The sequence below is a fragment of the Kribbella sp. NBC_01484 genome (assembly GCF_036227145.1).
Taxonomy (GTDB): Bacteria; Actinomycetota; Actinomycetes; order Propionibacteriales; family Kribbellaceae; genus Kribbella.
Genome location: NZ_CP109437.1, coordinates 1424842 through 1481194, shown reverse-complemented (window position 1 = coordinate 1481194; position 56353 = coordinate 1424842). Strand labels below are relative to the sequence as shown.

Here is a 56353-nt window from a genome sequence, read left to right as displayed (position 1 = left end):
CGGGCATCAAGCCGGTCCGCGGTGCCATCGACGCGTTCGCCGCCGTGACAGCCGCCCTCGCAGCCGGTCCGGTCAGGGCTACCGCCCCGGGAGGCAAGTCTTCAGGCGGGGATCGGTCAGATGGCGGTCGCCCGGGCGGCCAACGCTCGGGCGGGAAGCGGTCCGAAGGGTCGGGTCGCTCCGGTGGCGACGCCCGGTCCCGGCAGGGAACGCCCGGCTCGCGCCGACGGTAGACCTCAGAGTGCGAGCCGCCTTGGAAGCGGCCAAGCACGGCCCCGCCGGTCCGTGCGTGACCCGGGATGTCCGATATCGTCCAGGTGTGGTTAACGTCGCCTTCAACGTTCTGGCCGAGCTCGGTACGGCGACCTGGACGGGGCCGCAGGCGATCGCGTACGAGACCGCGCAGGAGGGTGTCCGGCAGGCGATCGGCTACTACACCCGGTTGATCGAGACGGCCACCGAGCCGGATACCGACGCCATCGCGGGCTGGCGGGCCGAGCAGCAGGCCTGGGCCGCGCGGGGGCAGGAGCTCACTCCGCTGGACACCCGCGCGATCAAGCGCATCCGCCTCGACGCCGACAAGCTCCTCAGCGTCGAGGAGCACGACGATGATGAAGACGACGCCGGCAAGCGCGATGACGAGGACGACTTCGACGCCGTGGCCGGCGATGAGGACGCAGGCGGCAACGAAGTGCTGGGGCGAGCGTGACCGATGTGTGGGAGACCGGGCCGGCCGGTGACGACGACCGCTACCTGCTGGCCGAGGCGGAGAGTGGGCGGATCTTCCGCGACCGGATCGTTCCCGACCAGTTGACCGGCACCGCGCAGGAGCAGCCGGTCGTGGTGTTCGTCGGTGGTCAGCCGGGCGACGGCAAGGCCACGATCACCGCGATGGTCAAGGCCGTTCTGCATCGTCGCGGCCGTCCCGTCGTACTGAGCGCGACCGCCTACGAGCCGTACCATCCACGCTTCCACGAGCCGATCACCGACGTACCGACAACCGCCGGCAAGTACGTCGCGGCCGACGGCCGGCGCTGGCTGGCGCAGGCCGAGGAACTGGTGATCCAGGAGCGGTACGACGCGATCGTCGAGACGGAGTGCATCGACCCCGACAGCCTCGCGACATCGGCCCGCCGATTCAAGGAGGCGGGATTCCAGATCGAGGTCGCGATCCTGGCGATGCACGAGGCACGCAGCCGCTTCGGCGTCCTCGAACGGCACATGCGCGCGTTGGAGAGCTTCGGCTTCGGCAGGCTGGCGATGCAGAGCGTCCACGATGCCGGGTACGCCGGTGTGCTGCGAGCCGCCGAACTGATCGACCAAGGGGAGTGGGCCGACCGGATCGCCGTACTGCGTCCGGACGGGCAGCTCATCTACGGCAACCAGCGCGACGCCGACGGTCAGTGGCAGCAACCCGCGCGGGCGGCCGAAGCGATCACCTGGGAGCGAGACCGCGCCTGGACTGTGCTGGAGTCCCGGAACTTCCTGGAGACTGCCTCGGTGGTTGGCCGGATCGGGCTTGCCGCGCCGGTGCAGTGGATCCGGGACGAATCGCTCGAAGGCGCCAAGACGGTGACGGCGATGGCCCGGCCGCGGCTGCACCCCGACGCAGTGACGTTGCACATCGCAACAGCCGGCACCCAACTGTAGGAGAGCTAGGCCACATCCTGGCCACCCACGCCTGCTGTCGTGGCGAGCAGCGATTACCGTGGTGAGTCCTCAGGACGGAGGCGGGACACGGTGTCACAGGCGGTCAATCGGTGGCTACAGCAGGATTCGGAGCTTCTCTGGCATCCGTACTCCTCGCTGACCGAGCCGTCGCCGGTCCGGTTGGTCCGAGGTGCGTCCGGCGTACGGCTGCAGCTGGACGACGGGGCCGGCGAGGTGGTCGAGGCGATCGACGCGATGGCGTCCTGGTGGTGCATGATCCACGGCTACCGCAACCCCGTGCTGGACGCTGCGGTGAAGAGCCAGGTGGACGACTTCAGCCACGTGATGTTCGGCGGGCTGACCCACGAGCCGGCCATCAGGCTGGCCGAGCGGCTGGTCGAGATCACTCCGGAACCGTTGCGGCACGTGTTCTTCTGTGACTCCGGCTCGGTCTCGGTCGAGGTCGCGATCAAGCTGGCGCTCCAGTACCAAGTTGCCCGAGGCAACAACGGGCGGACTCGGATGCTGACCGTCCGCGGCGGGTACCACGGCGACACGTTCGCGCCGATGAGTGTGTGCGACCCGGTGAACGGGATGCATTCGCTGTTCACGGGCGCGTTGAAGGAGCAGGTGTTCGGGCCGCAGCCGCCGGCCGGGTTCGATCGCCCGGACGACGATCCGGAGCTGCTCGCCTGGGCCGCCGCCGTGACCGAGCTGGCGGAGCGGCACGCGGGCGAGATCGCCGGCATCATCGTCGAGCCGATCCTCCAGGGTGCGGGTGGTATGTACCCGTACAGCCCGGCCTGCCTGCGCGTGCTGCGCGACCTCGCGGACCGACACGGATTCCTGCTGATCCTGGACGAGATCGCCACCGGCTTCGGCCGCACCGGCACCCTCTTCGCCTCCGAGCACGCGGGCATCGATCCGGACATCCTCTGCGTCGGCAAGGCCTTGACCGGGGGCTACCTGACACTGGCCGCGATGCTGTGTACGACGGACGTCGCGCAGACAGTCTCGAACGGACCGGGCGGCGCGCTGATGCACGGCCCGACCTTCATGGCCAACCCGCTGGCCTGTTCGGTCGCGCTCGCGTCGATCGACCTGTTGCTGTCCCAGGACTGGGCCGACCGGGTCGCTCGTATCTCGGCGGGTCTGTCGGCCGGTCTGGCTCCCGCATCATCGCTGCCGGCGGTCAAGGATGTCCGGGTGCTCGGCGCGGTTGGCGTCGTACAACTCGGTGGGCCGGTGGATCTGCCCCGGATGACCGAGGCGGCGCTGCGGCGCGGCGTGTGGGTTCGGCCGTTCCGCGATCTGGTCTACACGATGCCGCCGTACGTGTGCACCGACGACGACATCGCCACCATCGCGGCGGCGATCGCGGGTGCGGTCGAGGAGGCCGGCTGATGCTCGAGGACTGGCTCGCTCCGAAGGCCGCGGCGCTGGAATCCCGCGGCCTGACCCGCCGGCTCCGGGCCCGCGCGGCCGACGATCAGCTGATCGATCTCGCGGGCAACGACTACCTTGGCCTGGCGTCCGACCCGCGCGTGATCGAGGCCGCGGCCGAGGCCGTCTGCATCTGGGGCACCGGATCGACGGCGTCCCGTCTGGTGACCGGTACGACGGCTCTGCACGAGGAACTGGAATCGGCGCTCGCGGCGTACGTCGGCCAGGAGTCGGCGCTGGTGTTCTCGTCCGGATACCTCGCCAATCTCGGCGTGGTCACCGCACTCGGTGGACCCGGCGCGCTGATGGTGTCCGACGACCACATCCACGCGTCGCTCGTCGACGCCTGCCGGTTGTCCCGGTCGCGGGTCGAGATCGTCCCGCACAACGACGTCGACGCGGTCACCAAGGTGCTTGCCGAACGCAACGAACCGCACGCGGTGGTGATGACCGAGTCGGTCTTCAGCGTGCTCAGCGATGCGGCGCCGTTGGCCGACCTCGCGTCCGTTGCCCGAGCGCACGACGCCGTACTGCTCGTCGACGAGGCTCACGGCCTCGGCGTCACCGGCGGCGGCCGTGGCTCCGTGCACGCCGCCGGCCTGGCCGGTCAGGACCATGTGCTGGTCACCATGACGTTGTCCAAGGCAATGGCATCCCAAGGGGGTGTCGTCCTGGGCCCACGCATCCTGCGCGAACACCTCGTCAACCGGGCCCGTCCCTTCATCTTCGACACCGGCCTGAACCCAGCCGCCTGCGCCGCCGCGCTGGCTGCTCTCCAAGTCCTGCAAGCCGAACCCACTCGCCCCGAAGCCATCCACGTCGCAGCCAGCCGCCTCGCCACCGCGTGCGGTGTCCCGCCCGCCGCGGGACCCGTCGTCTCCGTTCCCATGCCAGGCCCCCGCGAGGCCGTCCACGCTGCAGACCTCTGCCTGGCGGCGGGCGTTCGCGTCGGTAGCTTCCGGCCACCATCGGTCCCCGACGGCATCTCCCGCCTCCGGCTGACCGCCAACGCCGGCCTCACGGCAGCCGACCTCGACCACGCTTGCGCCGTCATCGTCGACGCGATCGGCCAGGTCTCATGATCATCCTGATCACCGGTACCGACACCGGCGTAGGCAAAACCATCACCACCGCCGCGTTGGCTGTCCACCACGCCGGTGGTGGGCCGGTTGTTGTTGTCAAGCCTGCGCAGACTGGCGTCACCGCCGACGAGCCGGGGGATCTCGCCGACGTTCAGCGGCTGACCGGGATCACCGAGCTGCGGGAAGGTGTTCGGTTGCGGGATCCGCTGGCGCCGACCACCGCTGCTCGGCGTGAGGGTGTGCCGTTGCCGACCGTCGAGGAGCACGCCAAGTTCATCGACGATCTGGCGGGTAGGTATGACACCGTGCTGGTCGAAGGGGCCGGCGGGCTTCTGGTCGGACTGGATGCTGCGGGCAACAACCTGGCCGACCTCGCCGCGCACCTGACCATGCCGTTCACCTTCGTCGTAGTGACGCGCTCGGGCCTCGGGACGCTCAACCACACGGGGCTGACCGTCGAGGCTCTGCGGGCTCGCGGCCTGCCCATCGACGGGCTGGTGATCGGCTCGTGGCCGGCCAAGCCTGGGCTGGCTGAGGAGTGCAACCTGGAGGACCTGCCGGTGACGACCGGCGTCCCGGTGATCGGCCGTATCCCGGCGGGCGCGGGGCGGCTTGATCGGAGCGCGTTCATCAGGGACGCGCCCGGCTGGTTCCGATGACGGGGTGTCCGGCGCGGTACGACGAGGAGCTCGGGTACTGGGTCGTCGACGACCCCACGCTGGCGCGCGAGGTGCTGCTGGATCCGGCGAGGTTCCGGCCGGACAACGCCGTACTGGCGCACACGCCGTTGTCGGTGAAGGCGTTGCGGGTGCTGTCGGGGGTGGGGTTCGCGTTACCGCCGACGTTGGCGAACAACGCGGGGGAGTCGCACCGGCCGATCCGGGCGGTGGTGGCGCGGTTCTTCAGTCCCGCGCGGGTGGCGGCGGCGGAGCGGCTGGCTCGCGACCTGACGGCGGCTCGGGTGGCCGAGGCGACCAAGGTGGTGGAACGCGACGGGCAGGTGGACCTGGTCCAGGCTGTCGCGGCCGAGCCGCCGGCGCTCGTCGTACTCGACATGCTCGGGCTGACGGAGGTCGACGTACCGGCGTTGAAGGCGTGGAGTCTGGATTCGCTCGAGCTGTTCTGGGGTTGGCCGGACGAGGACCGTCAACTGGAGCTGGCGCACAGTGCGGCTGAGTTCTACGCCTGGCTCCGATCCCGTACGACGGCCGCCCGCCAAGCTCCCGGAGACGACCTGTTCGGGGTGCTCGTGGCACTGGGGCTCACCGACGAAGAGGTGTGCGCGGTCGGCTACTTCCTCCTGATCGCCGGCCAGGAAACCACTACTCAACTCATCTCCACCACGTTCCACCACACTCTGTTGGCAGGAGGCGACCCCGCGGCAGTTGTCGAGGACGTGTTGCGGGAGGCTTCGTCGGTGCCGACGTGGCGGCGGGTCACCGCTGGGCCCGCGGTGGTTGGGGATGTCGAGCTGCCTGGTGGCGCTTCTGTGCTGCTCGGGCTCTCTGGGCATGGCGGTCCGGCGGATCTGGCGTTTGGGGTCGGCGTACATCGGTGTCTGGGGGCCGGGCTGGCTCGGATGGAGGCGCGGGTTGCGCTCGAGTGTGCGGCCGGCCTGCTGAGCGCCGTACGGCTGGTGGAGGAACCGCCGATGATCGACCTGCTGTCGTTCAGAGCGCCGAAGCGGCTGGTGGTGACTTCCGTTCGTAACGCGGAGTAACACCCCGGACAACCGGCGGCGATAGCGTCCGCCGGGTGAGCTTCCCACCTCGCCGCCGGGTGCGGCTGTGGTTCGGCCAGCACCAGCTCGCGGACTTCATCGGCGAGCCGGCCGCGGCCACCCGCTACGAGGCCGCCATGCGCCGCCGCTTCCCCGGACTGGAGATGACTAACGACCCGGTGCCGGTCGCTCCGCGCCCGGTGGCGGTGACCGCCGGGCCTAAGGCTTGGTCTTGAGGGTCGCCGTGACGCGCTGCCGCGAGACGAACCAGGTCTCGAGGGCGGGATCGATCGCGAGGAGAACAGTTCTCATTCGAGCGAGCCGGTCTGCGACCATGCCGGAGTTGAGCAGCGGTTCGAGATGCGCGACTCGGTTGCGCAGCTTGTAGATGTGGTCGACGTGGTCCCCGAGGTCTGAGGATGTCCCCGTCAGCTTCGGGAAGGCACTGGCCAGTGTCTTGTTCCAGAGAAGTCGCCGGCCGGGGTCGTTGTCGGGCAGGAGGAAACGCCATGTGCCGAAGTTGAGCTGAGCGAGGATGTCGGGGTGTCCTGTGCGTGGTGCCGGCACCACGCACAGCGGACTGGGCTCTGCGGGTGGCTTTGCGAATGTCGTCGCCGACAAGCCGTCGGATCAAACGGGCGGGGTCCATCAGCCAGTCCGACGAGTGCATCTGCCCGGTCTGCCTGTCACGCTGGGTGGCATTCCAGCCGCAGAGTTGCTCATCGAGCGCGTTGCGAAGGATCACCTCGAACCGATGCAAGCACTCGTAGACGGCGCCAGAGAGTTCGACGTTCCACTGGTACAAGCTCAACGCCCGGCGGACGTCGCCTCCGGTTGCCGCCAGGTACGGCGCGAGTCGTGGAGCGCTGATCTTGGCAGCGACCGCGATGTGATGAGCAGCGGTTTGATTTGCCGAGGGCATGATCCTAAACTTCTCGATGAAGGCGGAGGCAGGTCTCTCCGTTACAAGATCGCCTGAGGGCCCGTCGGGTGTACGCCGGCGGGCCCTCGGCATGTTCGTGATCGGGCGCCCTAGTCTTCCAGCACGGCTCGGGATCTTGGCCGACACCGGAACCGTCTGCACCCAGGACCGAGGACAAGCTTCCCCGCCGCTGTGCGCCGCGAGCAAAATCCACTCGGTTCCGCGGCGCCGGATTCCCGGTCTGGCGATGACCAACGACCCGATGCACGGAGCGCTCGATTACAACCCCGCTGACCTGCACCGATAGGCTTTGCAAGGTGACTGAGCATGAGTTGGTTCTGGTCGTCGACTTCGGGGCGCAGTACGCGCAGCTGATCGCGCGCCGGGTCCGTGAGGCCAAGGTGTACTCCGAGATCGTGCCGCACTCGATGCCGGTCGAGGAGATGCTGGCGCGGCAGCCGAAGGCGATCATCCTGTCCGGCGGGCCGCAGTCGGTGTACGCCGAGGGTGCGCCGCGGGTCGAGACCGCGCTGTTCGACGCGGGCGTACCGGCGTTCGGGATCTGCTACGGCTTCCAGGCGATGGCGCAGACGCTGGGCGGCGAGGTCCGCCGGACCGGCCTGCGCGAGTTCGGCCGCACGCCGGTGACGGTCAGCGCGGCCGGCACGTTGCTGGCCGACATCCCTGAGAACCTCAACGTGTGGATGTCCCACGGTGACGCAGTCCACGCGCCGCCTGCCGGTTTCGCCGTACTCGCGGCGTCCGAAGGCGCGCCCGTGGCGGCGTTCGAGGACCTGGACCGGCGGCTGGCCGGCGTGCAGTGGCACCCGGAGGTCCTGCACTCGCAGGCCGGGCAGGCAGTGCTCGAGCACTTCCTCTACGACATCGCCGGGTGCAAAGGCGACTGGACCACGACGAACGTCGTCGACGAGCAGGTCGAGCTGATTCGTCGGCAGGTCGGTGACAAGCAAGTGCTGTGCGCGCTGTCCGGCGGCGTCGACTCCGCGGTGGCGGCGGCCCTGGTGCACAAGGCGATCGGCGACCAGCTGACCTGTGTGTACGTCGACCACGGCCTGCAGCGGGCGGGCGAGTCGGAGCAGATCGAGAAGGACTTCGTCGCCGCGACCGGGATCCGGCTCGAGATGGTCGACGCGGAGGAGCAGTTCCTCGGCGCACTGGCCGGCGTGACCGACCCGGAGCAGAAGCGCAAGATCGTCGGCCGCGAGTTCATCCGGACCTTCGAGGCGACCGCGCGCAAGGTGGACGCCGAGCGGCACATCGAGTTCCTGGTCCAGGGCACGCTGTACCCGGACGTGGTCGAGTCCGGCGGCGGCACCGGGACGGCGAACATCAAGTCGCACCACAACGTCGGCGGCCTGCCGGACGACCTGCAGTTCAGCCTGATCGAGCCGCTGCGGACACTGTTCAAGGACGAAGTCCGCGAGCTCGGCCTGGCCGTCGGCCTGCCCGAGGCGATGGTCTACCGGCACCCGTTCCCAGGCCCGGGGCTGAGCATCCGGATCATCGGCGAGGTCACCAAGCAGCGCCTGGACCTCCTGCGCCAGGCCGACCTGATCGCCCGCACCGAGCTGACCGCGGCCGGTCTCGACCGCGACATCTGGCAGTTCCCGGTCGTCCTGCTGGCCGACGTCCGCTCGGTCGGCGTCCAGGGTGATGGCCGCACCTACGGCCACCCCGTCGTACTGCGGCCCGTCACCAGCGAGGACGCCATGACCGCCGACTGGGCCCGCCTCCCGTACGACGTCCTCGAACGCATCTCCACCCGCATCACCAACGAGGTCGACGAAATCAACCGCGTAACCCTCGACATCACCAGCAAGCCCCCCGGCACCATCGAGTGGGAGTGATCACTCACCCCTGACGACAAGGCCGGAGCCTGGATCCGTGGGGGCATCGGCTGCTGCTGGATGCGTGGGTGTTGCGCGCGCCGTCGACCGGATCGCCAGGCCATCACAACGAGGCGAGGACGAAGGCCGCCCGCGGCGGTGGCGGCGTCTAGGTGATTGTGATGGCCTGGGAGTCCACCCGCACCCGCCCGGCGGTGGTGGCGGGTTTGGCGATGCCGCTGGCCGGGAGCCCCCCTTTCAGGGGGCAACGCGTCTGGTCTCCACCGGCCAGGTGTCCCAGGACTTCACTGAGGGTCCACACCCTACGGCGGCTATTCGCTGAGGCGCGCCTCCAGGGACGTCGCTTCGGTCGTGCGGCCCTGGGAGCGGAGGCGGTCGACGAGGAGCCAGCCGGCGCGGTACCAGGGTTCGGTGCCGGTGGTCAGGGTTGGGAAGAGTTGCTCCAGCAAGGTCTCGTCGGCGCTGTGCTCGGCGACCAGTAGATGTGCGTTGAGTTGCTGGTCCGCGTAGCCGCCGCGTTCGTAGTGGTCGGCGGCTTGTGACGCCTGCTGTACGGCGGTGTCCGCGTCGCCCCGCTGTAGGGCGATCAGCGCCAGATCCCAATGCACACCGGCGGTCTGGAAGATGACTCGCTGGTCGGCTGACGGCAGAGCGGTCAGCAGCGGGCGGGCACTGTCGATCAGCTCGACCGCCTGGGCGAAGTCGCCGGTATAGCGGGCGGACTGGGCCGCCAGCCGGAGTGCTTGCACCTGTTCGATCGGCTGCTCGGCAGCGGCGTACTGCGAGGCTGCGGACAGGAGCACCTCGACTGCCTCCTCGTCGCGGTCGAGCTTCTCCAGCAGCAAGCCCTCGTCGTGCCGGATCATCGCCAACCAGGCCGGATGCGCATCGGCCGGCGCGGACGCCTGCAACTCGCGCACCTTGGTCAGTGCGGACTCCAGCTCGCCCAGCGAACGGTAGGCCTCGATGAGTACGCCGCGCGCGTCGGCAAGCGGCTGGGCAAGGCCAGGGTCACCGCCCAGCACCGGCAGCGCCTCCTCACCCGTCTCCGCCGCCTCCAGCGGCCGCCCGGTCATCAGATACGCACGCGCCAGCTCCAACCGGGCGAGCGCTACCTGAACCTCCATGCCCGGAACGCCGGCCAGCAGTGCGACTGCCTCAGTCAGGTCCTCGGCCGCCTCGGCCGGGCGTTCGAGCTCGAGGCGGATCCGCCCACGCTGCCTGTACGCGAAGGACCGCACCAGTTCACTCGCAGCCCCCGACGCCACTGTGGCGGCCTCTTCCGCTTCCCTGAAGCGTCCCAGCTGCGCGAGGAGGTCGCCCTGCATCATCGCTGCGCCCGCCAGGAGCTCCTCCTCGACGTCCGGACGTGCACGCAGCTCACGCAGTTCGCGTACGGCGTCGTCGTAGCGGCCGGCGTGGGCGTACACGGTCGCCAGCGAGTACTGCCAGTGGCCCTGACGTCGCGGCTCGTCCTCGGTGATCAGCCGGCGCAGCGGCTCCTCGCTGGTCGCGAGTCCCTCCTCGACCTGTCCCAGCTCGCAGAGCAGCCGGCCGATGCGTCCGCGGTCGCGGAGCAGGCGGATCTCTTCACCAAGATCGGCGTACAGCGCGAGTGCTTCGCGCCAGGACTCCAGCGCGCGCTCCGGCTTGTCGGACGCCAGCAACCCTCGCCCGTCCAGGGCACGGGCGCGGTCGAGTGCAGTCCACTCAGTCTCCGGCACCTCTTGCTCGAACACTTGCCAGGCCATGATCGCTTGCTCGGACTGCCCGCGCTGCCACGCGTCCTCGGCCTCGTCGAGCCAGCCGCGGCCGGTGGGCTCCGGCCGAGCGGGACCGAGTGGCGGCTGGTCCGAGGGTTCGGCGGCCGGCTGGGCCTGCTTCCGGAGCTGGGCGCGCCGGGCGGTCTCCGAGAGCGGCAGGTACTCCACCCATGGCTCGGCGGTCAGCGTCGCGCGGATCTCGTCGCTGCGATGCGTCGTCCCGTTCCGTGCGTCGAACTGGGCTGCCAGGTCCAGAGCTCTCGCGGCCAGTTGCTCCGCCAGCTCAGCAGCCGGTGTGGAGCCGGACGGTTGCCGGATCATCAGTCCGGCGTCGACCCGGCTCAGGGCGAGTGACGCGCCCGCCGCGAACACCATCTCGGCGTACGGCGACGGCGGATCGGCCAGCTCGGGTGCGTGCCGCTCGATCAGCTCGACGGCCTTCAGTTCGTTGCCGGTCCGAGCCAGGAACACCACGTGGTCCGCGTGCTCGCTCAGTTCCCCGACCCGCCCGCGCAGGATCCGGTACGCCTTCCGATGTGCGTCCACCGCCTCGGAGTACATGCCCTCGGCGACATACGCCGGCAGCAGAGCGGTCAGCATCTGCTGCGGCTGCTCCGCGCAGGTGAGCTGCCCGTCCAGCACGGACACGGCCAGCGCGACGGCGTCCGCCGTACGCCCGACGCTGGTCAGGTGGTGCACCTTTGAGGTCGGGTCGCAGCCGACGCAGTCCGACAGGTCGTCGCGCGGCGCGGTCGACCACAGCCGGAACTGCTCGGCCGCCGTGTCCGCATCGCCGATGTGGTGTGCGACCAGCCACCGGTGCTGATGGACGGCGTGCATGCTGTGGCCGCCCTGCCGCCACCGCCGTTCCATGTCGTCCAGCACGGCGTACGCACGATCCAGCGGCACCTCGGGGAACTTGGTCAGCGTGCTCGGCGCGTACTTGAAGCACCACAGGAACGTGTGCGAGTAACCGCGGTACTGATCGGGTGACGCATCCCAGTCCGCCACGCACCGCGCGAACGGCACCAGTGACTTCCGCGGTTCGCCCCCCATCACGTACGCCGTCACGAGCGAGAGGCGGCTGTAGAACGCCAGGTCCTCCTCACCGGCCGCATCGGCCCGCCGTACGACGTCCTCCAGCAAAGCCGACCGCGCTTTCCCGTACGGCGCACTCTCGGCGCGCTGGAGTCGGTCCACGAGTTCCTGATTCATCGGTTCGGGTCCTCCTGCGTCGGGACAGCCTGGTCGAGCAGACCGAGGAAGGAGCGGTTCACCAGTGCAGAGTCCGCCGGACTGATCGGGTGGTAACCGAGCATCAGCGCATGTCCGTACAGCCCTTCGACTGCGAGCTGTGCGAGCTCAGGATCGTTCAGTGACGCCATCCGCCGTACCAAAGGACTGCGGTAGTTCAGAACGAGTTGCGGCCGGCTGTCGTCGTGGGTGTCGAGTGCACCGAGTACCTCGGACCATAGCGCGTCCGCACGATCCTTGGTGGCTCTGAGCTCACTGGCGAACTGTGCGGACCGGTCCACGAGGTAGAGCGCGGGCAGACCGGCAGGCTCGAACGCACGGACCACTACCTCGCAACCGACCGAGTCCAGCGCGGCCTGCGCGAGCCCGACGAACGGGCGCAGCCCTAGCTCGGTGTCCGGGTCCAGACTGTCGAAGCTCGTGCTCAGCTCGGTCGGATCGAACCGTGTGGTGACCAGATCGGGCACTACCTCGGGGAGGCGCTCGAGGAGCTCGCTGTCGTAGGTGTAGCCGCCGTTCACCACAGTGATCTGCTGTGCGGCCGCAACCGCTGCCAGCTGACGGAACTCCTCGACCGTGGCGACATAGCGGATCTCACCGCTGCGCTCCTGCAGCTCAGCGGTTGTCATCCGGCCATGGTTCGTCTCGAAGCGCAGCCAGCGGTGGACCAGCTTGAGCATCTCGTCGTCGTGCAGGGCGAGCGCCTTCACGCCGAGCTGGTGGATGGCGAGGAACCGGTCCAGCTTGGCCGGGTCCGTGTTGCCGAGGCGGACCAACCAGCCACGCAACTGCGCGCCCAGCGCGTCCCGGGTGGCTTCGAGGTTGCCGTCGTCGAACAGCGCCTCGCGGCTCGCGGTCGGACGCAGCTCGGACGTGTCGATGACGGCGCGGACGAAGAACGCCCAGTCGGGGAGCAGCCCTTCGACGTTCTCGGCGAGCAGCATCCGCTTCAGGTACACGCGATGCGTTGCCCGCTCTGCCGGGTTCGCGGCGAACGGCAGCACGAACGCGACACCGGTCAGCCCGGCGGCCGGATTGTTCAAGTGGATCACGTCGAACGGTGTGAACCCGAGCTTGTCCTGCGCATAGCCGAGCAGATCGGCCCGTGAGCCCTCCCAGGGTGCGGTGCCGTCGGTGACCTGCTCACCGTCGACCAGGATCTCGATCGGCAGCAGTGCACCGAACAGGCGGATCAGTTCGACAACTGTGGCCTTCTTGTACCACTGCTCCGCACCACGCCGCGCCTTGAGCGTGACCGTCGTACCCGGCTCGGGACGATCCGTCGTCTCCGCGATCGTGTAGCGGCCGTCCGCCGTACCGATCCAGTGCGTGGCCGGACCGCCGGCCGGCTGGGTGACGATCTCGATCTCGTCCGCGACCATGAACGCCGACAGCAGACCGATGCCGAACTGGCCGAGGAACTCGGTCCGGGCGAATCCGATCTCGTCCCGCTTCGAGCTCCGCCCGATCGTTGCCAGCAGCTCCCGCACCTCGTCCGGCGTGAGGCCGATCCCGGTGTCGGAGATGCTCAGCCCGTCGTCGGCCGTGCGTACGTCGATCCGCTGCGGCGTACCGGGATCGGTGGCCTGGCGGGCCGTGATCGCGTCGACGGCGTTCTGCAGCAGCTCGCGCAGGTACACCCGGGGACTGCTGTACAGATGGTTGCTCAGCAGGTCGACGATCCCTTGCAGGTCGACCTGGAAGTTCTCGCGCACCACGGCAACCTACGGCATGCCAGGGTCGGCGACTGTTCGCTTAGCGTTGGTGACGGGCGGTGGTGAACGCTTCCCCTTGATTTATAGGGTTTCCGGAGCCATCGCCTGGATGCCGTCGAGGAGACGGTCGAGGCCGTAGCGGTAGGACTCGGCCGCGGCCTCGCGCGTGCTCGACTGGTAGCCGTTCGCGTTCCAGATCGCTGTCATCGCGGGATGTCTTTCGACGTCGAAGTACGTCCCCCAGAGGTCGCTGCGCTCGTACCACCAGGAGTCGTTGCTCTGATCGGTCGCGCGCTCGATCAGTTCGCTCTCCGCCTCCAGGCCGGCGGCGGAGTCGACGTACGTCGTGATCGCGAGCGCGGCCGTGTTGGTCTCGGCTGGGCTGAGGCCCAGGCCGAGGAACGCGGACAGCAGGTACTCGCGGCCGGCCAGCATGCCGGGGCCGACCGGCGGACGGATCGTCGACACTTGCGCGAGCCAAGGGTGCCGTTGGAACATCGCTCGGGTCTGCTCCGAGTAGACCTCGATCTGCTCGCGCCAGTCGTCGGGGCGTGGCGCACCGGCGCCGGGCAGGTCGCGCTCGGCCAGCACCTGATCCACCATCAGGTCGAGCAACTCCTCCTTGGACGGGACATAGGTGTAGAGCGTCATCGTCCCGACTCTCAACTCCTTGGCCACTCCACCCATCGAGGCCGCGACGAGCCCTTGCTCATCCGCCAACCGGATCCCCGCCATGACAACCTCGTCCACATCCAACGAAGGCCGCCGCCCAGCCCCTCGGGCCTCGCGGCCCGGCGTCGCCCGCCCTGCCTCGGCGGCCCGCTTGCGGTGGTTGCGCCACAGCAGCGCCAGCGTCCGCTCCGGCTGCCCCTCACCACTCCGCCGAACCGTCAAAGCCCCTCCGCTCTCCAGCACTCCCGACCCTGCCCCTCCGGGCGCGCACGGCAAGCGTCGCACGTCGCCCGTCACCGAGGGACTCATAGGCACCGAGGCAAATTCTCGTATAGCCTACGGGAATTAGCTTTGGCGTGAGGGAGACGGCATGACGATCCTGGTGACCGGCGCGACCGGGAGTGTGGGGCGGCTCCTGGTGGACGAGTTGGCGGCGGCAGGCGCCCCGTACGCGCGCTCACCAACAACCCGACCCGGGCCGCGCTGCCGGACGGTGTCGAGGTCGCACGCGGGTATCTGGGCAAGCCGGCGACCCTGCCTGCCGCGTTGGCCGGTGTCGACACGGTGTACCTCGCGCCACTTCCGGCGTACGTGGAGGACTTCGTCCGCTGCGCTCAAGAGGCCGGCGTGCGGCGGGTCGTCGTACTGTCGGGTGAACCTGCGGACTACGAGGCGCAGGGGGATCCGTCGACCTGGCACTACTACCGGATCGAGCTGGCGATCGAGGCAGCTGGGTTCGACTGGACGTTCCTGCGGCCCGGGCAGTTCATGAACAACACGCTGGACTGGGCGGCGTCGATCAAGGCCGAGGGCGTCGTGCGCGCGCCGTACGCCGGAGCCGTGCAGACGCCGATCGATCTGGGGGACATCGCGGCGGTCGCGCGGGTCGTCCTGCTCTCCTCGAACTACAGCGGGCAGAAGCTCACGATGAGCGGGCCGGACGGACTGACGGCGCCGGAGCAGGTCGCGTGCATCTCGGCGGCGATCGGGCGGGACGTTCGCTTCGAGGAACTGACGCCGGCCGGCTATCTCGATCTGCTCGCGCCGGTGATCGGGCTCGAGACGGCGCAGTGGTTGCTGGACGGATTCCGGATGATGGCGGAGCATCCGATGAAGCCCGAGCCGACGGTGCCATCGCTTCTCGGTCGGCCGGCGGTGACGTATCGCGAGTGGGCGGTCGCGAACGCTGGTGCCTTCCTCGGTTGATTTGGTGCCGAACATGTGTTCGACTGTGATGCATGAGATGGGCCGGTCAGCAGCTCGATGTCGAGACTCCAGGGACGTTGCCAGGTCTCGGGTCGATCGCGGGTCTGGTCCGATCGGTGACGACACCGGAGTTCCGGGGCATCACCTTCCATGAGGTCGTCGCCCGATCCGCGCTGAACTCGGTGCCCGGTACGTCGCTGCCCTTCAACTGGACCATCAACCCGTACCGCGGCTGCACCCATGCCTGCCGCTACTGCTTCGCCCGCCCGAGCCATCGCTATCTCGAACTCGACCAAGGCCTGGACTTCGACCAGCAGATCGTCGTGAAGACCAACGTGGTCGACGTCCTCCGCCGCGAACTCGCCCGCCCGTCCTGGAACCACGAACAAGTTGCCCTAGGCACCAACACCGACCCCTACCAGCGAGCCGAAGGCCGCTACCGCCTGATGCCGGGCATCATCGACGCCCTGGCCGGCTCCGGCACGCCTTTGTCCGTGCTGACCAAGGGCACCTTGCTCCGCCGCGACCTCCCGCTCCTCGCCGCCGCCTCCGAGCAGGTCCCCGTGGGCATCGGGATCTCGCTGGCCCTGGGCGACGAAGAGCTCCGGCGGCACGTCGAACCCGGCGTCCCCTCCGTCCGCGGCCGCCTCGACCTCATCCGAGCCGTCCGCGAAGCCGGCCTCCCGTGCGGCGTCATGGTGGCCCCCGTCCTCCCTTGGCTGACGGACTCACCCGACCAGCTGGACCACCTCTTTGGTGAGCTGGCCGAAGCCGGAGCTACCGGCGTAACCACCCTCGTCCTCCACCTCCGCCCCGGCGTCAAAGACTGGTTCATGACGTGGCTGGCCCGAGACCACCCCCAGCTGGTGGCCCGCTACCAATCCCTGTACGCGCACGGCTCCTACGCTTCCCCCAGCTACCGCAAAGCCTTCGAACAAAAGGCCCGCCCACTGCTCGACAAACACGGCTTCGGCCGAGGCTCCAGCCACCGATCCGACCCCCTGCCCGGCCCCCCGACCCAACCCAGCCCGAGGTCCACTCGACCGGGCGCGGGGTCCGCCCAGCCCGGCACGAGGTCCGCTCAGCCCGGCACGGGGTCCGCTCAGGCCCGCGCCAACGCGAACCACCCTCGCGGCATCGTCGAAGCCCCCGGTCCCACCGCCACCTCCGACTCCGCCACCGGTTGGGGCGAACCCGACCCCACCACCCGCTTCCGCCGCCCCCCATCCCCCAAGCCCGCCAGCCCAGCGGCACCACCAACTCAACAGCCCCTCTTCTAAGCAGGCTGGGAACCCGCGCGGCAACTACGTCCACTCCTTCGTCACCCACCCCGCGCCGCTCCTCCCACCACGCGGGCTCCTCTCGTCGCGGGCTCAGCGAAGGCCCAACAAACTGTGGAGATCCCGGAATGACCGGCGACGGGACTGGCTTACAGGTACCCCGCCGGTGCCGCACGCGCTCATTTGATCCGCAAACATTTTGCCTAAGGCAACGTTCACGAAGTTGTCCACAGTGATCGGCGCCTGTGGATAGTCAAAGCCTTTGAAAACAAGGGGTTCTGGGTTTGAGAACTGTCGGTGGCTGTGTCTAGAGTTGACGGCATGGAACTTCTCGGCGAGCGACCGGTGTGGTCGATGAGCGGCAGCGAAAAGCTCGCGGCTCTCGACGCCCTCGAGGCCGAGCTCGCCCGCCGACAGACCTACCGCCTGCACCTCATCGCCGGCCTCGACCAAGACGGCTACGCCCAGGAAATCGGCGCCCACGACACCACCCAGTTACTCGCGTTCCGCTACCGCCTGGACCGCCCCCAAGCCCGCCGCGACGTCCGCCTGGCCCAGACGCTGTCGAAGTACGCCGCCGTGTCGGCCGCCCTGCCGACGCCCTACCGCGCAGCAGACAGCCCCGACAAACCGACCGACGACCCGCACGCGCCGGACGAGGCGGCCGAGGCGGCCGAGGCGAATGGCGCGGGTGCGGGTGCGGCGGAGGGGTTCCTGCGCCCGGCCCAGGCCGAGGCGATCGTGACCGCGCTCGAGAAAGTCCCCGACACCGTCGCGGTCGAGGACCTCGACGTGGCCGAACGCGAACTCGTCGGCCTGGCCGCCACCTGTCCCCGGCCGAACTACGCAAGGCCGGCCAACGCGTCCGCGACGTCCTCGACACCGACGGCCCCGAACCCGACGAACACCAGGCCTACGCCCGCGAATCCCTGACCCTGATCGGCGCCGACCGGGGCGTGAAGTTCCGCGGCTACCTGGCCAACGAAAACGCCGAACTCCTCCGCTGCCTCATCCACGCCGGCGCCCGCCCCCACCGCACCCTCACCGGCGACCTCGACCCCCGCCCCCGCGACAAACGCCAAGCCGACGCCCTCACCACCGCCCTCACCCTCGCCGCCACCGCCTACGACACCGCCACCACCCCGGCCCCTACAGCCGCTGCCCGCACGGGCGGAGCCAGTACAACGGGCGCCCGCACGCCGGGTGCGGCCGGTGCTGATACGGCCGGTGCTGATACGGCCGGTGCTGATACGGCGGGTGCCGGCCTGGCGGACGTGGGTGAGGCCGGCGCCGGTACGACGGGACCAGCCGGTGCCAGGGCGACTGGTGCCGGTCCGGCCGGTACCGGTAGGGCGGGCGGGGCCGGTGGGTCTGGGCGGATTCCGGGGTTCGGTGCGAAGGCGAACATCACCGTGACCATCGACCTGCAGGACCTGAAGTCGGCGGCCGCGGACGCGATCGGCGACCTCGTGTACGGCGACGGCCTGTCGGCGGCCACGATCCGGCGGCTGGCGTGTGACGCGAAGGTCATCCCGCTGGTGCTGGGGTCGAAGTCGGAGCCGCTGGACGTCGGGCGGGCCGAGCGGCTCGTCACCGGCGCGATGCGACGCGCCCTGAACGCCCGCGACAAAGGCTGCGTCGTGTGCGGTGCGCCGCCGGTGCAGTGCGACGCCCACCACCTGCAGTCCTGGATCGACGGCGGCGCCACCGCCGTGCACAACCTGTGCCTGCTGTGCCGCCGCCACCACGTCGACCTGCACCACGGCGACTGGACCATCACCATCACCGACGGCGAGGTCCACGTCGCCCGCCCCACCTGGGCCGACCCACCACCACAACACACCACCCGACCACCCCGGCAGCCCAACCCCTGCCGACCACGGCAACAGGCAGCCCAACAGCCACCGCCCACCGGACCAAGCCCGACCAGTCCATCCCGCATCGCCTCACCGCACACGGCACAGGACCCATCCGGAGTTGGGTTTGCTGCATCTGATGCCGGCAGCCCGTCGAGCCTTGCGGTATCTGGTCTGCGAGCAGGACTGCTGCACAGCCTGTGGCTCGCCGGTTGTGAGCGCATTGGGGATGTCGGGTCGTCGTCGCTCCGTGAGGCGGCAAGCTTGGCTATCTGGGGTGAGGCTCCCGAGCCAACCGATCGACCCGTGCACCCAGCCAGCTCCACGGGCGATCATCCAAACGATCACCACGACGACCTGGTGTCAGATCCATGGCAGGAGGCCGCACTCAGCGCCAAGGTCGTCCCGTAGAACCCCAGGTTGAGGCCGCCGCCCGCAACCAACCGCGCAGCCAGGGCGACGTGAACGAGGCCTTCATCTGGGCCTCGGCCCCCTCCGATGATTGAGCCAATGGAAGCTGGATCAGCCACGTTGAAGGGAGGCGTTGCCCGGGAGATTCGTGCATGCGGGACCAGATCAAGAAGAAGGAACCCGCCGACCGCGTTGCGGCATCCGGTGAACTCGCCGGAGGTTGCCCGTGCTGACCAGATTCGTGTCCCGATCGCGACGCTCAAGAAGGCCGCGAGAGTCTTGCTGAGCACGTCGAGAAGCTCGAAGGGGTCCTATCGCTTAACGAGGACAACTACCGAACGATGCTGCCTGAGCAGCTGCACGACGTCTTCCGTGACCTGTCGGACCTCACGGTCGGTCAGCTCACGGAATGGCTAGAGAACATCGCCGCCGTCATCGCCCCTCCGGCGACCGCCACGTCCTACGGATTGGTATGGCCTGCCGACCTTGTGCGAGCGGTCGGACCGAGCGGTGATGGGAGTCGCCGCTCGGCTCGGCGTCGATCGGATCCCCGAGGTATGTGCGGGCAAGGCGATGGAGGTCCGTGTCCTATCCGATTCATCGCAGAGACAGGTCGGTGGTCGCAGTAAGCCGCGTGTGCGCGACGGAGGGGCGGGCTTGGCGGCGTCGGGTGATCACGGTTGGCGGACTCACCTTGTGGTCGGTTGAGCTGTAGCCACATACGGGCGGTAGCTGCGCGCAGGGGTGGGAGCGGCGGCGTAGCGCGTCACGATGGGAGCGCCCGTGGCGGGCGTGGTTGGAGGTGTCCCGTGGCGGGTGCGGTGGGAGCGTGCGTGGGGGTGCGGTGGGGTTTCTAAGGGAGGGTGAGGATTTCGGGGCCTGTCGGGGTGATGGCTACTGAGTGTTCGGCGTGGGCGCCTCGGGTTTCGTCGGCGGAGCGGAGGGTCCAGCCGTCTTCGTCGATGCGGTAGGTGCTGCCTGGGCCGGACCAGAACCAGGGTTCGATGGCGAAGACGTGGCCGGCGCGGAGTTTGAGGCCTCGGCCGGGGCGGCCGCCGTTGGGGATGTGGGGGTCTTCGTGCATGCGGTGGCCGATACCGTGGCCGCCGAAGTCGAGGTTGGTGCCGAGGCCGGCGTCGTGGCCGATGCGGCCGATCGCGGCACTGATGTCGCCGAGGCGGTTGCCGTCGACCGCGGCGGCGATGCCGGCGGCGAGTGCGCGTTCGGTGGTCGCGATCAGCTCCAGGTCTTCGGGGCGCGGCGTACCGATGCAGAAGCTGATCGCGGAGTCTGCGCACCATCCGTCGACGGAGGCGCCGCAGTCGACGTTCAGCAGGTCGCCGTCCGCGAGTTTCAGATCGGTCGGCAGGCCGTGCAGCACCGCGTCGTTGACCGACGTGCAGATGACGCCGCTGAACGGACTGGTCGCGAACCCGGGCTGGTAGCCCTCGAACAGCGATACCGCCCCGGCCGAACGCAGGACGTCCCGGGCGACCTCGTCGAGCTCGCGCAACGAGACCCCGACGGAGGCCTCCTTCTTCACTGCCTGCAGGGCGCTGGCGACGACACGGCCGGCCGTGCGCATCTGTTCGATCTCCGCCGGCGTCTTCAACTCGACCATTGGCTGCTTCCTCAACTTCACGGGATAGTTATACCGGTACTATTATCACGCTCATGGTAAGACCACCCCTGTCCAGCTGGGATCGCGAACGCGGCCGTCAGCTCGGCCGCCTGCTCCGTGAGGCCCGCGGCGAGCGCAGCATGGTGGACGTCGCGGCCGCCTGCGGGGTCTCCGTCGACACCCTTCGCAAGATCGAGACGGGTCGGATCCCCACCCCAGCCCTGTTCACTGTTGCCGCCGTCGCCGCCACCCTCGACCTCTCCCTGGACACCCTGGTTGCCGCCTGCCAGGACAACCACGTCGCCGACGCCCCACCGGACTCCTCCGGCTTGATCGCCTAGACCTCCTGTAATGGTTCGCGGCGAGCGGGAACAAACGCGGTGTGGAACCAATGACCACGCCGGAAACGGCTGACCTCGACCAGCTCTTCCGCGACCACTATCGCGCCGTACTGCGGTACGTCGTACGCCGTGCCGGTGATCGCGACAGAGAGCTGGTCGTCGCGCTGACCGACCTCTACACGGGACCGTGCCGGTCCCCGGCGATCTGACCGCCGCCTGGAAGAAGCACGCGCGTTCGGTCCGCGACGCTGAGCCTGCTGGCCGACCGGGGCGAGGTCGTGGCGGTGGGATCGATGACCGATCGGGCACACCCTCTACCTGAAGGCCCGCGAAGGACACTGTTTGGTTGCTGCGGCAACTAAGTCTGAGGTTGCTGCGTCTCCTGAGCGACTGGGGTTGAGGCTTGGGGGAGTCGGATGGCGGTACGACGACGTACGGTGCTCGGCGGATTGCTCGCCGGAGCCGGAGTACTGGCGACTGCAGGGTGCATCGCGGACACGGCGGCGGACACCGGGAGCGCAACAGACTGGTCAGCCCGGCGCCAGATCCGAAGCAGGTAAGGCGAATCGACCCGACAAGATCACGCTGGTAGCGACCGGCGACGTCCTGCTGCACGAGCGACTGTGGACCACCGCGAAGCGCGACGGCGACGACGGCGCCTGGGACTTCGCGCCACTCATGAGCAGCGTCAAGCCGCTGGTACAGCAGGCCGACCTCGCGATCGCGCACCTGGAGACTCCCCTCGGACCACGAGGCGGCCCGTACCACGGCTACCCGCTCTTCCAAGGCCCGCCGCAGATCGCCACCGCGCTCAAGCAGACCGGGTACGGTGTCTGCACCACAGCCAGCAACCACAGCTTCGACGGTGGTGCGACCGGTGTCGATCGGACCCTCGACACCCTCGAGAAGGCCGGACTGCGCCACGCGGGTACGGCGCGCTCGAGAAGCGAAGCCGAGACTCCCACCATCGTCGACGTCAACGGTGTCAAGATTGCCTCGCTGTCGTACACGTTCGGCTTCAACGGCCTGCCGTACCCGAACGGCCAGACCTGGCGCGCCGGCAAGCTGGACGCGGTCACGATCATCCGGAACGCGCAAGAGGCGCGCGACCAAGGCGCTGAGATCGTCGTGGTCAGCTGCCACTGGGGGACCGAGTACTCGAGCAGGCTCAACGACCAGCAGCGCGAGCTCGCACCGCAACTGCTTGCCGATAGCAACATCGACCTGGTGGTCGGTCATCACGCGCACGTGGTGCAGCCGATGGAGCAGATCAACGGCAAATGGGTCGCCTACGGCCTGGGCAACCTGGTTGCCGCTCACCGCGAGCCCAACAGCACCAAGGCCGAAGGTCTCCTGTCCGCTTCACCTTCACCCGCGACCGTGACCGCTGGAAGACCGAACAGGCTGAGTACACACCGCTCCTGATGACCGACGCCCTGCCTGTCCGGGTTCTCGACGTACGACGTGAGCTCGCGAAGGCCGACACGTCGAAGAAGAGCCGCCTCGAGCTGGCGCAGCGCCGTACGACGGAGACCGTCAAGGCACTGGGTGCGAACCCGAAAATGCTTTGAGCCCAGCAGGTCCGGCGTTCTATGGTCGGCGCATGATTACGTACTTCGTGATGGTCCGTCGTGCCCGGCTCCGGGCAGGCGCGGGGTGCCTGGGGATGGCATCCGCTCGATAGTCGTTGGGCTCAGCGAGTCGTGGACGCGGCCGGGGTCAGACCCGGTGAACTCGTCCTCGACGTCGGGGCCGGACTCGGTGCGCTGACCGCGCCGCTGGTTCGGGCCGGTGCCCAGGTAGTGGCCGTCGAACTCCACCCGCAGCGGGTCGACCGGTTGCGTCGGCGGTTCGCGGATGCGCCGGTGACGGTGGTCCGGGCCGATGCCGCGGATCTCCGGTTGCCGTCGCGGCCGTTCCGGGTGGTGTCGAGTCCGCCGTACAACATCTCCACCGCACTGCTGAAGCGCTTGCTGGCGCCGGGTTCTCGCCTGGTGTCGGCGGATCTGGTGCTGCAGCGGCAGGTGGCGAACCGGTGGGCTCGCGGTGACGCGCCGGGGGCGAACCGGTGGTTCCGGCACTACGACCCGTCGATCGGGCTTCGCCTTCCCCGCAAGGCTTTCACCCCACCTCCACATGTCGACTCCGCAGTCCTGGTACTGCGCAAACGGTAGAAGGAACAGGAGACCCCCACCAGCCTGGTGGGGGTCTGACTGTTATCCGTGCCAGGAGTTCCACAACGCGGCGTACGAACCCTGGCGGGCGACCAGTTCGTCGTGGCTGCCGAGCTCCGAGATCCGCCCGTCCTCCACCACCGCGACCCGGTCCGCGTCGTGGGCCGTGTAGAGGCGGTGGGCGATCGCGATGACCGTCCTGCCCTCCAGCACCGCGGCCAGCGAGCGCTCCATGTGCCGAGCCGCCCGCGGGTCGATCAGCGACGTCGCCTCGTCCAGCACCAGCGTGTGCGGATCCGCGAGCACCAGCCGGGCCAGTGCCAACTGCTGCGCCTGCGCCGGCGTGAGCGCCAGCTGCCCAGAACCGACGCGAGTATCCAGACCGTCCGGCAGCGCCTCCGCCCACTCCTGCGCGTCGACCGCGGCGAGCGCCGCAAGCAGTTCCTCGTCCGAAGCCCCGGGCCGCGCCATCGACAGGTTGTCGCGCAGCGTCCCGACGAAGACGTGATGCTCCTGGGTCACGAGCGCGACCTGCTTGCGCAGCTCGTCCAACGGCAGCTCGGTCATGCCGACCCCGCCGACCGTCACCGAACCGGTCCGGGGCGGATGGATACCCGCGACCAACCGCCCCAGCGTCGACTTGCCCGCACCGGACGGACCGACCATCGCGATCCGCTCGCCCGGCTGGATGGTCAGCTCGACGCCGTGCAGCACGTCGCGACCGTCGACGTACGAGAACCGCACGTCATGCGCCTCGACCAGCTCACTCGACGGCGACTGGCCCGACGGCGTCCGGTCGTCCGGTACGTCGCTGATGCCCAGCAACCGTGCAAAGGCCGCACCACCAGACTGGAGCTCGTCCATCCAGGAGATCAACCGGTCGACCGGATCGATCAGCTGGTTGACGTACAGCACACCGGCCGTGACGGCGCCGAGCGAGACATGCTCGCCGAGGTGCAGCCAGCCACCGAACAGCAGCGTCCCGACGACCGGCACCAGATAGCCGACCTCGACGACCGGGAACCACACCGTCCGCAGGGACAGCGTGTACCGCTCAGCGAGGTAGGAGCCCCGGATGTCCGCATCGCCGCGGCGGACTCGATCGTCGTACCGCCGCAAGGCCTCGACCGTCCGCGCACCCTCGACCGTCTCGGCCAGCGAACTCGTCATCTGGGCGTACGCCGCGTTCTCGCGAAGGTAACCGTCTTTCGCGCGGCGCAGGTACCACTTCGTGCTCAGCCAGAGCACCGGCACCATCGCGACCAACGGCACGAGCACCCACACGCCGACCAGCACAGTGGCGACGACCGTGAACAGCACCGTGACGAACGCGATGATCGTCTCGGGTACGGCGAACCGCACCGTCCGCGAGAGGGTGTCGACGTCACGCGACGTCCGGGACAGCAGGTCGCCGGTGCCGGCCCGCTCGACCGTGCCGATCGGCAAGGCGAGCGCATTGTCGACGAAGTCCTCCCGCAGCTCGGCCAGCACCTGCTCGCCGAGCGCGAACGACTTGAACCGCGCCCACCGGGTCAGCAGCGACTGCGCCACGACGAACACTGCGATCACGATGATCACCTGGTTGACCTTGGCGGCGGTCGTCCCGTTCTGGACGTCTTCGACCAGGCCACCGATGAGCCGCGGCGCGGCCAGCCCAGTGACCGCCGCCAGCCCGTGCAGCAGCAGCGCGACGGACAGCGTGCGTGGGTGCCGGCGAGCCAGCCGGCGGGCATGCCGCCGGATCTCGGTAGGCCCGGCGACGGGCAGGATCTGCCTCATCGGAGGACCTCCTCGGCTTCGGTCTCACGGGTGACGGTCCGGCGATAGCGGGGCTCGGTGTCGAGCAACGCACGGTGCTTGCCCGAGGCAACTACGTGGCCGGAGGCGACGAAGATCACCTCGTCGACGCGGTCGAGCAGCAGCGGGCTCGCGGTCAGGACCACGGTGCTCCGGCCGGACCGGTAGGCCCGCAGCCGATCCGCGATCCGCGCCTCGGTGTGCGCGTCGACCGCAGAGGTCGGCTCGACCAGCACGAGCACGGACGGGTCCGCCAGCAGCGCCCGCACCAGCACCAGCCGCTGCCGCTGACCGCCGGAGAACGACCGGCCCTTCTCCTCCACCTCGGAGTCGAGCCCGTCCGTCAACGCGACCAGTACGTCGTCGGCGGACGCCGTACGCATCGCGGCCATGATCTCGTCGTCGGTACGACGGCCGTCCGGATCGAGCTCCGAGCGCAGGGTGCCGGTGAACAGCTGGGAGCCGGTGTCGCTCACCAGGATCCGCTCACGGACGTCCACACGTGTCGCACTGGCCAGCGTCACTCCGCCGTACCTGACCTCGCTCAGGTCGTCGTACCGACCCAGGCGGTCTGCCAGCTCTGCATAGCTGTCGGGCTCGGCGGAGACGATCGCCGTGAGCAGACCGTCGCGCGCACGGATGCCCGAGACCGGATCGACCAGGTCACCGCCGTCGGGGAGGCGCACTGATCGGGCCGGCTCGGTGATGTCGGGCTCCAGCTCCAGGACGCGGACGACTCGACCCGCGGCGACCAGACCGCGCATCAGCTGGTTGGCGAACTCGGTGGCCGTGCGCAGCGGCAGCACCAGGAACGTCGCATAGCCGTAGAAGGCGACCAGCGAGCCCGCGCTGAGGTCGCCCTGCAGTGCGAAGTGCGCGCCCAGGCCGACCACGAGCACCACGAAGATGCCGGGCAGCAGCACCTGGGCCGCATCCAGCACGGACTGGATCCCGGCGACGCGGACACCGGCCTGCCGGACCTGCTGCGACTCGCTGCGGTATCGCCGGGAGAAGGACTCCTCGCCGCCGATCCCACGGAGCACCCGCAGACCGCCGACGATGTCGGAGCCGAGCGAGTTCAGCTCGCCGACCGCCTCGCGTTGCGCGGACTGCCGCTTGTGCAGTGGACGCAGCATCGGGCCGAGGCAGAGCAGCATCACGGGTACGCCGATCAGCACCACCAGGCCGAGCGTGGTCGACTGGGTGAGCAGGATCGCCGCGACGATGACGAACGCGACGATCGCACCGGCGAACCGGGCCGAGATCTCCATCAGGTTGCCGACGTACGACAGGTCGCCGGCGCCGACGCTGACCACCTCGCCGGTGGCGAGGTGCTTCGGCAGCGTCGCGCCGAGGTCGGCCGACTTCCGGGTCACCACCTGGACCGTGCGGTACGCCGCGGACAGCCAGTTCGTCACCGCGAACCGGTGCCGCATGATGCCGGCGATCGCCTGCACCACGCCGACCGCGAACAGCGCGGCGGTCCACTGCAGCAGCCGCTCGCCGTCGCGCGCGGCGATGCCCTCGTCGATCGCCAGGCCGAGGATCGCCGGGATGAACGCCTGCGCGGCCATCCACAGAATGCCGAACGCCATCCCGCCGATCAGGGTGCGCTTCTGACCGCGCGCGACCCACCACAGATAGCGGGCCGGCGAGCGGTGCTCGGGAACGCCGGGATCGGCGAAGGGAAGTTGTTTCATGGCGCCTTCAGGCTAGGTGCGACCACCGACAACCGCATGCGAATTACTCGCGTTCGGGACCGTCACGGTCGGTGCGGGTTTCGTCTCCCCGCGCATCAAAAGAGCTTCATCTTGCGTTGGGCAACGAGTTCCCGCGGGGCCATGTCCGGCCCCTGTCCTGGGACCATGCTGGTGATCGCGCATCGGGGAGCGAGTGGCTACCGCCCGGAACACACGCCGGCGGCGTACCGCCTGGCCGCGGCCCAGGGCGCCGACTATCTGGAGCCCGACCTGGTCGCTACCCTCGACGGCGTCCTGGTCTGCCGGCACGAGAACGAGATCTCCGGTACGACGGACGTCGCCGGCCACCCGGTCTTCGCGGACCGGAAGCTCACCAAGATCGTCGACGGCACCGCGGTCACCGGCTGGTTCGTCGAGGACTTCACCTACGCCGAACTGCGGACCCTGCGGACCCGGGAGCGGATGCCCGGTCTGCGTGCGAGCAACACGGCGTACGACGGGCTGGAGGAGATCCCCACGTTCGACGACGTGGTGGCCCTCGCCCGGCGGGAGGCGCTGCGGCTCGGACGGCCGATCGGCGTGATCCCGGAGATCAAGTACCCGACGTACTTCCGCCGGCTCGGACTGCCGCTGGAAGAGCTGTTGACCGAGCGGATCCTGGCCCTGGGGCTGCGCGACGACGAGGTGATGGTGCAGTCGTTCGAGCCGACCAGTCTGCGCCGGCTGTCCGTCATGACGCGGGTGCCGCTGGTACAGCTGGTCGACTCCGAGAGCGCTCCGAACGACTTCCTCCGCACCGGCGACGGCCGCACGTACGCCGACTTGATCGAGCCGGCCGGGTTACGCGAGATCTCGACGTACGCGCACGTACTGGCGCCGCACAAGGACCTGGTCATCCCACGCACCGCGACCGGGACTTTGGGGGAGCCGACCCGCCTGGTCGACCAGGCCCACCGTGCGGGCCTGGCCGTCCAGGTCTGGACCTTCCGCGCCGAGCGCCGGTTCCTGCCCACCGGCATCGACTTCCCCACCGAACTGACCCGGTTCGCCGCCCTCGGCATCCAGGGCCTGTTCGCCGACCACCCCGACCAGGCCGTCGCCGCCCTCCGGAAGCCGGCGCTCAACCTGTAGACGCCTCAGCGCAGGCGGTAGGCGTGGATCAGGGTCTGGTCGACGGCGTTGCCATCGGTGTCGGAGGACAGCACCTTCAGGGAGATGAAGTCGCCCGCGCGCGGATGGGTGTACGTCGCCCGGTAGCGGCCGTCCTGCAGTGTGCTCAGCACGGTCTTCTGCCAGGTCGCACCGTCGTCGGAGGAGACCAGGACCTTCACCGCGCTGACTGGTCCGGCCGTCGATCCGGGTTGGTGGCCGACTGCGAGATCGAGGTCGACACGCTGTCCCCGGGCCGCGCTGTTGGCGAGATCGAGAGCGCTTCGGCCGGAGTGGGTGTCGGCGATGTCGGTGTAGTCGACATCGAGGAGCGGAAGCACAGCCTTCGTCCCCTCCGCGACCGTCGCGGAGCGGAACGTCCACTCCGTGTGGGCTGCGGACGTCAATCCGACGACAGCACCGTGGTTGTACACGTCGGAGACGAGCCGGTAGTCAGTGGCGTCTGCGGGAACAGTCACGTCACCGACCGGGGAGCTCGAGGTGTAGAGCTCGGTGTCGCCGGCGAACAACGCAGTGGCGGCCCAAGCGCCGGGCAGCGCCCGTGACCAGTTGCCCCGGGAGTCGGTGAACATCGCGTAGTCGAAGCTGATCCGGTTCCCTCGCCGTGTGGTCGTGCCCTGGGTGTTGGGCTCGGTCCCACCGGCGACACCCGGGGAGTACGGAGCCTTGAGGAACTCGAGGGTGGCGTGCTCTCCCGGTCGGTAGGTGGGCAACGCACGAGGCCGGACGACGGTCCGCCCAGCGCCGTACTCCCAGGCTGTCGCCACCTGTACGTCGCGACCTGCGGTCACGTACTGGGTCCGGGTGTAGCCGGTGGACGGGACCCAGTCGGCGACGGGTTGCGTCGTACAGCCGCAGCTCTGGCGCAGGTGCTGATTGAGGATCCAGCCGCCCCCGGCCTCACCGGTTCCGGAGCTGTAGATCTTGGTCGCCACGGTGGCCAGGCCGGTGGCCCGGTAGGCGAGGTCGCGGCCGACCTGTCCGTTCTCGACGAAGCTGACGTCATAGGCGTACGGCGAACGCGGTGTGCCGGTCAGCTCGATCCACGCCGACGGCGGTCGGTGGGCCGCGGCACGCAAGGCGAGGCCGTCGGATCGCGTCGTCGTCATCGTCACGATCCCGGGATCCCCCGGCGGCGGGACCAGCAGGCCGGTGTCGGCCGGGTAGATGGCCACCCCCGCAGCGCCTGCGTCGGCGAGCCGTTGGATCAGAGTGTCGACCGAGATGTCACTGGGTTGCTGGACGACTGCGACCGCACCCGCAACGCCCTTGGGATCGGAGTCGGCATCGACCAAGCGGTAGCGGTGTCTGCCCTCGGCGAGCGGACCGCCGGCGTACCAGACATCGGTCCGGCCGTGGCTGGCCTTGGCCTGCAGAAGCGGTACTCCGGCGTCCCAGGTCGAGGTGACCGCGAATCCGGCGTCCTGGACCCGCTCGGTCGGCGACATCGACAGCAGCGGCGGTGTGCCACGGGTCAGATCGACCTGCCACTCGTCATAGGTGGCGGCAGAGCTGCCTGCGTCACCCCTGGCCCAGCGGACCGAGAGGCTGCGAGATACCGACGGCTTCGGGGTCGTCAGCGTCATCGGTCGCGCCGTTCGCGCGTCCAGGGTGACGGTGGAGTTCGGCGCCTGGGCGGCCAGCTTCGGCAGGCCCACGATGCTCACCTCGGCGAGTCCGGCACCGGAGGCATCGGGTGTCCGGATGAGCCCGAAGACGTTGTAATCGCCTTCGGGTAGGCGCAGAGTCCACTCCTTCTGGTCCGGAGTGAAGAAGAAGTCCTCGGGGTAGTACCGCCCATCGACCTGCCGGTACGGCGCGACCCGGATCCGAGCCGTCGCCGGGCTGCCGTGGCGGTCGAGGGCACGGAAGGTCACCTCGACGGTGTCGTCCTGCTTGACGAAGCCCACCGCGGTGGCGATCCCACCGTCGGGACCGGTCGCGGTAACCCGCCCGGTGTAGTCGTCGGCCGTCAGCGCGGTTGCGTCCAGTTCGAGCGTGACGTCGGCTGCTCCACCCGGCGCGATTGTGACAGTGCTGGGGTGGACGCTGGTTCCGGCGAGGTCGGTCGCCAGGTCGAGGCTCACCGCGGCCTTGGAGTAGTTGTGATAGGTCAGGGTTCGCTGCTGCCGCAACTGGTCGGCGCGGTAAGGGCGGGTGATGTCGCCGAAGCTCGCGACCCCCTGATCGACGGTGACCTGCTGGGCGGTTGCCCGGGCGAGCTCGACTGCCCCGCCCCCTGCTGTGAAGGCGGTGCCGCTGGAGACCGGTGCGGCGGTGGAGGTCAGCGTTGCCTTGAGCAGACTGGGAGACCAGTCGGGATGGACCTGGTGAAGGACCGCTGCCGCGCCGGCGCTGTACGCCGCGGCCGGCGCGGTACCGACGACACTCGCGTAGCCGCCGCCTGGAACGGCGCCGACGACCCCGAAGGCCGGTGCGACGAGTTCAGGCTTGATGGCGCCGCGATCCGCCATGACGCCGTGCCGCGACTGATCCCACCAGCGCGCCTGCCGGGTACCGCCGACCGTGAGCGCCGCGGCAGCCGCTGCCGGTGCGGCCACCTCGGACGTGCCTGGCTGGCCCGGCCCCTTCGAGCCCGTGGACACGACGAACAGCGCGTCTGAGCTCCGGCTCAGACTGTCGACCGCCTCCGTCAGCGGATCGTCGCCGCGAGTGATGGCGCCCTCGACGTTGACGTCGACGACGTCGGCACCCGAGGCCGCGGCCCACTGCAGGCCGGCGATCGCCCAGGACTCGTAGCCGATGCCGGTGTCGTCGAACACCTTCCCGGCGGCCAGGTGAGCACCGGGCGCGGCGCCGACGTACCGGCCGTTGGAGGCGGCACCGCTGCCGGCCGCGACCGACGCGGTGTGCGTGCCGCTGCCCAGCCGGTCGGTGGGGTCGTTCGCGCCGGTGAAGTCTCGCGCCTCGTCGATCCGGCCGGCGAAGTCGGGATGTGAGGCGTCGATGCCGGTGTCGAGGATCGCGATCGTGGAGCCGGTTCCGTCGTACGACCCTTGGGTCTTCGGAGTGGCCGCGGCGGTGTCAGTGGTGCGGTCGGTGGGGACTGCGCGGGTGCGCGCGTCGAGCCATACCTTCGCCACGTCGGTCCGCCGCTCGATCTCGGCGATGAAGGTCGTCCCGGCCTGCTTCGGCCGAGTCACGGCCAACGCCCTGACACCGGCGAGGGCTGCGCGGACCTGGACTCCGGCGGGCGCCGCCTTGGGACTGACGGCCGCGCCGCTGCGGTAGGTGACGATGAGGGGGAGCGTGGTCCGGTCGGCGTCGCCGTACCCCTGGCGGACCAGGGCGCTGACGTCGAAGAGACGTGGATCGAGCTTGCCGGCGGCCAGCAGTTCCTGTGCCGAGGCCGGCTCGACGTACACGTCGCCGTCGCGGACGTAGCTGTAGGTGCCGCCGGGTGCGCCCGCAACGACGGTGGCCTGCTGTGTGCCATCCGCCTGCGTGTCGAGGCGTACGACGTCGCCGGTCACGAGTGTGACCAGGTCGGTGGTTGAGCCGGTGCCGGACTGTACTGGTGCGGCAGTGGTCGGGGGCAGGGCCGTGGCAGTGCCGGCTGTGGCCAGCAGCGCGGCGGTCAGCGTTCCAGCAAGGACGAGGGCGGTAAGTCGTCGAGGAGGCACGCGGGGAACGTACGAGCCGCCGCAGTCGCGAGCAATCCCTCGGACTGGCAGATACCCGTCATGGCGCGAGTCGGCCGCGCGGCTGGGACGGCCGCGGCGGGGTGACGAACGGTGTCGTCACCCCGCCGCGGGGTGGTCGTGGGCTGCGCCCGGGAGGGGCGCAGGGCGGATCATGCCGCCGGGGGCTTGTTGTTGGTGTCGTCGTAGATACGGGAGGCGATGTCGGCCTCGGGCGAGTGGTTCTGCTGGTTCACCGACTGCTGGACGTTCTGCCAGACCGCCTTGCCGTCGGCCTCGGGAATCACGATCCAGGCCACCGCGTAGCCGAGCAGAGCGGTGCCACCGGTGATCAGGGTCAGACCGACGATGCCCAGGCGGACCAGGGTGACGTCGATGTTCAGGTACTCGGCGATACCGCCGGAGACACCGGACAGCATCCGCTGGTCACGGGAACGACGGAGGACCTTGCCGGACAGGTTCGAGAACGGTGCGTTGGAGTTCGTCATGGCTCCACTCTCCCGTCCAGCACCCCTCCGCCACATCAGGATCGGTACCGACCGACCCCTGATCCGACCCCTGGAACCCCGATCACCCACCCCTGACGACTTTGGTTGAACCCGGCCCACGATCGCGGGGGCGCTGACGTCGTACGGCGGAAACTGTCGGTGCGGGTGCTTACCGTCGGAGGAATGGACGTCCAGGTGCTGCAGAAGGTCGTGTTCGGGCTGCCGGGAGTGGAGGAACACGAGGGCTGGGCGGGTCAGCCGGTCTTCAAGGTGCGGAACAAGAGCTTCGCGTACATGTCGGAGGACGAGACCAGGCTGCAGCTCAAGGCGTTGCGGGAGGAGCAGGAGGCGCTGGTGGCCGAGGATCCGGACGTGTACTCCCCGTCCTGGGCGGCCGGCCGATTCGCCTGGCTAGACATCGACATCGCCGCGGCCGACGACGAAGAGCTTCGTGAACTGATCACCGAGGCCTGGCGCCTGACCGCACCGAAGTACCTGATCTCCCAGCTGACGTCCTAGAGCGTCCTGCGGACCAGGACCCATTGCGGGCTGGTGCGGCTGACCTCGGTGAAGCCGGCGTCGAGGAAGACGGACAGCGGCCCGCGATAGAGGTCGGACGAGGGAACGCGGTTGGTAGCGGAGGTGTCGACGGCACAGCCCTCGATGACGGTGGCGCCGTATGAGTCGGCCAGATCGACAGCTCCGCGGGCCAGTTGGCGTGCGAGGCCCTGGCGGCGGTGGCCCACCGGTACGACGAAGCACGTGATGACCCACGCGTCCGGTCGATCGGTGCGCCAGTTGGGTGAGGCGACCACCCGTGGGTACGACGTCCGCGGGGCGACCGCACACCAGCCGACCGGCGTGGTCGCGTCGTACGCGAGGACACCGAGTGGCTGCTTCGCGTCGCAGACCTGGGATCGCAACGCCTTCCGGTGGCTGTCCGGGGTCGCGTCGGACCATTGCCGGCCGCGAAGCCGGAAGTACTGACAGAAGCACCGCGCCGGATCGCCACGCTCGCCCATCACCGCCGCCACGTCGTCCCACGAGTCCGGCCCGGCCGGGCGCACCTCCAGCATGCGGTCACCGTACTGTGCCTGGCGTGACCGGATGCGTCCGGTGGGGGACCGGGACGAGACTGTCGCCGGTCCGGCCGCGATGCGAGGTTTGGGCCATGTCGAACGAACCTCAAGCAGTCCTTCTCGATGACGCCGAAACCAGCCCGGTCGCGCCGGGCATCGTCCGCCGGGCCCTGCCGTCCAGTGGGCAGGTGCTGGTCCGCGCCTTCGATCTCGACGCCGGGATCGCCTGGCCGGAGGTCGACGTGCACGACCGGGACGAGCTGATCTACGTCGCGGCGGGCGAACTGCTCGACCACGGCCGGTCCTACCCGGCGGGGACCTATCTGTACTACCAGGCCGGCAGCCGGCACCAGCCGCGGACCGAGACCGGTGTCCGGATCATCGTCTTCGGGCCGGCGGAGGCGCCCGCCGCGAGCTGATCGCGAGCCGGCCCCCGGGCGGGGGGCCGGCTTGCACTCGTTTGGGTCGAGTGCTAATACTTGGTTAGCACTCGAAGGGTGAGAGTGATAAGTCTCCTGCCCCGCGAGTGTGACAGAAGACGGCCTCGATGAGGTGCCGGAGCGTGGCGGGACATGAGCGCCGCGACCTCGGCGCCGTCCGTCGCGGGCATCCGGGCCGGCTGAACACAAAGACTCGACGCGGGAGGACTCGCGGAGAATGCCCAAGCTGATTTCTTTCAATGAAGAGGCGCGCCGCGGCCTCGAGCGAGGGATGAACACCCTCGCCGATGCGGTCAAGGTGACGCTCGGCCCCAAGGGCCGCAACGTCGTCCTGGAGAAGAAGTGGGGCGCCCCCACCATCACCAACGACGGTGTCTCCATCGCCAAGGAGATCGAGCTCGAGGACCCGTACGAGAAGATCGGGGCCGAGCTCGTCAAGGAAGTTGCGAAGAAGACCGACGACGTCGCGGGTGACGGCACCACCACCGCCACCGTGCTGGCCCAGGCCCTCGTCCGCGAGGGGCTGCGCAACGTTGCGGCCGGCGCCAACCCGATGAGCCTGAAGAAGGGCATCGAGAAGGCGACCGAGGCGGTCAGCGAGCAGTTGCTCGCGCTGGCCAAGCCGGTCGAGACCCGGGAGCAGATCGCTGCGACCGCGTCCATCTCGGCCGCCGACAACCAGGTCGGCCAGATCATCGCCGAGGCGATGGACAAGGTCGGCAAGGAAGGTGTCATCACCGTCGAGGAGAGCAACACCTTCGGTCTCGAGCTCGAGCTCACCGAGGGTATGCGCTTCGACAAGGGCTACATCTCGCCCTACTTCGTGACCGACACCGAGCGGATGGAAGCGGTTCTCGACGACCCGTACATCCTGATCGTCAACAGCAAGATCTCGAGCATCAAGGACCTGGTCCCGGTGCTGGAGAAGGTCATGCAGACCGGCAAGTCGCTGGCGATCATCGCCGAGGACATCGAGGGCGAGGCGCTGGCGACCCTGGTCGTGAACAAGATCAAGGGCACCTTCAAGGCCGTCGCCGTCAAGGCGCCGGGCTTCGGTGACCGCCGCAAGGCCATGCTGGTCGACATCGCCGTCCTCACCGGCGGCGAGGTGATCTCCGAGGAGGTCGGCCTCAAGCTGGACTCCGTCGACCTGGAGCTGCTCGGCCAGGCCCGCAAGATCGTCGTCACCAAGGACGAGACGACCATCGTCGAGGGCGAGGGTGACGCCGACCAGATCGGCGGCCGGGTGAACCAGATCCGCGCCGAGATCGAGAAGTCGGACTCCGACTACGACCGCGAGAAGCTGCAGGAGCGGCTGGCCAAGCTGGCCGGTGGCGTTGCGGTGATCAAGGTCGGCGCGGCCACCGAGGTCGAGCTGAAGGAGCGCAAGCACCGCATCGAGGACGCCGTTCGGAACGCGAAGGCGGCCGTCGAGGAGGGCATCGTCGCCGGTGGTGGCGTGGCGCTGCTGCAGGCGTCGGTGATCGCGTTCGAGAAGCTGGACCTCGACGGTGACGAGGCCACCGGTGCCGCGATCGTGCGGTCCGCGGTCGAGGCGCCGTTGAAGCAGATCGCCGTGAACGCCGGCCTCGAGGGTGGCGTCGTGGTGGAGAAGGTTCGCAACCTCGAGCCGGGCTGGGGCCTCAACGCCGCGTCCGGTGAGTACGTCGACCTGATCGCCACCGGCATCATCGACCCGGCCAAGGTGACGCGCTCGGCGCTGCAGAACGCGGCGTCCATCGCGGCCCTGTTCCTCACCACCGAGGCCGTCATCGCCGACAAGCCGGAGAAGGCCTCGGCCGCTCAGGGTGGCGCGCCCGACATGGGCGGCATGGACTTCTGATCCACTGAGGTCCAACAGCACAAGCAGTAAAGGCGGTCCCGGGAGCAATCCCGGGACCGCCTTCTTGCTGTCCCTCGCGCTTACGTCCGAAGATGTGAGGGCTGCAGGCCACAGTTCTTCGGACGTAAGCGATGGAGCCGAGGATCCCAGGTGTGAATAACAATTGGACTATGACCCCGGCCGCGCCCTAGAGTCTGGCCCGGCGAGACCGAACCGCAGCGGAAGGAGCGACCGATGAATACTCTGACTTGTTTCCCGGCGCGACCGATCCGCTCGCACAGCTCGCACTGAGCGGAGCAGCGCGCCTCCTGCTGGAGGATTCGTGACCATCCGCACCACCGTCGAGGCCGATCTCGACACCATCCTTTCCCTGATCGAGCAGAAGTCGGTCAACACCGTCACGCTCGACCGCTACCGCGAGTACGTTGCCGACGGCTACTACCGCGACGACTGGACCTGGGTCGTCGAGGAAGACGGCCGGATCCTGGCTCTCGCCATCTGGTGGGGCGCCCCCGATGACGCCCACCCGTACAGCATCGACGGCCTGTACTACGCCGGCGACGGCGACCCGGTCCCGGTCTGGACGGCGCTGATCGAGCATGCCGTGAAGGCCCGCCCGGCCGATGCCGAGCCGCCGGAGTACCACTTCTTCCTGAACAGCGACTGGCGGGACCAGCCCGACGTGGTCGCCGCGCTCGAGCCACGCAGCCAGGCGGCCGCGGCGGCCGGGCTGACCGAGATCACCGACCGGCTGCGGTACGAGTGGAAGCCGGCGTACGGACTGCCGCCGCGGTCCACCCGGCTGCGGTTCGAGCCGGCCGACGACGAGGCCTTCGTGGACGTGCTCATGCGGGTCAGCGAGGGCAGCCTGGACGCGGCCACCGCGCGGGAGATCGCGCGGCTCGGGGTCGAGGGCGCGGCCCGCGAGGAACTCGACATGTACAAGTCGATGCCGGGCGACCGGTCCTGGTGGCGGCTCGGGTACGACGCCGACGGGAAACTGATCGGGTTCGCGATGCCGTCCGCCAACGCCGGCGGGCCGGTGGTCGGGTACCTCGGGGTCCTGCCCGAGCAGCGCGGGCACGGGTACAGCGACGACCTGCTGGCCGAGATCACCCACCTGCTCGCGGAGACGGGTGCCGAGCACATCCGGGCCGACACCGACTTCGGCAACGTCCCGATGGCCAAGAGCTTCGAACGCCTGGGATACCGGAACTTCGCCGTCCGCCGGGTGCTCTCCTTCCCGGAGGTCTGAAGGCTATCCCTCGGCGTACCCGACTGGGTGCGCCGAGGGGCAGACGGCGGGCGTTCCGGACCCCTATGCTCCCTGACATGTCAGAGAGCTCCGGGGGGAGTCGGGAGCAGGGGAGGCACGGCGGTGCGTGACATCGCGCTCATCCTGCACGTCGTGGCCGGCGTCGTCGCGATCGTGTTCGGCCCGTTGGCGATCGTCCTCACCCTGCGCCGGCACGGGTTGAACTGGGCCGGCGAGGTCTATCACTGGGCCATCGCGCTGGTCTGCGTGTCCGCACTCGTGATGGTGCCGTACGACTGGAGCGGGCTGTGGTTCTTCTGGCCGATCTCGATCGCGTCGTACCTGTTCGTGTACCTCGGCCAGCGGGCCGCCGAAGCGCCCGGCGGGTTGTGGTACCGCGGCGTACTGCGCGGCTACGGCGGCGGCTGGATCGCTTTGTGGACAGCGATCGTGGTGGTGAGCCTGCCGCACCAGCCGTGGTCGTGGGTGATCCCGATCGTGCTCGGCTCCGCCGTGATCGAGTGGCTCTGCTTCAAGCCACAGCCGGGCTGGACCCATCAGGCCCAGCCCGGCCATTGAGCCGTCAGCGCAGCGGCCGGAAGAAGGTCCGCAGATCACCGGCGAGCAGGTCCGGCACCTCCATCGCGGCGAAGTGACCGCCGCGCTCGTACTCCTTCCAGTGCTCGATCTTGCCGGCCGGATCGGCCAGGCTCTTGATCGCCGTCTCCGCACCGAACACCGCGACTCCGGTCGGCGGTCCCTGGACGTCACCCCAGCCACCTGAGTCCTGATGGGCGAGCATCGCCTTCCAGGCCTGGACTCCGTCGTAGACCGCGTGCGCCGACGACGCACCGGAGCCGGTGAACCAGTACAGGCTGACGTTGGTCAGCAACTGGTCCCGGTCGACGGCCTCTTCCGGCAACTTGTGGATCGGGTCGGTCCACTCTGCGAACTTCTCCACGATCCAGGCCAGCTGCCCGATCGGCGAATCGTTCAGCGAGTACGCCAGCGTCTGTGGCCGCGTCGACTGCAACACGAAGTACCCGAAGCCGTCGTCGAGCGACTTGTTGAACCGTTCCACCCGCGCCCGATCCGACTCCGACAGGCCCTCCGCCGAGAGCGGTCCTCCGAACGGCGCGCCCGCGCTCACCCCAGCCAGATGTGCGCCGACCACGTGCGCCGGATCCACCATCGGCAGCATCCCGGCAACCCCGGACCCCGCGTCCGTGCCGTGAGCGGCGTACCGCTCGTACCCGAGCCGGCTCATCAGCTCGGCCCACATCTGCGCCGTCCCGAAGAGGTTGAACCCACCGGGCCCGAGCGGCGTGGAGAACCCGTACCCAGGCAGCGACGGTACGACGACATGGAACGCGTCGGCCGGGTCACCGCCGTACGCCGCCGGATCGGTCAGCCGGCCGATCACCTGCTGGAACTCCACCGGCGACCCCGGCCACCCGTGCGTGAGAATCAGCGGCAACGCGTCCGGCGACGCCGACCGCTGGTGGAAGAAGTGGATGCGCTGACCGTTGATCTCGGTCGTGAACTGCGGGATCTCGTTCAGCGCGGCCTCCGCGGCCCGCCAGTCGTAGCCGTCGGCCCAGTATCCGGCGAGCTCCTTGAGGTAGGAGACCGGAACCCCGCGGCTCCAGTCGTCGACGGCCGGAGTGGCCGGCCACCGCGCCGCGGCCAGCCGCGACTTGAGGTCGTCCAGCTCCGCCTGCGGGATCTCGATCCGGAAGGGCCTGATATCCGTGTTCGTTGTCATGCCTTCAGGCTAGAAACGATTGCGGCGAGCTTCCTTCCGCAATGAATAACGAATCTGCGCGCGACAATGGTCAGGTGACGAGCAACTTCGACCGCTTCCTGGCTCAGCTTCCCGCCGCCGATGCCCAGCGTGGCCGCGCGCTGTTCCGCCCGGCCCGGGTCGAGCGCGGCGAGTTGCTGGTCCGGGCCGGGGACCGGCCGGAGCGCGTCGGGTTCGTCGAGCGCGGACTCTTCCGGCTCTACCAGACCGACGCGGCGGGGACCGAGCGTACGCTCGCGTTCCGCGCCGAGGGCGAGCTCGTCTGCGCCTACAGCGCGGCCCTGCGACAGGAGCCCTCCAGGCTGACCATCGAGGCCCTCGAGCCGGCCGACCTGATGATCGCTCCACGGTCGACGTACGACGCGTTGGTCCGGGTGAGCCTGGGCTGGCAGGCTCTCGTCGCCCGGCTGACCGAGGCGCTGTACCTGCGGGTCGAGCAACGCCAGACCGAGTTGCTCCTCGCCGACGCGACCGAGCGGTACCGGCTGTTCCTCGAAGGCCACGAGGACCTCGCCGGCCGGCTCACGCAACGCCAGATCGCGTCGTACGTCGGGATCACACCGGAGGCGCTCAGCCGGATCCGGCGGCGATTGATCTCGATCAACGACGACCGGCCCGCGGCTGCCTACGGTCAGGATCATGACGACGATGCGCGCGATGGCAACCGATCGAGTAGGCCCCGGAGCAGTCCTGCGGCCGCACACCCTGCCGGTGAAGGCACCCGCTGACGGCGAGGTCCTGATCAGGGTGATGGCCGCGGCGGTCAACCCCGCCGACCTCGGCATGCTGGCCGGCAACTACCGCTGGTACGACGAACTCCGGCTGCCGCTCGTGCCTGGGTACGACGTCGCCGGCGTGGTCGAGGGCGGCGACTGGGAGGCCGGGGCGGCGGTGATCGCCAGTACCGGTCACTCGCGGACCCAGGTCGGTGGCTTTGCCGAGTACGTGACGCTTCCCGTCGCACAGGTCGCCGCGGCACCGGCGAACCTCGACTGGACCGAGGCCGCCACGCTGCCACTCGCCGGGCTCACCGCCTACCAGGCGCTCGATCTCCTCGGCCTCGCAGCGGGCAGCACGCTGCTGGTCAACGGACCACGGGGAGCGGTCGGCCGATTCGCGACCGAACTCGCCGTCGCGCGCGGCATCACCGTCCTCACACCGGACCCGGGCGAGGCGCCGGCAGCGGACTCGGCCGGAGGACCGGCCTCGGGGTCGGCTGACGCTGCCCTCGACGTCGTCGGCGGGCCGCGGGCTCGCGCGGCCTTTGCGGCGGTGCACGACGGCGGTAGCTATGTCACCACCGTGCCGGAGTTCTGGGTCCCGGGTGGTCAGTTCACCGCGGACCGGGGCATCGAGCCCAGGATCGTCCGCGCCGAGCCCGATGGCCGCACGCTGGACCGTCTTGCCCGCGCCGCGGAAGCCGGTCACCTGACCGCGACCGTCGCCAAGACGCTCGCGCTGACGGACGCGGCGGACGCCCTCGACCTGCTCCAGGCCGGAGGCGTCCGCGGCAAACTCGTCCTGCTCCCGTGACCTGTCGGCCGCTTCTCGCCGGTCAGGCCTGGCCGGCCTGCTCTTCCGGGGTGGATTTGCGGACGACGAGACGCGTCCAGGCACCGACGTAGATCCGGTCGTCCGGATCCAGTTCCTGGCGCTGACCCGGGACGATCGGGTCCTCGGGGAGCGGTCCGGCGGCGGGAGCGACGTACGTGCCGTTGGAGGACTGCAGGTCCTCGACCCACCAGCGCTGGCCGTCGGTGGTGAGCTGGGCCTGACGGCGGCTCACCCCGGTGTCGTCACCGCAGTCGACCTCGGGCGAGATGCCGCGGCTCCGGGACGGCCGGCCGATCAGCACGCTCTTCTCGTTCAGCGGGATCACCACCGGCAGGCCGGGCGACGGACACGGGTCGTCGCTCTGCTGGACGGCGTACCAGTCGGGGTCGACCCAGCGTTCGACCACCCACTCGGCCACCTCCTTGGGCGCGGGCGGCACCGGCGGCGGGGCGGACAGGTCGAGTGACGAGGCCTGCCGCGGCATGGTGCCGGTGGTGAAGTCGTAGCCGCAGTTCTCGCAGAACAGGGCATCCGTGGCCGCCGGCTCCGAACAGTTCGGGCAGGTCTGGGCAGCCGGAGCCGTGGCCGTGGTGGCCGGCGCCGGCGCCGCGACGGCGGGGGCCGGCACCTGCGCGGCGGCCGGTGTGGCCGCGACGCCGATCGGCAGGCCGCAGACGTCGCAGTAGTCGGTCGAGACGGACGGGTGCCCGCTCGGACAGCTGACTGTCGTCATTTCTTCACCCGGGTGGTCTTGGTGGAGGCCGTGTCGAGTGCCATCTCGTCGGCTTTCTCGACCGTCCGCTTCAGCCGCACCGTACCCGCTTCCTGGTCGTCGATGTCGACGACCTTGCGCAGCCGGGTGGTCGCCTCCTCGTTGCCGGTCTGGGCAGCGAGCTGGACCGCGCGGCCGAGCTTTGTGGTCGCGGTCGCGGTGTCCCCCGCGGCCTTCGCGGCCAGGCCGTCCTGGATCGCCTCGGCCAGCTCGGTCTGGCCGGTGTAGTGCGCGACCTCCGGGCTGATCCGGGTGGTCAGCGCCTCGTCCGCCGACCACAGTGCCTTGACCAGGCCCTGCGCGACCACGTCGTCGCCGATCACGAGCTGCACCCGCGCGGCGAGCTGCTCCTGCCCGATTCCCTTCGCGGCCAGCCGGATCGCCACGTGGTAGTCGCGGGACTCGTCTCCCCACGAGCCGGTCGGGTACGAGCCGGTCAGCGGGTTGATCGCCGTACGGCGTGAGGTCAGGTCCTCGACCGTGGGCGCGACCTGCCGGACGAACAGCACCTCGGCGCCCTGCGGAGCCCAGACCCGCAGATCGGCCTGGGCGATGCCGCGGCTCATCGCGTTCTGGATCAGCTTGGAGAACTCGGCCGCCAGCTGTTCCCGGGCCGGGATGATGTCGACCGTGCCCAGGAGCGCCTGGGCGATCCGCCGTACCTCGTCGACCTGCCAGGCGACGCCGACACCGCGGCAGTCGCACTGGAACTGGCCGGTGACGGCCTGGATCGTCTGGGTCAGCACCTCGGGCGTCTCGTGCTGGTTCTCGCCGTCGGTGAGCAGGATGGCGTGCTTCTGGGTCAGCGACGGCACGGTCGCGAACACCCGCGAGGCCAGCCGCAGCCAGGTGCCCATCGCGGTCCCGCCGTCGGCGTAGAAGCGGGACACCGCGTCCTTGGCCGCCTGCCGGGTGAACTGGTCCATCCGCACCATCACCGGCTCCGGCGACGGCGGGAACGCCAGCTGGGCCCGGTCGTTGCCGGAGATCACCGCGAACCAGACCCCGTCGAGGATCTGGTCGAGCGCGGTCTGCGCGGCGTACGCGGCGGCCTGGACACCTTCGCGGCCCATCGAGCCGGAGGTGTCGACGATGATGATCTCGCCTGCGTCACCGCTGCCGGACTGCCCGGCCGAGCCGGCGCCACTGCAGTTCACCGTGACGATGGCGTGCACATCGGTTCCGCCGTCGGGCAGGAACTCGTTCTGGTAGACGGTGGCGGAGAACTCGGCCATCTCGGGTCCCTTTCCTAGAGCCGCGCCAGCGCGACGGTGATGTTGTCCTGGCCACCCTGGGCATTGGCCCAGTCGACCAAGGCGGACGCGGTGGCCATCGGGTCGCCACCGCTCGCCGCAGCGGTCTGACGTACGAGATCGGCCAGCGGTGCCGCCTCGGAGCAGTAGTTCCACAGTCCGTCCGAGCAAACCAGGATCCAGCCCGGCCCGGTCACCCGGAGCGTCGTCGTCCGTGGAGTGTGGTCCGGCGCGTCCTTGCCGAGCCAGCGGGTGATCGCATGCGCGTGTGGACCGGACTCCGCCTCCTCACGCGAGATGCCGGTGGCGATGAGCTCGGCGGCCCACGAGTCGTCCACAGTGAGCGCGACCGCCTCGGCCTCGTCCGGGAACCAGTACGCGCGACTGTCCCCGACGTTGCCGGCCACCAGCACACCGTCCTCCAGGATCGTCGCCACGAACGTACACGACGCCGGGTTGGGACTGTCCGGACTCGTGTTGTCCAGTACGGCGTCATTGGCCGCATCGGCAGCCGCCTCGAGCCGGGCCACCATCGCACTGCTCCGGGACGACTCGGTGCCCAGGCCTTGCGCGTGCCCGGCCGTCAGTACGTCGCGAGCAGCGCGGGACGCGGCCAGTGACGCGACATCCGAGTCGAGTGACGAGCTGACACCGTCACAGACGACCAGCAGCGCCCGGCTGCCCGGTTCGGGGTCGGCAGCGATGGCCAGCGCGTCCTCGTTGCGGCTGTGCCGGATGCCGCGGTCGCACACGCCGGCCACCCACGGGCTGGGCTGCTCGGTGTAGTGGTCCCGGACCTTGGCGGCCTTGGTGCCGCACGTCTCGCAGTAGCCCTCCGCACCGATGACGCCACCGCAGGACTGGCACGGACCTACCGGACTGGTCCCTGTCATGATCTCGACTGTCGGCTCGGTGTCGGTGTCCAAGGCGGGCGTGCTCGGGGTGCTGGGGCTGAGCTCGGCGCCGCAGGCCTCGCAGAAGCGATCGGCCTCGGACACCGGCCCGCCGCAGCTGGGGCAGACCGTCTGGGTCGTACTCGTCATCGCAACGTCCATCCTCGAACCTCGTTGGCCTGGTCGACCAGGGCGATCCGTTCCGGCCGGCTCTGCGCCTGGTCGGCCAGTTGCCGGTAGGTGGCCTCGAGCCCGTCCCGCAGGGCCGGCTCGGTGGCCTCCCGGCCGTCGATCCGCAGTCCTTCCTGCGGACCGGACTGCTGGACCTCGGCCAGCGCGGTCCGGAACACGTCCGCGGCCAGGTTGGCCCGGTCGACCGGGTCGATGGTCAGCGCGTCGATGCTGTCCATCGCCTGGGCGAGCGCGGGAAGGCCACGGCCCGATCCTGCCAGTAGTCCGGCCCGCTGGCGACGGGCCCGGACGTACGAGCCGCTGGTGCGGGGCACCAGGTCGAGTGCGGCGAGGGCGCCGTCGAGGTCGTTCCGCCGGGTGCGGATGTCGGCCAGGCCGAACGCCGAGGGGGCGATGTAGTTGGCGTCGGTCCGCGCACAGGTGAGGTAGAGGCCCTCGGCAACGTCGTACTCGCCGCTCTGCTCGCAGGCGATCGCCAGCGCGAGCTTCGGCCCGAGCTCACCCGGCACCTGGCCGTAGACGGCGTTGAACGCCGACTGGGCCGCGGCCGCGTCCCCGCGAGCCAGTGCGACCAGTCCGGCCATCCAGACTGCCCGCCACTCCCACGGATCCTCGGCCAGTAGGTCCGAGACCGCGGTGTCGACCATGTCGTAGCGGTCCTCGCCCACCTCGAGCGCAGCCTCGGCGATCTCCAGCAGGATCTGCGGGGACGACTCCGGCGCGTCCACGAGCAACTCGAGCCGCTTGCCCGGGTCCGGCACGCTGACCGTCTTGAGCCAGCCCGCCATCTTGTCGCTGTCGTCCGGCGCCAGCGAGGGCAGCTGCTGCCACGGTGCGGCCGTGTCACCCAGGCCCAGCGCCTTGTCGCCAGGAGTGCCGAACAGCAGCGACGACGCCGAGTGCTGCGCCGCCTTGTCGCCCTGTTTGTCCGCGACGATCTCCCGCAGTACGCCGAGCAGCTGCACGCGGAACTCGTCGGCCGACTGGAACCGGTCCGCCGGATCCTGGGCGCACGCCTTGAGCAGCAGCCGGTACACCGAGTCGTACTGCTGGAACAGCGGCACCTCGCCCACAGGCGGCAGCGAGGTGACGTACCGGGACTGGTAGCCGCGGAACTCCATCGCGAGCACGCACAGCGTCCGGCCGAGCGTGTAGATGTCGGAGGCAACGGATGGGCCGACCTCGGCGACCTCCGGCGCCTGGAAGCCGACGGTGCCGTAGATCGCGGAGTCCATGTCGTCGATCCGGCGGACACCGCCGAGGTCGATCAGCTTGACCGCGTCGCCGACCTGGATGATGTTGTCCGGCTTGAAGTCGCAGTACACCAGGCCGAGGTCGTGCAGGTACGAGAACGCCGGCAGGATCTCCAGCAGGTAGGCGATCGCCTGGTCGATCGGCAGCGCGTCGTACCGGCCGTTGTTGGCCGCCATCCGTTGCTTGAGCAACGTCTTCAGCGACGTGCCGCCGACGTACTCCATCACGATGTAGCCGGCGCCGTCGTGGGTGACGAAGTTGTAGATCTCCACGATCAGCGGGTGCTCGACCCGGGCCAGGAACTGCTGCTCGGCGATCGCGGCCGCGACGGCGTCCGGGTCCTCGGAGTTGAGCAGGCCCTTCAGCACCACCCAGCGGTCCGACACGTTCTTGTCCCGGGCCAGGTAGATCCAGCCGAAACCACCGTGCGCCAGGCAGCCGGCCACCTGGTACTGACCGCCGACCAGGTCGCCCGCCTGCAGCTTCGGCGAGAACGAGAAGCGGTTGCGGCACTTCGGGCAGAAGCCCTCGGTCCGGCCGGGCTGGCCGGCGCGGGACCGGCCGACCGGGTTGCCACAGTTCGGGCAGTTCCGGCGGTCCTCCGGCACCTGCGGGTTGACCAGGATCGCTTTGCTCGCGTCGATCGCGGGGATCGACGGTACGTGCGTCAGCCCGGCACCGAGCCGCGCTCCGCGCAGACGGGTGGACGACGTACCGAGCTTGCGGGTCAGCTTCGAGCCCGCCTGGGCGGCACGGGCCGAGCCGAGTGGTGTCGACGCGAGCCGGTTGGATGCGCGCGACACGGTCGACGGCGTACTGATCGGGTCGGGGTCGCTGGTCACGGCCGGTGCGCCGGAGACGGCGGAAGGGCTCGTGGTGCCGTCGGTCGCGGGGGAGCCGCAGATGTCGCAGTACCCGTCCACGATGCTGCCGGTGCAGCCGGGCTGGGTGCACGCGATGGTCGTCGTCATTTCGTCCCTCCGGTGGCTTCCAGGTAGGCCTGGTAGGCCGTCACGAGTGCGCCCAGGCGGGTCAGCTCGACCGGCTCCTGCTCGATCACCGCGCGGGCGCGCCGGTACAGCTCCGCGAGATCTTCGTTGCCTGGGGCAACGCTGCTCGCCTTCACCTGGTAGGCGTCCAGCAACGCCGCCAGCTCGTCACGGTGCGCCAGTGCCGCGCCGTACGCCGCCTGCGCCTGACCCAGCGCCCGTCGCACGGCGTCCAGCCGGCTCAGGTACTTCTCCAGCTCGGCCGGGGTGTTCGGCACCTGGCCGAGCGCGGTCACATCGGGTACGGCGAGCCGCGGAGCCGGTGTGACGGTGGCGACCGCCTTGTCGGCGAGGGCTCGGACCGCGGTGCCCTGCGCTTCCAGTTCACTGCGCAGCGAACGCGCCCGCGCGACGTCGGCGGCCCGCTCCTTGCGGGTCGCCGCGCCGACGATCAGGTCGCGCTCGGCCCGGGCCGCGTCGATCTCGAGCGGGCCGATCAGTCCGCCGATGTCCGCGCCCCGCTTGCTGCGCTCGGTCAGGTCGGTGACGCGGCGGTCGAGGTCGTGGTGCTCGGCGATCGCCGCGTTGCGAACGGTCGCCGGCTCCAGTTTGACGAGGTCGTTGATCCGTTCGACCTGCGCGCGCAGCTGCCGCAGGTGGGCGGCCAGGTCCCCGTCGCCCGGCTCCAGCGCCAGCTTGGCCCGCAGGCTGGACGCCAGCGCATCCGACAACTTGCATGCCTCAGGCAACGAAACCGCGAGCGATCCGCCGGCGCCGCCGGTGTCCAGACCGCCCCAGATCAGCGTCGAGATCCGCTCGGTCTCCTTGACTCCGACCCGCCCGGAATCCCACGTCACCAGGATCAGCTCGTACCGATCCGACACGGCCTTCCACACCGCCATGCTGAGCACGACATCCGCACTCAAGGCATCCGCGTCCGCCGAATGCAGAGCAGCCTGATCCAGCTCCTCCAACTCGGCCTTCCGCCGATCCCGCCAGGTCCCCAGCGCATCCAGGAAGGACAGCAGCTCCGCAGCCGGAACACTGCTCCCCATCCTCCCCGGCGGCGCCGGCGCGCTCACAGTCGGCGTACGAACAGTCATGACGGTGGGACCCGACCGTAAGCCGGCGCCGGGGGAGTCGCGGTGCCCAGAGAGCCGAACCACTTGTTGTAGGACTGCTGCCAGCGGCCGTCCTTCTTCATCTGCTCGAGCACGCCGTTCACGAACCGGACGAAGTCCACCTGGCCGGCGTTCATGCCGAGCCCGTACGGCTCGGCGCTGAACGCGGGTGCCGTGGTGACCCGCGCGTACGGGTCTTGCGCGACCTGACCGGCGAGGACGGTGTCGTCACCGGTGATGCCGACGGCCTTGCCTTGCTGGAAGAGCACGAGGCAACCGGTGGCGGTGTCCGCCGTGATCGGGATCACCTTCGGGTACTTCGTGCGCAGGTTGTCCAGGCTGGTCGAGCCGGCCGGCGCACAGACCGTCTGGCCGGAGAGCTCGTCCAGGCTCTGCACCGGCTTGCCGTTCGCATTCTTCAGATCGGTCCGGACCAGCAGTTTCTGGCCCGAGTGGTAGTACTCGGCGGAGAAGGCGATGTCCTTCCAGCGGGCGCAGGTGATCGTCATGTTCCGGGCGACGATGTCGACCGCCCCCGGCTTCCGCGGCGCCGTCAGTACGGGCAGGCGCTGCGGGGTCGAGATCACCCGCAGCTCGACCCGGTTCGGGTTCGTCTTGGCGTCGGGGAAGATCGCCTCCGCGACGGCGTTGACCATGTCGATGTCGAAGCCCTCGATCTTGCCGGTCAGCGGGTTCCGGGAGCCAAGGTTGAGGCTGTCCGCGGAGACACCGGCGACCAGGCGACCGTAGTCCTGGATCTTGCGCATCGTGCTGTCCGCCGGCATCTGGCCGGGCGGCGGCAACGGTCCTTCGGGCGCGTACGACTGCAACGCGTTGGTGCAGTCCTGGGGGGCCGGCGTCGCGGGCGGTGCCGTTGTCGCGGAGGGCTTCGCCGGGATTTCGGTGGCGGCGTAGTTGCCGGAGCTGCAGGCGGTGAGGAGGAGGGCGGCGGCTGCCGCGATCGGGATGAGCTTCTTCATCGGTATTCCTCCAGTCGCTGCGACATGCCCCAGACGACGAGCAGTGCAGCCACGATGCCGAGCGGCAAGCCGAGCCAGCCGATGGGCGGCAGGCCGCCGCGGGTGTTCGACAGCTCGGACGAGACCGTGTCGCTCGTCGACTGCAGTTCGTCGGTGGAGCTCTGGTCGAAGGACTTGAACGCTTCGACGGAGTTGTTGTCCTTCGTCGTACCCACGGCCATCGCGACGGCGTTGTCCCAGTTGCCATTGGTGTCGGCCTTGCGGACCTCGCCGTGGATTCTCTTGTACTCGTTCCAGCGGGTGGTCAGGTCGATGGCCGTGCCGGAGGACTTCTTCAGTTCGTCGTCGACGGTGGCGGACGCGGTGTTGTAGGCCTTGTCGAAGGCGTCGCCGGAGCCGCGGGCGATCAGGGTGAGGCTCTCGTTGGAGCGGGCGTCGTACGCCGCGATCCGGGCGCGAGACAAGGCCAGGGTCTTGGCGTAGGCGTCGTCGCGGGTGCTCGATGCATTGCCGGACGCACTGGACAGCGAGACGCCGCCGACGATGGTGGTCAGCAGAATGAGCAGGCCCCCGGCAGCGATCGGGATGTTGATGTAGCGGTGCGTACGGCGGGCCAGCCAGCGCAGCGTGATCACGAAGACCACCAGCGCGACCACGCCGCCGGCGACAACCCAGATCGTGCCGTACCTGACGCCGTCGAACTCGGTGTCGACGCGCTTCTCGTTGGCGTCCACCAGCGCGTTCACCAGCGGCAGGGAGTCGTTCTGCAGTACGGCGTTCGCGTCGCGCAGGTACTGCGATCCGATCGGCAGGCCCTGGCGGTTGTTCGCCCGGGCTTGCTCGATCAGGCCTTCGTACGTGACCAGCGTGGTGTTCAGCTCGCCCAGTGCCTTCTGGTCGGCCGGCTGGGCCGACGCGGCTGCCGAGATCAGGCGGGCCGCCGACGCCATCGAGTCAACGTAGTGCTGGCGCTGATCCGGCGGTTCGAGACCGCCGACGAGGAACGCGTTGGTGGCGTCGGCGTTGGCGCTGACCAGGTTGGTGTGGATCGCCTGGATGCGGACAACCTGGGCGGCGTTGGCCTTGGCGCGGTCGAGGGCACCGTCGGACTGACGGAAACCCTGCGCCGCGGCCAGGCCGAAGACGACGCTGACAGCCGCAGCCAGGACGAGGAAGGCGCGCATCCGGCCCGGTGTGCCCTCGAACCACGCGGCGACCAGACCCCGCACGCCGGGCTTCCGGGCGCTGGGGGCCGCCAATGTGGTGCTGCTGGACGGCGGGGCCGACGGCGACCGGGTCGCGGGCGGCGCACTCTGAGTCTGGGTCACGCCTCTCCTCCTTGCTCGTGCTCCGTTGCGTCCGAGGAAGTGAGGTCTACAGCCCTCGGTTCTTCGGACGTAACGGAGTCGACTGGCTCCTCGGTGAGGTCCTCGGCGAGGATCTGACGCAGTTGGTCCTTCGTCGGTGCCGTCACGTCGCGAAGCCTCCAGGCGTGCCGGCCGATGGCGGCCTCCAGCACGTTGCGCGCGAACCTCCCGTTACCGAACGAGTCGTCCCGTGGCGTGACGCCCAGGATCTCCCGGAACCTGTCCAACGCCTCCGGCACCAGCTCGTAGTCGGCGGCTTCGGCGAGCCCGGTGAGGATGTCGGTCAGCTCGTCGTCGCTGTAGTCGTCGAACGCGATCGTGGTCCGGAACCGGCTGGCCAGCCCCGGGTTCGCCGCGATGAACGCCTCCATCGGCTCGGGGTACCCGGCAACGATCACGACCAGGTCGTCGCGCCGGTCCTCCATCTCCTTGACCAGCGTATCGACCGCTTCCCGCCCGTACTGGTCGGCGCCCGTGTCACCCGAGGTCAGGCTGTACGCCTCGTCGATGAACAGCACCCCGCCGGCCGCGGACGCGACCACCTCGGCCGTCTTCGTCGCGGTCTGGCCGAGATACCCGGCGACCAGCTCGGACCGGTCGACCTCGACCAACTGCCCCTTCGACAACAGCCCGAGTGCCTTGTAGATCCCGCTCACCAGCCGCGCCACCGTGGTCTTGCCCGTGCCGGGATTCCCCACGAACACGAGATGCCGCGTGATCGTCGGACTCTTCAGCCCCGCTTCGGCCCGCAGCTTCTCCACCCGCAGTACGGCGACCTGCCGGTGCACCTCCCGCTTCACCCGAGCCAACCCGGTCAGCTCGTCGAGCTCCGCCAGCAACTCTTCAACCGATTTGGCAGGTTCTTCAGGCTTCTCTTCGACAGGAGTCTGCGGTGTGCTCTGGACTGTCGGCGTCGTAGCGACCTGCAGCGGGCGGGCGTCCGCAGCCTGCAGTTGCGCCGCTGCTGCCACCGACGCGTTACCTACGACCCGCATGGTGGGTTCGCCCAGCGTGCAGGCCGCCGAGGCCACCTCGGCCAGCGCCTCGGCGTAAGCAGCCTTCTCTGTCGAGCCTTCGGCGATCAGCTCGGTCAGCACGGCGGTCGGCGCACCACGCCAGCGACGACCGCGTACGGCGGCATCGAAGAAGTCCTGTGTCGTCGCACCCGGGCTGGCCTTGGCCCAGTCCGCGGGCGCACCCGGAGCTGACTCCGCCAACGCGGCGGCCAGCGACAGCCCCTCCGCCTGGGCCGTCCGCTCGGCGACACCCGCACGAGCAGCCACGGCAAGCAGCTCCGACACTGCTTCCGAGAGTGACCTTCCCCCCGCGCCGCTCATGACCCTCCCCGTCCAGGTGGTGGTGCCAGTGGTCCCGCCGGGCCGATGTCCGGTGGTGGTGTCGACGCCGTCGGGCCGATGGCCAGGCCTCCGCCGGTCGAACCGGTGCCGAACTTCTCCTGCAGGAACCGGCCGTGGGCGATCAGCGCCGCCGCGTCGGCCCGGTTCACCGCGTCGAACACCTTGTCCATCGTCGCGGCCAAGAGGTCCAACTGGTCGATCAGGATCATCAGTGACGTCTTGCCCCGGTCCACCGGCCGCGTGTCCGCCCACTGCCGCGGCAGCCGCAGATACCCACCGATCGCTTCCGGCAGATAGTCCGTCGCCGTCGCCATCACGGAGTACGCCTGCGCACTCCCACCGAGATTGCCGAGCCGCGGGATCGTGTCCCGCACGGTCCGGACCACCCGGCCGACCCGTGATGCGACCACCGCCGGTACGGCGCCGTCCGCGACCAACTGCTCGACGCGCACGAGCGCCGCCAGCAGGTCGTCATTCGTCGGTGCGCGGGGAGACGGGGCAGGCTCGGGCTCCTGCTTGCGGCCGGTCAGCCGCGCCAAGAAGTCACCGAGTGTCATGCAGTTCCCTGTCCCCCAGTTGACTCTGCGTCAGCGACCGAGGTCGAGGTCGAGACTGCCGTGGACGACCCGCTGGTCCTGCTTTTCGACCCGCTCCAGGTAGCTGCGGGACTTCGTCACTTCGGTCTCCAGCGTGCCGATGGTGGCGGCCATGTTGTCCAGCGCCTCCACCTTGAACGTGTCGATCGCGTCCATGGTCGCGTAGATGTTCGCGAACGCGGCCTGCAGTTGCGGCAGCCCGATCGTCGCCGACGCGGCCTGCTGCTGGATCGCCACCGAGTTGTCGCGCAGCATCTCCGAGGTCCGCTCGATCATCCCGCTGGTGGTCGTGTTCAGTGCGGTGATCTGGTCCAGCACCAGCTTCTGGTTGCTCAGCGCCTGCGCCACGATGACCGCTGTACGCAAGGCCGAGACGGTGGTCGTCGACGCGCGGTCGACGCCCTTGATCAGCTCGATGTTGTTCTTGATCACGATGTCGATGGCCAGGTAGTTCTGGATCGACACGGCCAGCTGGGTGAGCAGGTCCTGGTGCTTCTGCCGGACGTAGAACAGCACGTCCTCGCGGAACGCCTTCGCCTTGTCCGGGTTCGTCGCCGACAGGTCGGCGATCGCCGCGGCCAACCGGGCGTCCAGGCGCTCGGCGACGTACACGTACTGGTTCAGCCGGCCCATCGCGTCCCAGAGCTGCTGCTTCTCCAGGTTCAGCGCGGCGTTGTCCTTGCCGAGCTCGTCCTGGCCGTTGCGCAGCGCGTGCAGGATGCCCTCGAGGTGATTCTGCGCGCTCTGGTACTTGCGGAAGTAGTCCTCGATCTTGTCCCCGAAAGGGATCAGCCCGAGCAGCTTCTTCGAGCCGGTGGCTGCCTTCGGGTCCAGGTCCTCGACCGTACGACGAAGGTCCAGCAGCGTCTGGCCGACGGTCGAACCCTCGGACAGTCCGCCGCTCTGCAACGCGCGGACCGGCGACTGGAGCAGGCGGTTCGAGCTGTCGGCGGCGGCGCGGATGTCGACGTCGCCCATGCTCCGGACGTCAGTGGCCTTGGCCGCGAACTCCGGCGACCGCGGCTCGGCTGCCATCAACGAGGTGAGGAACATGTCGACCTTCGCGTCGAGCCCGGGCAGCGCGGCCGCATCCACGGCGGGCGCCAGGCTCGGGGCAGCCGTCGCGGCGACCGGCTGTGACGGCGGCGGCGCGGTCAGTATCAGTCCAGGAGCCGTAGCCGTCGGCGGCTGCAACGGCGCGATCGCCGGCTGCGCAGCGGCCGGTGCGCCTGCTGTGTTGTCTGCTTCGGTCATCGTCGTTCCCCTCCGGTGGCCTCCGCGAGGCATCCCCTCGCCCGCGCGCTGTCACCTCCGTGACGCGCAGCCAATCTAGTCGGTTCCAGGTCCCCATGGAGTCCCCGTTGCCTACTCGTTGTTAGCTGCGACGGTAGCCAACGAAGGTGAAGCCGTCGTGGGGGTCTCGGCTGGTTTCGGTCCAGGCGGCGTGGTCGAGGGACGGGAAGGTGACGTCGCCGGTGGGGGACTGGTCGACCTCGGTGAGTTCCAGGCGGTCGGCGTACGGGAGGGCCTGGCGGTAGATCTCGCCGCCGCCGGCTACGTAGAGGTCACCGTCGTACTTGAGGGCCTCTTCGAGGGTGTGGGCGACGTCGACGCCGTCGGCGGACCAGGCGGGCTGGCGGGTGACGACGACGGTACGGCGGCCGGGCAGCGGTCGGCCGATCGAGTCGTAGGTCTTGCGGCCCATCACCAGCGTGTGGCCGAGCGTGAGCGCCTTGAAGTGCTGCAGGTCCTCGCGGATGCGCCAGGGCAGATCGTTGTCCCGCCCGATCACCCCGTTCCGGCCAACCGCGGCGATGAGGATCACGGTCATACGGCGATGGGCGCCTTGATCCCGGGGTGCGGGTCGTAGCCGATCAGCTGGACGTCCGCGATCTCGTAGGAGTCGATCGAGTCACGCTGCGTCAGTTGGAGCGTCGGCAGCAGCCGGGGCTCGCGGGTGAGCTGCAGGCGGGCCTGGTCCAGGTGGTTCACGTACAGGTGCGCGTCACCGAGCGTGTGGACGAAGTCGCCGACCTCGAGCCCGGTCTGCTGCGCGACCATGTGGGTGAGCAGCGCGTACGACGCGATGTTGAACGGGACTCCGAGGAAGATGTCGGCCGACCGCTGGTACAGCTGGCAGGACAGCCGGCCCTCGGCGACGTAGAACTGGAACATGGTGTGACACGGCGGCAACGCCATGCCGTCCACGTCCGCGACGTTCCACGCGTTCACGATGTGCCGGCGCGAGTCCGGGTTGTTCTTGATCGACTCGATCACGCCCGCGATCTGGTCCACGTGCCGGCCGTCCGGCGTCGGCCAGGACCGCCACTGGTAGCCGTACACCGGGCCGAGCTCACCGTCCGCGTCGGCCCACTCGTCCCAGATCGAGATGTTGTTCTCGTGCAGCCACTTGATGTTCGTCGAGCCGCTGAGGAACCAGATCAGCTCCCCGATCACCGACCGCAGATGCAGCTTCTTCGTCGTCACCGCCGGGAACCCGGCCCGGAGGTCGTACCGCGACTGGTGCCCGAACACACTCAGCGTGCCCGTCCCGGTGCGGTCCCCCTTCTCCACCCCGTTGTCCAGCACGTGCCGTACGAGGTCCAGGTACTGCTGCATGCCGGCAACGCTACCTGGTGCGGACGTCCAGGCCATCACAATCGCGATCGCGCGTCGTGTCTACGCGGAGAGAGCGGCCGGACCGGGCCGTTGTGATGGCCTGGAGTTCCGGGCTGGCAGACTCGCGGGGTGGACGAGTACGTGCTGACGCTGGTGGTGCGGGTCGAGAAGGGCGCGCGGCCGGCGCAGACCGATGCACTGGAGACAGCGGCGCGGGCGGTGCTCGCGATCCTGGCCGACGAGCGGTCGACCGGCGAGGGGGAGTGGGCCGGGGCGATGCATGCCTGGCAGGACGACCGGATCCGGAAGATCGTCAAACGCGCTCGCGGCGCCGAGTGGCGCCGCGCCGAGGGGATACCCGGGATCACGGTCACCGGAACTGGAGCGGGTGCCGAGGCCCCGGTGGATGCCGAGGAGCCGGCGGTTGTGGCGGAGGTTCGGGTGTTTCCGCCGACGCCGATGGACGACGTACCGGCGGAGTTCGCCAACCTGCAGGTCAGCGGGACCGATTTCACAGACTTCGGCGAAGTGCCGCCGCCCGAGCCCGGCGTACCGGTGTTGTGGATCAATCCGGAGCTGGAGATGTCGAGCGGGAAGGCGATGGCGCAGTGTGGCCATGCGGCGCAGCTCGCCTGGTGGGAGTTGTCAGCGGAGGCCCGCAAGGACTGGATGGCGAGTGAGTTCGCACTGGCAGTTCGGACGGCGAGCCCTGCGCAGTGGCGGCGGCTGTTGACCAGCGGTCTGCCGGTGGTCCAGGACGCGGGCTTCACCGAGGTGGCGCCCGGGTCCCGGACCGTGATCGCGGCTCATCCTTTGCTGACCCGGTAGTGCAGGTGGGTGACCCGGTCACCCTCGATGATCTCCGGGTCGTCGAGCAGGATCTGCTCGCCGGCGTAGTCACCGAAGAACTTCTTGCCGGTGCCGAAGATCACCGGGACGAGGTTGTACGAGAGCTCGTCGATCAGGCCGGCTCGTAGCGCCTGGCCGGTCAGGTTCCCGGCGGCGAGCGAGATGTCCTGATCACCAGCGAGCTCCTTGGCCTTCGCGACGGCCTCCTCGATCCCGCTGACGAAGGTGAACGGCGCATCGGGGAACGGCCAGTCGGTAGGCGGCTCGTGGGTGACGACGACGACATGCTGCCCGAACGGCGGGACGCCTTCCCAGCCGTTGGTGATATCGAACAGGCGCCGCCCGCACAACACCACGCCGACCTTCCTCCAAGCCGTGTTGACGTAGTCCGCACTCGCCGGACTGACGTGGAACGGCCGCCCCGGGTCGGTCCCGTACAGCTCGACCGGGCCGTTGTTGTACCAGTCGAACAGCGGTCCGACACCGTCCTCGGTATCCGCGACGAAGCCGTCCAGCGAGACCACGGCGGCGGCGATGACGTTGCCCATGGCTACTTTTCCTTCACGACTCGATAGGTGAGGTGCTGCGCGGCCGGCGTCGAGATGCACTCGACCAGCTCCAGCCCGACCGCCGGCCCGGCCTCGGCCGGGAACAGCCGGGTGCCGTCGCCGAGTACGACGGTTGCTACGTGCAACCGCAGGACGTCGGCCAGCCCGGCGGCGAGGACCTCGTGGCAGATCTGCCCGCCACCCATCACGACCACTTCCTTGCCTCCGGCAACCTTCGCGGCCTGGCGGACCGCGCTCTCCACGCCGTCGGTGACGAAGTGGAAGCGATCGCCGAGCCGGGGATTCGCGGGCACGGAGTGGGTGACGACAAAGACCGGTGGATTCACCTCGCCGGTCGGCTTGGCGCCGTACCCCATCTCGTCGCTCCAGCCGCCCGGGGCGTCGATGATGTCGAACAGGTTCCGGCCCTGGACGACAGCGCCGGTGGCCTCGAAGGCGGCGTCCAGTACGGCGCGATCCGCGTCGTTGCCGTGGAAGACCCAGTCGTGCAGGGCCATGCCGCCGTCGCCTAGGCCGTTGCCGAGACCGACGTTCGGCCCGGTGACGTACCCGTCCAGCGACAGGGAGATGTCGATGACGACGTCGCTCATCGGTCAGCCCTCCTTCGCGACGAGCTCGGCGAGGCGGTCCATCGACTCGCGGATGCCGTGCTCCATGCCGTACTCGATCGACTGGTCGCGGCTCTCCACCGAGGAGAACACCGACTGCTGGTGCAGGCGGACGCCGGTCTCGGTCGGTTCGAGGGTCATCTTCTCCAGGCAGACCTCGCCCGGAGCGCCTTCCCACTCGAAGGTCTGGATGATCAGCTTGTCCTGTTCGACGGTGTGGAAGACCCCGCGGAAGGCGTACTCGCCGGAGTCGTCGCGGTGGATGTAGCGGTACGTCCCACCCGGGCGTACGTCGTACTTCTCGATGGTGGCGTCGAGGTCACGCGGGCCGAGCCAGGCGGCGACCAGGTCGGGGTCGGTGCAGATCCTGAACAGCTGGGCCGGGGTGGCGTCGAACTCGCGTGTCACCTCGACGAACGGCGTACCGGCGGGGGTGTTGATGATCGTGTCGCTCATTGCTCCTGCTCCTTCACGGTTTTGATTACTGCGTCCATCCGGCGGAACCGGCGTTCGGTCTCGAGCCGGTACTCGTCGATCCAGCTCGTCAATGCTTCGAGGGCGGCCGGGACCAGGTGGCAGGGGCGGCGTTGCCCGTCCCTGGTCCGGGTGATCAGCCCGGCGGCCTCGAGCACCTGGATGTGCCGCGACACCGCCTGCTTGGTGATCGGGAACGGTTCGGCCAGCTCGTTCACGGTGGCCGGCCCGCGGGACAGTCGCGCGATCATCGCTCGCCGGACCGGGTCGCCGAGCGCGGTGAACGCCCGGTCGAGCTGGTCGTCGTCAACTGGCATGTTTATCAACCACTCCCTTGATCAACCGACAGGTTGACAATAGCCACGGGCCGCCTCGCCGTCAACCCTCTGGTGGGTCCACCCGCGACAGGGTGGGTTCGCCCACCGGAATACCGCTGGCCAACCCACCAGCTCATGGGCTGACCCATGAGCTGTTAGCAACTTTGGTTGACAGATCGATCGTGTCAACCTAAGTTGCTTATATGACCGAGTTGGTGGATCCCGAGGACCCGGCGGCCGGACTGGCCGCGGTGGTCGCGCTGCGCCGGCTGGCCGACCGGCTGGAGGACAGCCAGGTGGAGCAGGCGATGCGGGCCGGCTGGAGCTGGTCCGAGGTGGCCGAGGTGCTGGGGGTCACCCGGCAGGCCGTGC

Annotated in this window: 54 protein-coding genes and 1 pseudogene (2 of these 55 running past the window's edge); 28 read left to right on the top strand and 27 right to left on the bottom strand. The window is 69.4% G+C overall.

Going from position 1 to position 56353, the window contains the following annotated elements; translation table 11 throughout:
- From OG555_RS07150 to OG555_RS07115, 8 genes are all read left to right on the top strand, one after another.
- Positions 1-233, top strand: the end of a protein-coding gene (locus tag OG555_RS07150; protein WP_329482030.1) for an isopentenyl transferase family protein. The gene continues 904 nt to the left of window position 1, outside the view; the window shows 233 of its 1137 coding nt (coding positions 905-1137); its start codon lies off the left edge, out of view; it ends in the stop codon at positions 231-233.
- An 86-nt stretch (positions 234-319) separates the two neighbouring features.
- Positions 320-709: a hypothetical protein gene (locus OG555_RS07145; RefSeq protein ID WP_329482029.1), complete on the top strand. Its 390-nt coding sequence runs from the start codon at positions 320-322 to the stop codon at positions 707-709.
- Complete coding sequence (locus OG555_RS07140; protein ID WP_329482028.1) at positions 706-1650, top strand: zeta toxin family protein; 945 nt, start codon at positions 706-708, stop codon at positions 1648-1650. Before OG555_RS07145 ends, OG555_RS07140 begins: the two co-directional genes overlap by 4 nt.
- A gap of 90 nt (positions 1651-1740) precedes the next feature.
- On the top strand, positions 1741-3054 hold the full coding sequence (locus tag OG555_RS07135; protein WP_329482027.1) for an adenosylmethionine--8-amino-7-oxononanoate transaminase: 1314 nt from the start codon (positions 1741-1743) through the stop codon (positions 3052-3054).
- Positions 3054-4175: an 8-amino-7-oxononanoate synthase gene (locus tag OG555_RS07130; protein ID WP_329482026.1), complete on the top strand. Its 1122-nt coding sequence runs from the start codon at positions 3054-3056 to the stop codon at positions 4173-4175. Before OG555_RS07135 ends, OG555_RS07130 begins: the two co-directional genes overlap by 1 nt.
- Positions 4172-4834, top strand: a complete 663-nt coding sequence (bioD, locus tag OG555_RS07125; protein WP_329482025.1) for a dethiobiotin synthase — start codon at positions 4172-4174, stop codon at positions 4832-4834. The genes OG555_RS07130 and bioD overlap by 4 nt, the downstream gene beginning before the upstream one ends.
- A complete protein-coding gene (locus OG555_RS07120) occupies positions 4831-5895 on the top strand; it encodes a cytochrome P450 (protein WP_329482024.1) in 1065 nt (354 codons plus the stop codon). The genes bioD and OG555_RS07120 overlap by 4 nt, the downstream gene beginning before the upstream one ends.
- A 35-nt stretch (positions 5896-5930) precedes the next feature.
- Positions 5931-6131, top strand: a complete 201-nt coding sequence (locus tag OG555_RS07115) for a hypothetical protein (RefSeq protein WP_329482023.1) — start codon at positions 5931-5933, stop codon at positions 6129-6131.
- Here OG555_RS07115 and OG555_RS07110 read toward each other — a convergent pair.
- Positions 6115-6462 carry a hypothetical protein gene (locus tag OG555_RS07110; protein ID WP_329482022.1) on the bottom strand — a complete coding sequence of 116 codons (348 nt, stop codon included), beginning with the start codon at positions 6460-6462 and terminating at the stop codon, positions 6115-6117. The two genes, OG555_RS07115 and OG555_RS07110, sit on opposite strands and share 17 nt — an antisense overlap.
- Positions 6463-7134: 672 nt before the next feature.
- Between OG555_RS07110 and guaA the strand changes: the two genes are divergently transcribed.
- Positions 7135-8685, top strand: a complete 1551-nt coding sequence (guaA, locus tag OG555_RS07105) for a glutamine-hydrolyzing GMP synthase (protein ID WP_329482021.1) — start codon at positions 7135-7137, stop codon at positions 8683-8685.
- A 311-nt stretch (positions 8686-8996) separates the two neighbouring features.
- Here the strand turns inward: guaA and OG555_RS07100 are convergent, their stop codons facing one another.
- From OG555_RS07100 to OG555_RS07090, 3 genes are all read right to left on the bottom strand, one after another.
- Complete coding sequence (locus tag OG555_RS07100; protein WP_329482019.1) at positions 8997-11663, bottom strand: tetratricopeptide repeat protein; 2667 nt, start codon at positions 11661-11663, stop codon at positions 8997-8999.
- Positions 11660-13417, bottom strand: coding sequence for an HSP90 family protein (locus OG555_RS07095; protein WP_329482018.1), 1758 nt, complete (start codon positions 13415-13417; stop codon positions 11660-11662). The genes OG555_RS07100 and OG555_RS07095 overlap by 4 nt, the downstream gene beginning before the upstream one ends.
- 81 nt (positions 13418-13498) lie before the next feature.
- Positions 13499-14311 carry a TetR/AcrR family transcriptional regulator gene (locus OG555_RS07090; RefSeq protein ID WP_329482017.1) on the bottom strand — a complete coding sequence of 271 codons (813 nt, stop codon included), beginning with the start codon at positions 14309-14311 and terminating at the stop codon, positions 13499-13501.
- Positions 14312-14572: 261 nt separating this feature from the next.
- On the opposite strand from OG555_RS07090, the gene OG555_RS07085 reads away from it, so the two are divergent.
- The 4 genes and pseudogenes from OG555_RS07085 to OG555_RS07070 all read left to right on the top strand — a co-directional run bounded on the left by OG555_RS07085 (position 14573) and on the right by OG555_RS07070 (position 18842).
- The gene (locus tag OG555_RS07085) at positions 14573-15295 is read left to right on the top strand and encodes an NmrA family NAD(P)-binding protein (protein WP_329484780.1); all 723 of its coding nucleotides are present in this window, start codon (positions 14573-14575) and stop codon (positions 15293-15295) included.
- A 32-nt stretch (positions 15296-15327) separates the two neighbouring features.
- Positions 15328-16575 carry an Rv2578c family radical SAM protein gene (locus tag OG555_RS07080; RefSeq protein ID WP_329482016.1) on the top strand — a complete coding sequence of 416 codons (1248 nt, stop codon included), beginning with the start codon at positions 15328-15330 and terminating at the stop codon, positions 16573-16575.
- A 321-nt stretch (positions 16576-16896) separates the two neighbouring features.
- Positions 16897-17639 (top strand): annotated as a pseudogene (locus OG555_RS07075) (DUF222 domain-containing protein); the annotation flags it as partial.
- Positions 17640-17849: 210 nt separating this feature from the next.
- Positions 17850-18842, top strand: a complete 993-nt coding sequence (locus OG555_RS07070; RefSeq protein ID WP_442914518.1) for a DUF222 domain-containing protein — start codon at positions 17850-17852, stop codon at positions 18840-18842.
- 853 nt (positions 18843-19695) lie between these two features.
- On the opposite strand, the gene map is transcribed toward OG555_RS07070, so the two are convergent.
- Positions 19696-20463 (bottom strand): type I methionyl aminopeptidase, encoded by a 768-nt coding sequence (gene map, locus OG555_RS07065; RefSeq protein ID WP_329482013.1) that lies wholly within the window; start codon positions 20461-20463, stop codon positions 19696-19698.
- A gap of 53 nt (positions 20464-20516) precedes the next feature.
- Between map and OG555_RS07060 the strand changes: the two genes are divergently transcribed.
- The 5 genes from OG555_RS07060 to OG555_RS07040 all read left to right on the top strand — a co-directional run bounded on the left by OG555_RS07060 (position 20517) and on the right by OG555_RS07040 (position 22978).
- Positions 20517-20804, top strand: a complete 288-nt coding sequence (locus OG555_RS07060) for a helix-turn-helix domain-containing protein (RefSeq protein WP_328526243.1) — start codon at positions 20517-20519, stop codon at positions 20802-20804.
- Positions 20805-20854: 50 nt separating this feature from the next.
- Positions 20855-21013, top strand: coding sequence for a hypothetical protein (locus OG555_RS07055; protein WP_329482012.1), 159 nt, complete (start codon positions 20855-20857; stop codon positions 21011-21013).
- Between the two features lie 187 nt (positions 21014-21200).
- Positions 21201-22229 carry a CapA family protein gene (locus OG555_RS07050; protein ID WP_329482011.1) on the top strand — a complete coding sequence of 343 codons (1029 nt, stop codon included), beginning with the start codon at positions 21201-21203 and terminating at the stop codon, positions 22227-22229.
- On the top strand, positions 22229-22375 hold the full coding sequence (locus OG555_RS07045; RefSeq protein WP_329482010.1) for a hypothetical protein: 147 nt from the start codon (positions 22229-22231) through the stop codon (positions 22373-22375). Before OG555_RS07050 ends, OG555_RS07045 begins: the two co-directional genes overlap by 1 nt.
- 60 nt (positions 22376-22435) lie before the next feature.
- The gene (locus tag OG555_RS07040) at positions 22436-22978 is read left to right on the top strand and encodes an rRNA adenine N(6)-methyltransferase family protein (protein WP_442914488.1); all 543 of its coding nucleotides are present in this window, start codon (positions 22436-22438) and stop codon (positions 22976-22978) included.
- 42 nt (positions 22979-23020) lie between these two features.
- Here the strand turns inward: OG555_RS07040 and OG555_RS07035 are convergent, their stop codons facing one another.
- Positions 23021-24757: an ABC transporter ATP-binding protein gene (locus OG555_RS07035; protein WP_329482007.1), complete on the bottom strand. Its 1737-nt coding sequence runs from the start codon at positions 24755-24757 to the stop codon at positions 23021-23023.
- A complete protein-coding gene (locus tag OG555_RS07030) occupies positions 24754-26475 on the bottom strand; it encodes an ABC transporter ATP-binding protein (RefSeq protein ID WP_329482006.1) in 1722 nt (573 codons plus the stop codon). The genes OG555_RS07035 and OG555_RS07030 overlap by 4 nt, the downstream gene beginning before the upstream one ends.
- 165 nt (positions 26476-26640) lie before the next feature.
- Here OG555_RS07030 and OG555_RS07025 point away from each other — a divergent pair, with 165 nt between their 5' ends.
- Complete coding sequence (locus OG555_RS07025; protein ID WP_329482005.1) at positions 26641-27606, top strand: glycerophosphodiester phosphodiesterase; 966 nt, start codon at positions 26641-26643, stop codon at positions 27604-27606.
- Between the two features lie 5 nt (positions 27607-27611).
- Here OG555_RS07025 and OG555_RS07020 read toward each other — a convergent pair whose 3' ends face one another.
- Together OG555_RS07020 and OG555_RS07015 are read right to left on the bottom strand one after the other, a co-directional pair.
- Positions 27612-31289: a S8 family serine peptidase gene (locus OG555_RS07020; RefSeq protein WP_329482004.1), complete on the bottom strand. Its 3678-nt coding sequence runs from the start codon at positions 31287-31289 to the stop codon at positions 27612-27614.
- A 170-nt stretch (positions 31290-31459) separates the two neighbouring features.
- Complete coding sequence (locus tag OG555_RS07015) at positions 31460-31795, bottom strand: PspC domain-containing protein (RefSeq protein WP_329482003.1); 336 nt, start codon at positions 31793-31795, stop codon at positions 31460-31462.
- Positions 31796-31978: 183 nt separating this feature from the next.
- Here OG555_RS07015 and OG555_RS07010 point away from each other — a divergent pair, with 183 nt between their 5' ends.
- Positions 31979-32314 (top strand): MmcQ/YjbR family DNA-binding protein, encoded by a 336-nt coding sequence (locus OG555_RS07010; protein ID WP_329482002.1) that lies wholly within the window; start codon positions 31979-31981, stop codon positions 32312-32314.
- Here the strand turns inward: OG555_RS07010 and OG555_RS07005 are convergent.
- Entirely contained in the window at positions 32311-32871 is a 561-nt protein-coding gene (locus OG555_RS07005) for a GNAT family N-acetyltransferase (RefSeq protein WP_329482000.1), read from the bottom strand. The genes OG555_RS07010 and OG555_RS07005 overlap by 4 nt on opposite strands.
- A 95-nt stretch (positions 32872-32966) precedes the next feature.
- Between OG555_RS07005 and OG555_RS07000 the strand changes: the two genes are divergently transcribed.
- From OG555_RS07000 to OG555_RS06985, 4 genes are all read left to right on the top strand, one after another.
- Complete coding sequence (locus tag OG555_RS07000) at positions 32967-33293, top strand: cupin domain-containing protein (protein ID WP_328526256.1); 327 nt, start codon at positions 32967-32969, stop codon at positions 33291-33293.
- A gap of 238 nt (positions 33294-33531) precedes the next feature.
- On the top strand, positions 33532-35157 hold the full coding sequence (gene groL / locus OG555_RS06995) for a chaperonin GroEL (RefSeq protein WP_329481999.1): 1626 nt from the start codon (positions 33532-33534) through the stop codon (positions 35155-35157).
- Between the two features lie 322 nt (positions 35158-35479).
- Positions 35480-36412 carry a GNAT family N-acetyltransferase gene (locus tag OG555_RS06990; RefSeq protein WP_329481998.1) on the top strand — a complete coding sequence of 311 codons (933 nt, stop codon included), beginning with the start codon at positions 35480-35482 and terminating at the stop codon, positions 36410-36412.
- Positions 36413-36535: 123 nt separating this feature from the next.
- Positions 36536-36991, top strand: coding sequence for a hypothetical protein (locus OG555_RS06985; protein WP_329481997.1), 456 nt, complete (start codon positions 36536-36538; stop codon positions 36989-36991).
- Positions 36992-36995: 4 nt separating this feature from the next.
- On the opposite strand, the gene OG555_RS06980 is transcribed toward OG555_RS06985, so the two are convergent.
- On the bottom strand, positions 36996-38177 hold the full coding sequence (locus tag OG555_RS06980) for an epoxide hydrolase family protein (RefSeq protein ID WP_329481996.1): 1182 nt from the start codon (positions 38175-38177) through the stop codon (positions 36996-36998).
- 74 nt (positions 38178-38251) lie between these two features.
- On the opposite strand from OG555_RS06980, the gene OG555_RS06975 reads away from it, so the two are divergent.
- Both OG555_RS06975 and OG555_RS06970 read left to right on the top strand, forming a co-directional pair.
- The gene (locus tag OG555_RS06975; RefSeq protein WP_329481995.1) at positions 38252-38944 is read left to right on the top strand and encodes a Crp/Fnr family transcriptional regulator; all 693 of its coding nucleotides are present in this window, start codon (positions 38252-38254) and stop codon (positions 38942-38944) included.
- Complete coding sequence (locus tag OG555_RS06970) at positions 38856-39749, top strand: NADP-dependent oxidoreductase (protein ID WP_329481994.1); 894 nt, start codon at positions 38856-38858, stop codon at positions 39747-39749. Before OG555_RS06975 ends, OG555_RS06970 begins: the two co-directional genes overlap by 89 nt.
- 22 nt (positions 39750-39771) lie before the next feature.
- Here OG555_RS06970 and OG555_RS06965 read toward each other — a convergent pair whose 3' ends face one another.
- The 12 genes from OG555_RS06965 to OG555_RS06910 form a co-directional block, all read right to left on the bottom strand.
- Complete coding sequence (locus OG555_RS06965) at positions 39772-40503, bottom strand: FHA domain-containing protein (RefSeq protein ID WP_329481993.1); 732 nt, start codon at positions 40501-40503, stop codon at positions 39772-39774.
- Positions 40500-41777 carry a vWA domain-containing protein gene (locus tag OG555_RS06960; RefSeq protein ID WP_329481992.1) on the bottom strand — a complete coding sequence of 426 codons (1278 nt, stop codon included), beginning with the start codon at positions 41775-41777 and terminating at the stop codon, positions 40500-40502. Before OG555_RS06960 ends, OG555_RS06965 begins: the two co-directional genes overlap by 4 nt.
- Positions 41778-41791: 14 nt before the next feature.
- On the bottom strand, positions 41792-42850 hold the full coding sequence (locus tag OG555_RS06955) for a PP2C family serine/threonine-protein phosphatase (RefSeq protein ID WP_329481991.1): 1059 nt from the start codon (positions 42848-42850) through the stop codon (positions 41792-41794).
- Positions 42835-45105 (bottom strand): serine/threonine-protein kinase, encoded by a 2271-nt coding sequence (locus OG555_RS06950; protein ID WP_329481990.1) that lies wholly within the window; start codon positions 45103-45105, stop codon positions 42835-42837. Before OG555_RS06950 ends, OG555_RS06955 begins: the two co-directional genes overlap by 16 nt.
- Positions 45102-46226 carry a hypothetical protein gene (locus OG555_RS06945; RefSeq protein WP_329481989.1) on the bottom strand — a complete coding sequence of 375 codons (1125 nt, stop codon included), beginning with the start codon at positions 46224-46226 and terminating at the stop codon, positions 45102-45104. Before OG555_RS06945 ends, OG555_RS06950 begins: the two co-directional genes overlap by 4 nt.
- Entirely contained in the window at positions 46223-47224 is a 1002-nt protein-coding gene (locus tag OG555_RS06940) for a glutamate ABC transporter substrate-binding protein (RefSeq protein WP_329481988.1), read from the bottom strand. Before OG555_RS06940 ends, OG555_RS06945 begins: the two co-directional genes overlap by 4 nt.
- A complete protein-coding gene (locus OG555_RS06935; RefSeq protein WP_329481987.1) occupies positions 47221-48552 on the bottom strand; it encodes a hypothetical protein in 1332 nt (443 codons plus the stop codon). Before OG555_RS06935 ends, OG555_RS06940 begins: the two co-directional genes overlap by 4 nt.
- The gene (locus tag OG555_RS06930; protein WP_329481986.1) at positions 48549-49892 is read right to left on the bottom strand and encodes an AAA family ATPase; all 1344 of its coding nucleotides are present in this window, start codon (positions 49890-49892) and stop codon (positions 48549-48551) included. The genes OG555_RS06935 and OG555_RS06930 overlap by 4 nt, the downstream gene beginning before the upstream one ends.
- 32 nt (positions 49893-49924) lie before the next feature.
- The gene (locus OG555_RS06925; RefSeq protein ID WP_329481985.1) at positions 49925-50506 is read right to left on the bottom strand and encodes a hypothetical protein; all 582 of its coding nucleotides are present in this window, start codon (positions 50504-50506) and stop codon (positions 49925-49927) included.
- Between the two features lie 30 nt (positions 50507-50536).
- Positions 50537-51799: a toxic anion resistance protein gene (locus OG555_RS06920; protein ID WP_329481984.1), complete on the bottom strand. Its 1263-nt coding sequence runs from the start codon at positions 51797-51799 to the stop codon at positions 50537-50539.
- A 121-nt stretch (positions 51800-51920) separates the two neighbouring features.
- Positions 51921-52376 carry a dihydrofolate reductase gene (locus OG555_RS06915; protein WP_329481983.1) on the bottom strand — a complete coding sequence of 152 codons (456 nt, stop codon included), beginning with the start codon at positions 52374-52376 and terminating at the stop codon, positions 51921-51923.
- Entirely contained in the window at positions 52373-53164 is a 792-nt protein-coding gene (locus OG555_RS06910) for a thymidylate synthase (RefSeq protein WP_329481982.1), read from the bottom strand. Before OG555_RS06910 ends, OG555_RS06915 begins: the two co-directional genes overlap by 4 nt.
- A 129-nt stretch (positions 53165-53293) precedes the next feature.
- On the opposite strand from OG555_RS06910, the gene OG555_RS06905 reads away from it, so the two are divergent.
- The gene (locus tag OG555_RS06905) at positions 53294-53992 is read left to right on the top strand and encodes an aminoacyl-tRNA hydrolase (RefSeq protein WP_329481981.1); all 699 of its coding nucleotides are present in this window, start codon (positions 53294-53296) and stop codon (positions 53990-53992) included.
- Here the strand turns inward: OG555_RS06905 and OG555_RS06900 are convergent.
- Genes OG555_RS06900 through OG555_RS06885 form a run of 4 tightly spaced genes read right to left on the bottom strand, consistent with a single transcriptional unit; the run spans position 53971 to position 55981 of the window.
- Positions 53971-54561 (bottom strand): dihydrofolate reductase family protein, encoded by a 591-nt coding sequence (locus OG555_RS06900; RefSeq protein WP_329481980.1) that lies wholly within the window; start codon positions 54559-54561, stop codon positions 53971-53973. The genes OG555_RS06905 and OG555_RS06900 overlap by 22 nt on opposite strands.
- 2 nt (positions 54562-54563) lie before the next feature.
- The gene (locus tag OG555_RS06895; protein ID WP_329481979.1) at positions 54564-55172 is read right to left on the bottom strand and encodes a dihydrofolate reductase family protein; all 609 of its coding nucleotides are present in this window, start codon (positions 55170-55172) and stop codon (positions 54564-54566) included.
- Positions 55173-55175: 3 nt separating this feature from the next.
- Entirely contained in the window at positions 55176-55646 is a 471-nt protein-coding gene (locus OG555_RS06890; RefSeq protein ID WP_329481978.1) for an SRPBCC domain-containing protein, read from the bottom strand.
- Positions 55643-55981, bottom strand: coding sequence for an ArsR/SmtB family transcription factor (locus OG555_RS06885; RefSeq protein ID WP_329481977.1), 339 nt, complete (start codon positions 55979-55981; stop codon positions 55643-55645). The genes OG555_RS06890 and OG555_RS06885 overlap by 4 nt, the downstream gene beginning before the upstream one ends.
- Positions 55982-56184: 203 nt before the next feature.
- On the opposite strand from OG555_RS06885, the gene OG555_RS06880 reads away from it, so the two are divergent.
- Positions 56185-56353 carry the 5' portion of a hypothetical protein gene (locus tag OG555_RS06880; RefSeq protein WP_327637732.1) on the top strand. The gene runs 56 nt beyond the window's last position, so only the first 169 of its 225 coding nucleotides appear in the window; its start codon is at positions 56185-56187; the stop codon falls past the right edge of the window.

What these genes read in the sequence shown, in the direction of transcription:
- OG555_RS06950 (WP_329481990.1), bottom strand. Translation starts at nt 45,105, where the DNA reads ATGACGACGACCATCGCGTGCACCCAGCCCGGCTGCACCGGCAGCATC.
- OG555_RS07045 (WP_329482010.1), top strand. Translation starts at nt 22,229, where the DNA reads ATGACCGACGCCCTGCCTGTCCGGGTTCTCGACGTACGACGTGAGCTC.
- OG555_RS06945 (WP_329481989.1), bottom strand. Translation starts at nt 46,226, where the DNA reads ATGACTGTTCGTACGCCGACTGTGAGCGCGCCGGCGCCGCCGGGGAGG.
- OG555_RS06920 (WP_329481984.1), bottom strand. Translation starts at nt 51,799, where the DNA reads ATGACCGAAGCAGACAACACAGCAGGCGCACCGGCCGCTGCGCAGCCG.
- OG555_RS06980 (WP_329481996.1), bottom strand. Translation starts at nt 38,177, where the DNA reads ATGACAACGAACACGGATATCAGGCCCTTCCGGATCGAGATCCCGCAG.
- map (WP_329482013.1), bottom strand. Translation starts at nt 20,463, where the DNA reads ATGGTCGAGTTGAAGACGCCGGCGGAGATCGAACAGATGCGCACGGCC.
- OG555_RS06965 (WP_329481993.1), bottom strand. Translation starts at nt 40,503, where the DNA reads ATGACGACAGTCAGCTGTCCGAGCGGGCACCCGTCCGTCTCGACCGAC.
- OG555_RS07100 (WP_329482019.1), bottom strand. Translation starts at nt 11,663, where the DNA reads ATGAATCAGGAACTCGTGGACCGACTCCAGCGCGCCGAGAGTGCGCCG.
- OG555_RS06885 (WP_329481977.1), bottom strand. Translation starts at nt 55,981, where the DNA reads ATGCCAGTTGACGACGACCAGCTCGACCGGGCGTTCACCGCGCTCGGC.
- bioD (WP_329482025.1), top strand. Translation starts at nt 4,172, where the DNA reads ATGATCATCCTGATCACCGGTACCGACACCGGCGTAGGCAAAACCATC.
- OG555_RS07120 (WP_329482024.1), top strand. Translation starts at nt 4,831, where the DNA reads ATGACGGGGTGTCCGGCGCGGTACGACGAGGAGCTCGGGTACTGGGTC.
- OG555_RS07080 (WP_329482016.1), top strand. Translation starts at nt 15,328, where the DNA reads ATGAGATGGGCCGGTCAGCAGCTCGATGTCGAGACTCCAGGGACGTTG.
- OG555_RS06895 (WP_329481979.1), bottom strand. Translation starts at nt 55,172, where the DNA reads ATGAGCGACGTCGTCATCGACATCTCCCTGTCGCTGGACGGGTACGTC.
- OG555_RS06910 (WP_329481982.1), bottom strand. Translation starts at nt 53,164, where the DNA reads ATGCAGCAGTACCTGGACCTCGTACGGCACGTGCTGGACAACGGGGTG.
- OG555_RS07055 (WP_329482012.1), top strand. Translation starts at nt 20,855, where the DNA reads ATGACCACGCCGGAAACGGCTGACCTCGACCAGCTCTTCCGCGACCAC.
- OG555_RS07060 (WP_328526243.1), top strand. Translation starts at nt 20,517, where the DNA reads ATGGTAAGACCACCCCTGTCCAGCTGGGATCGCGAACGCGGCCGTCAG.
- OG555_RS07025 (WP_329482005.1), top strand. Translation starts at nt 26,641, where the DNA reads ATGCTGGTGATCGCGCATCGGGGAGCGAGTGGCTACCGCCCGGAACAC.
- OG555_RS06925 (WP_329481985.1), bottom strand. Translation starts at nt 50,506, where the DNA reads ATGACACTCGGTGACTTCTTGGCGCGGCTGACCGGCCGCAAGCAGGAG.
- groL (WP_329481999.1), top strand. Translation starts at nt 33,532, where the DNA reads ATGCCCAAGCTGATTTCTTTCAATGAAGAGGCGCGCCGCGGCCTCGAG.
- OG555_RS07000 (WP_328526256.1), top strand. Translation starts at nt 32,967, where the DNA reads ATGTCGAACGAACCTCAAGCAGTCCTTCTCGATGACGCCGAAACCAGC.
- OG555_RS06970 (WP_329481994.1), top strand. Translation starts at nt 38,856, where the DNA reads ATGACGACGATGCGCGCGATGGCAACCGATCGAGTAGGCCCCGGAGCA.
- OG555_RS07015 (WP_329482003.1), bottom strand. Translation starts at nt 31,795, where the DNA reads ATGACGAACTCCAACGCACCGTTCTCGAACCTGTCCGGCAAGGTCCTC.
- OG555_RS07130 (WP_329482026.1), top strand. Translation starts at nt 3,054, where the DNA reads ATGCTCGAGGACTGGCTCGCTCCGAAGGCCGCGGCGCTGGAATCCCGC.
- OG555_RS07005 (WP_329482000.1), bottom strand. Translation starts at nt 32,871, where the DNA reads ATGCTGGAGGTGCGCCCGGCCGGGCCGGACTCGTGGGACGACGTGGCG.
- OG555_RS06900 (WP_329481980.1), bottom strand. Translation starts at nt 54,561, where the DNA reads ATGGGCAACGTCATCGCCGCCGCCGTGGTCTCGCTGGACGGCTTCGTC.
- OG555_RS06940 (WP_329481988.1), bottom strand. Translation starts at nt 47,224, where the DNA reads ATGAAGAAGCTCATCCCGATCGCGGCAGCCGCCGCCCTCCTCCTCACC.
- OG555_RS07010 (WP_329482002.1), top strand. Translation starts at nt 31,979, where the DNA reads ATGGACGTCCAGGTGCTGCAGAAGGTCGTGTTCGGGCTGCCGGGAGTG.
- OG555_RS07030 (WP_329482006.1), bottom strand. Translation starts at nt 26,475, where the DNA reads ATGAAACAACTTCCCTTCGCCGATCCCGGCGTTCCCGAGCACCGCTCG.
- OG555_RS06915 (WP_329481983.1), bottom strand. Translation starts at nt 52,376, where the DNA reads ATGACCGTGATCCTCATCGCCGCGGTTGGCCGGAACGGGGTGATCGGG.
- OG555_RS06960 (WP_329481992.1), bottom strand. Translation starts at nt 41,777, where the DNA reads ATGGCCGAGTTCTCCGCCACCGTCTACCAGAACGAGTTCCTGCCCGAC.
- OG555_RS06955 (WP_329481991.1), bottom strand. Translation starts at nt 42,850, where the DNA reads ATGGACGTTGCGATGACGAGTACGACCCAGACGGTCTGCCCCAGCTGC.
- OG555_RS06890 (WP_329481978.1), bottom strand. Translation starts at nt 55,646, where the DNA reads ATGAGCGACACGATCATCAACACCCCCGCCGGTACGCCGTTCGTCGAG.
- OG555_RS07035 (WP_329482007.1), bottom strand. Translation starts at nt 24,757, where the DNA reads ATGAGGCAGATCCTGCCCGTCGCCGGGCCTACCGAGATCCGGCGGCAT.